The organism is Kitasatospora herbaricolor, from assembly GCF_030813695.1.
Taxonomy (GTDB): Bacteria; Actinomycetota; Actinomycetes; order Streptomycetales; family Streptomycetaceae; genus Kitasatospora; species Kitasatospora herbaricolor.
In genome coordinates this window covers 4,106,229-4,162,048 of the sequence record NZ_JAUSVA010000002.1, presented here as the reverse complement: position 1 = coordinate 4,162,048, position 55,820 = coordinate 4,106,229, and the positions used below count along the sequence as shown (strand labels likewise).

The 55,820-nt window shown below is 74.6% G+C and carries 52 protein-coding genes (2 of these 52 cut by a window edge); 35 read left to right on the top strand and 17 right to left on the bottom strand.

The features are described 5' to 3' along the window. A protein-coding gene (locus tag J2S46_RS18530) for a hypothetical protein (protein ID WP_190211277.1) crosses the window boundary here: on the top strand, positions 1-105 show its 3' end. Its footprint begins 159 nt before the window's first position; the window shows 105 of its 264 coding nt (coding positions 160-264); its start codon lies off the left edge, out of view; its stop codon occupies positions 103-105. Between the two features lie 139 nt (positions 106-244). On the opposite strand, the gene J2S46_RS18525 is transcribed toward J2S46_RS18530, so the two are convergent. Together J2S46_RS18525 and J2S46_RS18520 are read right to left on the bottom strand one after the other, a co-directional pair. After that, the gene (locus J2S46_RS18525; protein ID WP_191288859.1) at positions 245-1,930 is read right to left on the bottom strand and encodes a class I adenylate-forming enzyme family protein; all 1,686 of its coding nucleotides are present in this window, start codon (positions 1,928-1,930) and stop codon (positions 245-247) included. A gap of 131 nt (positions 1,931-2,061) precedes the next feature. After that, a complete protein-coding gene (locus J2S46_RS18520) occupies positions 2,062-3,219 on the bottom strand; it encodes an acyl-CoA dehydrogenase family protein (protein WP_191288858.1) in 1,158 nt (385 codons plus the stop codon). A gap of 218 nt (positions 3,220-3,437) precedes the next feature. On the opposite strand from J2S46_RS18520, the gene J2S46_RS18515 reads away from it, so the two are divergent. Continuing rightward, positions 3,438-4,688, top strand: coding sequence for a TetR/AcrR family transcriptional regulator (locus tag J2S46_RS18515; protein ID WP_191288857.1), 1,251 nt, complete (start codon positions 3,438-3,440; stop codon positions 4,686-4,688). 176 nt (positions 4,689-4,864) lie between these two features. On the opposite strand, the gene J2S46_RS18510 is transcribed toward J2S46_RS18515, so the two are convergent. Continuing rightward, a complete protein-coding gene (locus tag J2S46_RS18510; RefSeq protein ID WP_191288856.1) occupies positions 4,865-5,182 on the bottom strand; it encodes a hypothetical protein in 318 nt (105 codons plus the stop codon). Between the two features lie 380 nt (positions 5,183-5,562). Between J2S46_RS18510 and J2S46_RS18505 the strand changes: the two genes are divergently transcribed. The 6 genes from J2S46_RS18505 to J2S46_RS18480 all read left to right on the top strand — a co-directional run bounded on the left by J2S46_RS18505 (position 5,563) and on the right by J2S46_RS18480 (position 15,795). After that, positions 5,563-7,506 (top strand): ATP-binding protein, encoded by a 1,944-nt coding sequence (locus J2S46_RS18505; protein WP_191288855.1) that lies wholly within the window; start codon positions 5,563-5,565, stop codon positions 7,504-7,506. Between the two features lie 149 nt (positions 7,507-7,655). Continuing rightward, positions 7,656-10,019 carry a tetratricopeptide repeat protein gene (locus J2S46_RS18500; protein WP_191288854.1) on the top strand — a complete coding sequence of 788 codons (2,364 nt, stop codon included), beginning with the start codon at positions 7,656-7,658 and terminating at the stop codon, positions 10,017-10,019. A 259-nt stretch (positions 10,020-10,278) separates the two neighbouring features. Beyond that, positions 10,279-10,965: a DedA family protein gene (locus J2S46_RS18495; RefSeq protein WP_229912347.1), complete on the top strand. Its 687-nt coding sequence runs from the start codon at positions 10,279-10,281 to the stop codon at positions 10,963-10,965. 118 nt (positions 10,966-11,083) lie between these two features. After that, positions 11,084-12,982: a threonine/serine exporter family protein gene (locus J2S46_RS18490; protein WP_229912345.1), complete on the top strand. Its 1,899-nt coding sequence runs from the start codon at positions 11,084-11,086 to the stop codon at positions 12,980-12,982. Between the two features lie 71 nt (positions 12,983-13,053). Further along, the gene (locus J2S46_RS18485) at positions 13,054-14,175 is read left to right on the top strand and encodes a hypothetical protein (protein ID WP_191288852.1); all 1,122 of its coding nucleotides are present in this window, start codon (positions 13,054-13,056) and stop codon (positions 14,173-14,175) included. A gap of 192 nt (positions 14,176-14,367) precedes the next feature. Further along, positions 14,368-15,795, top strand: a complete 1,428-nt coding sequence (locus tag J2S46_RS18480; protein ID WP_191288851.1) for a C40 family peptidase — start codon at positions 14,368-14,370, stop codon at positions 15,793-15,795. A gap of 97 nt (positions 15,796-15,892) precedes the next feature. Here J2S46_RS18480 and J2S46_RS18475 read toward each other — a convergent pair whose 3' ends face one another. After that, positions 15,893-16,507: an SMI1/KNR4 family protein gene (locus J2S46_RS18475; RefSeq protein WP_191288850.1), complete on the bottom strand. Its 615-nt coding sequence runs from the start codon at positions 16,505-16,507 to the stop codon at positions 15,893-15,895. 538 nt (positions 16,508-17,045) lie between these two features. Between J2S46_RS18475 and J2S46_RS18470 the strand changes: the two genes are divergently transcribed. Together J2S46_RS18470 and J2S46_RS18465 are read left to right on the top strand one after the other, a co-directional pair. Further along, positions 17,046-17,825, top strand: a complete 780-nt coding sequence (locus J2S46_RS18470; protein ID WP_191288849.1) for a hypothetical protein — start codon at positions 17,046-17,048, stop codon at positions 17,823-17,825. A 176-nt stretch (positions 17,826-18,001) separates the two neighbouring features. Continuing rightward, positions 18,002-19,300 carry a GNAT family N-acetyltransferase gene (locus J2S46_RS18465; protein WP_191288848.1) on the top strand — a complete coding sequence of 433 codons (1,299 nt, stop codon included), beginning with the start codon at positions 18,002-18,004 and terminating at the stop codon, positions 19,298-19,300. Between the two features lie 147 nt (positions 19,301-19,447). Here the strand turns inward: J2S46_RS18465 and J2S46_RS18460 are convergent, their stop codons facing one another. The 3 genes from J2S46_RS18460 to J2S46_RS18450 all read right to left on the bottom strand — a co-directional run bounded on the left by J2S46_RS18460 (position 19,448) and on the right by J2S46_RS18450 (position 21,418). Next, entirely contained in the window at positions 19,448-20,251 is an 804-nt protein-coding gene (locus tag J2S46_RS18460) for a TetR/AcrR family transcriptional regulator (RefSeq protein ID WP_370882200.1), read from the bottom strand. Between the two features lie 189 nt (positions 20,252-20,440). Next, the gene (locus J2S46_RS18455) at positions 20,441-20,989 is read right to left on the bottom strand and encodes a thiol-disulfide oxidoreductase DCC family protein (protein ID WP_229912338.1); all 549 of its coding nucleotides are present in this window, start codon (positions 20,987-20,989) and stop codon (positions 20,441-20,443) included. Positions 20,990-21,007: 18 nt separating this feature from the next. Then, the gene (locus J2S46_RS18450; protein WP_191288845.1) at positions 21,008-21,418 is read right to left on the bottom strand and encodes a hypothetical protein; all 411 of its coding nucleotides are present in this window, start codon (positions 21,416-21,418) and stop codon (positions 21,008-21,010) included. Positions 21,419-21,516: 98 nt separating this feature from the next. Here J2S46_RS18450 and J2S46_RS18445 point away from each other — a divergent pair, with 98 nt between their 5' ends. Next, complete coding sequence (locus J2S46_RS18445) at positions 21,517-22,065, top strand: GNAT family N-acetyltransferase (RefSeq protein WP_229912336.1); 549 nt, start codon at positions 21,517-21,519, stop codon at positions 22,063-22,065. Positions 22,066-22,103: 38 nt separating this feature from the next. Here the strand turns inward: J2S46_RS18445 and J2S46_RS18440 are convergent, their stop codons facing one another. Then, positions 22,104-22,586: a macro domain-containing protein gene (locus J2S46_RS18440; protein ID WP_191288844.1), complete on the bottom strand. Its 483-nt coding sequence runs from the start codon at positions 22,584-22,586 to the stop codon at positions 22,104-22,106. 10 nt (positions 22,587-22,596) lie between these two features. Further along, positions 22,597-23,898 (bottom strand): MFS transporter, encoded by a 1,302-nt coding sequence (locus J2S46_RS18435; RefSeq protein WP_229912334.1) that lies wholly within the window; start codon positions 23,896-23,898, stop codon positions 22,597-22,599. Between the two features lie 112 nt (positions 23,899-24,010). Here J2S46_RS18435 and J2S46_RS18430 point away from each other — a divergent pair, with 112 nt between their 5' ends. Next, entirely contained in the window at positions 24,011-24,985 is a 975-nt protein-coding gene (locus tag J2S46_RS18430) for a LysR family transcriptional regulator (RefSeq protein WP_191288842.1), read from the top strand. A 194-nt stretch (positions 24,986-25,179) separates the two neighbouring features. Here the strand turns inward: J2S46_RS18430 and J2S46_RS18425 are convergent, their stop codons facing one another. Beyond that, positions 25,180-25,791, bottom strand: coding sequence for a YceI family protein (locus tag J2S46_RS18425; protein WP_191288841.1), 612 nt, complete (start codon positions 25,789-25,791; stop codon positions 25,180-25,182). Positions 25,792-26,018: 227 nt separating this feature from the next. On the opposite strand from J2S46_RS18425, the gene J2S46_RS18420 reads away from it, so the two are divergent. The 5 genes from J2S46_RS18420 to J2S46_RS18400 all read left to right on the top strand — a co-directional run bounded on the left by J2S46_RS18420 (position 26,019) and on the right by J2S46_RS18400 (position 32,405). Further along, the gene (locus J2S46_RS18420) at positions 26,019-29,249 is read left to right on the top strand and encodes a DEAD/DEAH box helicase (protein ID WP_191288840.1); all 3,231 of its coding nucleotides are present in this window, start codon (positions 26,019-26,021) and stop codon (positions 29,247-29,249) included. Then, positions 29,246-29,578, top strand: a complete 333-nt coding sequence (locus J2S46_RS18415; RefSeq protein WP_191288839.1) for a hypothetical protein — start codon at positions 29,246-29,248, stop codon at positions 29,576-29,578. Before J2S46_RS18420 ends, J2S46_RS18415 begins: the two co-directional genes overlap by 4 nt. 131 nt (positions 29,579-29,709) lie before the next feature. Beyond that, positions 29,710-30,267 (top strand): carboxymuconolactone decarboxylase family protein, encoded by a 558-nt coding sequence (locus tag J2S46_RS18410; protein WP_191288838.1) that lies wholly within the window; start codon positions 29,710-29,712, stop codon positions 30,265-30,267. Beyond that, positions 30,264-31,178 carry an RNA polymerase sigma-70 factor gene (locus J2S46_RS18405; protein WP_268255675.1) on the top strand — a complete coding sequence of 305 codons (915 nt, stop codon included), beginning with the start codon at positions 30,264-30,266 and terminating at the stop codon, positions 31,176-31,178. Before J2S46_RS18410 ends, J2S46_RS18405 begins: the two co-directional genes overlap by 4 nt. Positions 31,179-31,295: 117 nt before the next feature. Beyond that, positions 31,296-32,405, top strand: coding sequence for a DNA polymerase III subunit beta family protein (locus tag J2S46_RS18400; RefSeq protein WP_191288837.1), 1,110 nt, complete (start codon positions 31,296-31,298; stop codon positions 32,403-32,405). Positions 32,406-32,417: 12 nt separating this feature from the next. Here the strand turns inward: J2S46_RS18400 and J2S46_RS18395 are convergent, their stop codons facing one another. After that, a complete protein-coding gene (locus J2S46_RS18395; protein WP_191288836.1) occupies positions 32,418-33,245 on the bottom strand; it encodes an alpha/beta fold hydrolase in 828 nt (275 codons plus the stop codon). A 147-nt stretch (positions 33,246-33,392) separates the two neighbouring features. Between J2S46_RS18395 and J2S46_RS18390 the strand changes: the two genes are divergently transcribed. The 5 genes from J2S46_RS18390 (at position 33,393) to J2S46_RS18370 (ending at position 37,360) form a co-directional block, all read left to right on the top strand. Further along, positions 33,393-34,793 (top strand): B12-binding domain-containing radical SAM protein, encoded by a 1,401-nt coding sequence (locus tag J2S46_RS18390; protein ID WP_191288835.1) that lies wholly within the window; start codon positions 33,393-33,395, stop codon positions 34,791-34,793. 282 nt (positions 34,794-35,075) lie between these two features. Then, complete coding sequence (locus J2S46_RS18385; protein ID WP_191288834.1) at positions 35,076-35,519, top strand: SRPBCC family protein; 444 nt, start codon at positions 35,076-35,078, stop codon at positions 35,517-35,519. Between the two features lie 166 nt (positions 35,520-35,685). Continuing rightward, on the top strand, positions 35,686-36,150 hold the full coding sequence (locus tag J2S46_RS18380; RefSeq protein ID WP_191288833.1) for a helix-turn-helix domain-containing protein: 465 nt from the start codon (positions 35,686-35,688) through the stop codon (positions 36,148-36,150). A gap of 18 nt (positions 36,151-36,168) precedes the next feature. Next, on the top strand, positions 36,169-36,741 hold the full coding sequence (locus J2S46_RS18375; RefSeq protein ID WP_191288832.1) for a hypothetical protein: 573 nt from the start codon (positions 36,169-36,171) through the stop codon (positions 36,739-36,741). A 277-nt stretch (positions 36,742-37,018) separates the two neighbouring features. Beyond that, positions 37,019-37,360, top strand: a complete 342-nt coding sequence (locus tag J2S46_RS18370) for a DUF2516 family protein (RefSeq protein WP_370882319.1) — start codon at positions 37,019-37,021, stop codon at positions 37,358-37,360. A gap of 181 nt (positions 37,361-37,541) precedes the next feature. On the opposite strand, the gene J2S46_RS18365 is transcribed toward J2S46_RS18370, so the two are convergent. Beyond that, positions 37,542-39,065, bottom strand: coding sequence for a PP2C family protein-serine/threonine phosphatase (locus J2S46_RS18365; RefSeq protein ID WP_191288831.1), 1,524 nt, complete (start codon positions 39,063-39,065; stop codon positions 37,542-37,544). Between the two features lie 227 nt (positions 39,066-39,292). Here J2S46_RS18365 and J2S46_RS18360 point away from each other — a divergent pair, with 227 nt between their 5' ends. Further along, complete coding sequence (locus J2S46_RS18360; RefSeq protein ID WP_370882199.1) at positions 39,293-39,928, top strand: O-acetyl-ADP-ribose deacetylase; 636 nt, start codon at positions 39,293-39,295, stop codon at positions 39,926-39,928. Between the two features lie 183 nt (positions 39,929-40,111). Here the strand turns inward: J2S46_RS18360 and J2S46_RS18355 are convergent, their stop codons facing one another. Further along, positions 40,112-40,942 carry a class I SAM-dependent methyltransferase gene (locus J2S46_RS18355; protein WP_191288830.1) on the bottom strand — a complete coding sequence of 277 codons (831 nt, stop codon included), beginning with the start codon at positions 40,940-40,942 and terminating at the stop codon, positions 40,112-40,114. 419 nt (positions 40,943-41,361) lie between these two features. Here J2S46_RS18355 and mshA point away from each other — a divergent pair, with 419 nt between their 5' ends. Continuing rightward, positions 41,362-42,666, top strand: coding sequence for a D-inositol-3-phosphate glycosyltransferase (gene mshA, locus J2S46_RS18350; protein ID WP_229912422.1), 1,305 nt, complete (start codon positions 41,362-41,364; stop codon positions 42,664-42,666). Positions 42,667-42,788: 122 nt separating this feature from the next. Beyond that, positions 42,789-43,352, top strand: coding sequence for a type III secretion system chaperone family protein (locus J2S46_RS18345; protein ID WP_191288829.1), 564 nt, complete (start codon positions 42,789-42,791; stop codon positions 43,350-43,352). Positions 43,353-43,371: 19 nt separating this feature from the next. Here J2S46_RS18345 and J2S46_RS18340 read toward each other — a convergent pair whose 3' ends face one another. Beyond that, a complete protein-coding gene (locus tag J2S46_RS18340; protein WP_191288828.1) occupies positions 43,372-44,706 on the bottom strand; it encodes an MDR family MFS transporter in 1,335 nt (444 codons plus the stop codon). A gap of 148 nt (positions 44,707-44,854) precedes the next feature. On the opposite strand from J2S46_RS18340, the gene J2S46_RS18335 reads away from it, so the two are divergent. Both J2S46_RS18335 and J2S46_RS18330 read left to right on the top strand, forming a co-directional pair. Further along, complete coding sequence (locus tag J2S46_RS18335; RefSeq protein WP_191288827.1) at positions 44,855-45,613, top strand: phosphoglyceromutase; 759 nt, start codon at positions 44,855-44,857, stop codon at positions 45,611-45,613. A gap of 287 nt (positions 45,614-45,900) precedes the next feature. Continuing rightward, on the top strand, positions 45,901-46,488 hold the full coding sequence (locus tag J2S46_RS18330; protein ID WP_073924506.1) for a lytic polysaccharide monooxygenase auxiliary activity family 9 protein: 588 nt from the start codon (positions 45,901-45,903) through the stop codon (positions 46,486-46,488). 237 nt (positions 46,489-46,725) lie between these two features. Here J2S46_RS18330 and J2S46_RS18325 read toward each other — a convergent pair whose 3' ends face one another. Beyond that, the gene (locus J2S46_RS18325; RefSeq protein ID WP_191288826.1) at positions 46,726-46,902 is read right to left on the bottom strand and encodes a hypothetical protein; all 177 of its coding nucleotides are present in this window, start codon (positions 46,900-46,902) and stop codon (positions 46,726-46,728) included. A 331-nt stretch (positions 46,903-47,233) separates the two neighbouring features. Beyond that, positions 47,234-47,914: a phosphate signaling complex protein PhoU gene (gene phoU, locus J2S46_RS18320; protein WP_073924505.1), complete on the bottom strand. Its 681-nt coding sequence runs from the start codon at positions 47,912-47,914 to the stop codon at positions 47,234-47,236. 303 nt (positions 47,915-48,217) lie between these two features. Between phoU and phoR the strand changes: the two genes are divergently transcribed. Beyond that, on the top strand, positions 48,218-49,501 hold the full coding sequence (gene phoR / locus J2S46_RS18315) for a two-component system sensor histidine kinase PhoR (protein WP_229912330.1): 1,284 nt from the start codon (positions 48,218-48,220) through the stop codon (positions 49,499-49,501). Next, positions 49,498-50,193 carry a two-component system response regulator PhoP gene (gene phoP, locus J2S46_RS18310; RefSeq protein WP_073924503.1) on the top strand — a complete coding sequence of 232 codons (696 nt, stop codon included), beginning with the start codon at positions 49,498-49,500 and terminating at the stop codon, positions 50,191-50,193. The genes phoR and phoP overlap by 4 nt, the downstream gene beginning before the upstream one ends. Before the next feature lie 99 nt (positions 50,194-50,292). Here the strand turns inward: phoP and J2S46_RS18305 are convergent, their stop codons facing one another. Next, complete coding sequence (locus J2S46_RS18305; protein ID WP_191288825.1) at positions 50,293-50,970, bottom strand: DUF461 domain-containing protein; 678 nt, start codon at positions 50,968-50,970, stop codon at positions 50,293-50,295. A gap of 545 nt (positions 50,971-51,515) precedes the next feature. Here J2S46_RS18305 and J2S46_RS18300 point away from each other — a divergent pair. The 6 genes from J2S46_RS18300 to rlmB all read left to right on the top strand — a co-directional run. Next, positions 51,516-51,998, top strand: coding sequence for a CarD family transcriptional regulator (locus tag J2S46_RS18300; protein ID WP_030244332.1), 483 nt, complete (start codon positions 51,516-51,518; stop codon positions 51,996-51,998). A 192-nt stretch (positions 51,999-52,190) separates the two neighbouring features. Beyond that, on the top strand, positions 52,191-52,913 hold the full coding sequence (gene ispD / locus J2S46_RS18295) for a 2-C-methyl-D-erythritol 4-phosphate cytidylyltransferase (RefSeq protein WP_191288824.1): 723 nt from the start codon (positions 52,191-52,193) through the stop codon (positions 52,911-52,913). Continuing rightward, a complete protein-coding gene (gene ispF, locus J2S46_RS18290; RefSeq protein WP_191288823.1) occupies positions 52,903-53,427 on the top strand; it encodes a 2-C-methyl-D-erythritol 2,4-cyclodiphosphate synthase in 525 nt (174 codons plus the stop codon). Before ispD ends, ispF begins: the two co-directional genes overlap by 11 nt. Positions 53,428-53,579: 152 nt before the next feature. Further along, the gene (locus J2S46_RS18285; protein WP_073924499.1) at positions 53,580-53,975 is read left to right on the top strand and encodes a PPOX class F420-dependent oxidoreductase; all 396 of its coding nucleotides are present in this window, start codon (positions 53,580-53,582) and stop codon (positions 53,973-53,975) included. Between the two features lie 107 nt (positions 53,976-54,082). Further along, positions 54,083-55,477 carry a cysteine--tRNA ligase gene (gene cysS, locus J2S46_RS18280; RefSeq protein WP_191288822.1) on the top strand — a complete coding sequence of 465 codons (1,395 nt, stop codon included), beginning with the start codon at positions 54,083-54,085 and terminating at the stop codon, positions 55,475-55,477. Positions 55,478-55,598: 121 nt separating this feature from the next. Further along, positions 55,599-55,820, top strand: the start of a protein-coding gene (gene rlmB / locus J2S46_RS18275; RefSeq protein ID WP_073924497.1) for a 23S rRNA (guanosine(2251)-2'-O)-methyltransferase RlmB. Its footprint extends 774 nt past the window's final position; 222 of the gene's 996 nt are visible here — the first part of the coding sequence; it begins with the start codon at positions 55,599-55,601; its stop codon lies off the right edge, out of view.

The window sequence follows — 55,820 nt, the reverse complement described above, 5'->3', positions numbered from 1 at the left end:
GACACCCCGCCGTCCCAGCTGGCGAGCCGCAAGCTGCAAGACGCCAAGGCCGCCTCGATGGCGGGCTGGGAAGTCTGGCGCGCGCAGCAGGGCTCGTCGAACTGACCGCCCGGGGCGGCCCGGCCCCCGGGCCCGCCGTCCCCGTACGGTTCGCCGGCCCGTGCCGCCCCGGCAGTCCGCCGGGGCGGCCGCCGCCGTACCCCGGCCTCCGGCCGGTGCGTCCGGGGCGGTCCGTCCGGCGCGGTCAGCCCGGCAGCAGGGCCGCGACCTGCTCACGCAGGGCCGGCTTCACCAGCTTCCCGGTCGGGTTGCGCGGCAGCGGCCCCGGGTGGAACACCAGGTGGGCGGGCACCTTGAAGGCGGCCAGCCGCCCGGCGACGTGCGAGCGCAGCCCGTCCCGGTCGGGCTCAGCGCCGGTGCGCAGCACGACCACCGCCGCGACCTCCTCGCCGAGCAGCGGGTGCGGCACGCCGACCACGGCGGCGTCCGCCACCGCCGGATGGTCGCAGAGCACGCCCTCCACCTCGACGCAGTACACGTTCTCGCCGCCCCGGACCACCATGTCCTTGAGGCGGTCGACGATGTACACCTCGCCGTCCCGGAGCCGGGCCAGGTCGCCGGTGCGGAACCAGCCGTCGCCGAAGGCGGCCGCGGTCGCCTCCGGATCACCCGCGTAGCCCCGGAACAGCGGCTGCCCGCGCAGCAGCAGCTCACCGACCTCGCCGTCCGGCAGGGCCGAGCCGTCCGGGCCGGCGATCCGGACCTCCACGGCGGGGCAGGGCCGGCCGACGCTGTCCGGGTGCTCCCGGTAGCGGGCGCCCAGGTTGGCGAGCACGCCGCCGCAGGTCTCGGTGAGCCCGTAGCCGTTGCGGGCCTCCACCCGGCCGCCGAACCGTGCAGTGATCCGTGCGGCCAGCCCTGGCGGTGCGGCGGCGCCGCCGGTGCTCAGCACCCGCAGCGAGGGGAGCCCGGCCCCGGCCCGGTCGGCGGCGTCCAGCAGGCCCAGCGCGGTGGTGGGCACGCCCACGAACATCGTCACCCGGTGCCGGTCGACCAGCCGAAGCGCCTCGGCCGGGTCCCACCGGTGCATCAGCACGGCCGTCCCTCCGTTCGCCATCAGCGGCAGCAGCGTGCTGAACGCCGCGACATGGAAGAACGGATAGGTCATCAGGGTCGTCTGCGGCGGCACCCCGGCGAGGTCGCCGCCGGAGGACAGCACCGCGGTGGCGGCGAAGAAGCGCGGGCCCAGCAGGGCCGCGCACCAGGCCGAACGGGTGGCCGCGACCGCCTTGGGACGCCCGGTGGTGCCCGAGGTGTAGATCAGGGTGGCGTCGCCGTCGGGATCGAGCGGGACGTCGGGCAGGGCTCGGCCGGGGGCCGGGGCGGGCAGCTCCTCGAAGCGGTCGGCGCCGGGACGCGGGCGGTCGCCGACGGTCAGCAGCCGCGGGCCGGCCCCGGCCCGGCCGGCGAACCACGGCCGCATCCGGTCGGCCCGTTCCTGGTCCGCGACCACCAGGGCGGGATCGCAGTGGTCCAGCGCGTACGCCAGCTCCGGCCCCTCCCACCAGGCGTTCAGCGGGACGGCGACCAGCCCGGCGGCCTGGGCGGCCCAGAAGGTGATCTGCCACTCGGGCAGGTTGCGCATCGCGATCACCACCCGCTGCCCGGGCCGCAGGCCGTACGCGTCCAGCAGGTGGTGGGCGAGGGCGGTGGCCCGGGCGTGGTGCTCGGCGTAGCCGAGGGCGCCGCCGGCGGTGACCAGGAAGGGACGCTCGCCGTGCGCCCGGGTGGAGTCGAGGAAGTCGCGCAGGCCGGCCGGGCCGCCGGTGTACCGCGGGCCGTTCGCGGTCGCGGTGACGGCGAAGGGCCCGCCGGGCGCGCTGAGCGCGGCCTGTACGCGGGTGACCGTACGGAGCGAGTCGCTCGTCATGACGTCCTCGGATGCTGCGGGACCGGCCGGGCCCGGGGCGGGCCGGCGGCGGGACCGGCCGTCCCGCCGCCGCCATGCTCCCCCGGGCGGGAGGCCGCCCGGCACCGGGGGCCCGCCGCACGGGTGCGCCGCTACAGGCCGAGCGACTTCGCGATGATCGTGCGCATGACCTCGCTGGTGCCGCCGTAGATCCGGAACACCCGGTTGTCGGTGTAGAGGCGGGCGATCGGGTACTCCAGGATGTAGCCGTAACCACCGTGCAGCTGGAGGCACTTGTCGATCACCTCGGAGGCCGACTCGGTGCAGAACAGCTTGGCGGCGGCGGCGTCCGCCACCGTCAGTTCGCCGTTCTGGTAGAGCTCCAGGGCGCGGTCCACCATCGACTGCTGGGCGACCACCTGGGCCTCGCAGTCGGCCAGCGTGAACTTGGTGTTCTGGAACTCGGCGACCGCCTTGCCGAACACCTTGCGGTCCTTCACGTACCGGACGGCGAACTGCACGGCCGCGGCGGCCGAGGCGTACGCGCCGACCGCGATCGCCAGCCGCTCCTGCACCAGGTTGTGGGTCAGGTACGCGAAGGCCTTGCCCTCCTCGCCGAGCAGGTCGGCGACCGGCACCTTGACGTCCGTGAAGGAGAGTTCCGCGGTGTCGGAGGTGCGCAGGCCGATCTTCTGCAGCTTGCGGCCGACCGCGTAGCCCTCGGAGGTGGTGTCCACGCACAGGATCGACAGGCCCGCCCGGCGGTCGGCCGGGTCGTACGGCGCGGTGCGGCAGACCACCAGGACCAGGTCGGCGAGGACCCCGCCGGTGATGAAGGTCTTGGCGCCGTTCAGCACGTAGTGGGTGCCGTCCTCGGACAGCCTGGCCGTGGTGGTGATGCCCGCGAGGTCGGAGCCGGCGCCCGGCTCGGTCATCGCGATCGCCGTCATGATGTCGCCGGAGACGAAGCCGGGCAGCCAGCGCCGCTTCTGCTCCTCGTCGGCGTACTCCATCAGGTACGGCAGCACCAGGCCGGTGTGCACGCCGGAGGACCCGAAGGTCACACCCGCCCGGGCGCACTCCTCGCTGACCACCGCCTGGTACTTGAAGCCGGTCTCGCCCGCGCCGCCGTACTCCTCGGGCACCTCGATGCCGTAGACGCCGAGCGCGCCGAGCTTGCGGTAGAAGTCGCGCGGCGGGTGGCCCTCGGCCTCCCAGCTCTCGTAGACCGGGACGACCTCCTTGGCGATGAAGTCCCGGATGGTCTCCCGGAAGGCCTCGTGGTCCTCGTTGAACACGGTGCGGCGCACGGTGGCGCTCCCTTCGGTGGTGCTCCAGCGGGGGGCCTGGCGCGCGCGGCGGCCAGGAGGATCGCGGCACAAGTTAATCGCGGGTAGCTTCCGCTGTCCAGAGCTGTCACCGGGGATTCCCGCAGGCCGCCGATGGACGGTTCACCTGGGACGATCCGTCGTCAAGTGAATCCTTGCTAGGCTGCCGGCCGGGCTCGGCGGGCACCGTGCGGCGGAGCGTGCGCCGCGGGCGGCAGGGCCGCGGCTGCGGCCGGGTGGGCGAGCGGGTGGGCGAGCGGGTGGAGGGCGCGGTGGCGGGGACCCGGCGGGTGCGCCCCGGCGGCGGCAGCAGCCGACCGGCCGGACGCCGGGCGCAGATCCTGCTCCTCGCGGCGGACCTGTTCCACCGCGGCGGCTACCACCAGGTCACCATGGCGGAGGTCGCGGGCGGCCTCGGCATCACCGCGCCCGCCCTCTACCGGCACTTCCGGGGAAAGCCCGAACTGCTCCACCAGGTGGTCGGATCCGGCCTGGACGCCCTCGCCGAGGCCCTCGCCCCGGCCCGCGGAACGGCGGAACTCTGCGCCGCGCTCAGCACCGTGGCGATCGACCACCGCCCGCTCGGCACCCTCTGGCAGCGCGACGCCCGGCTGCTCCCGCCGGGCCAGCGGGCCCGGCTGCGCCGCGAACTGCGCGCCGACGTACGGCTGATGGCCGGCGTCCTGCGCGCCGACCGGCCCGACCTCCCGCAGGCGGACGCGGAACTGCTCTGCTGGTCGGCGCTCTCGGTCTACGGCGGCCTGTCCCACCACGGCTTCACGCCGCCGCGCCGGCGCTTCGAGCGGCTGCTGCGGGACATCGGGGCGGCCCTGCTGGCCGTCCCGCTCGTCGGCGCCCGGGTGGAGCCGACGGTCCTCGCCGACCCGGGGGCGGCCCGGCCGGGGCAGCGGCGTGAGGAACTGCTCGTGGCCGCCGTGCGGCTGTTCCACGAGCGCGGGTTCGACAACGTGAGCACCGATCAGCTCGGCGCGGCGGTCGGGATGTCCGGGCCGAGCGTCTACCACCACTTCGACAGCAAGGCCGCGCTGCTCGCCGCCTCGCTGGTGCGCGGCCGGGAGCGGCTCCGGCAGGAGACCGAGGCCGCGGTCACCGGCGCGGCCCGGGCGGACGCGGCGCTGGCGGCCGGCCTGCGGGCGTACATCGGCTTCGCCCGCCGTCACAGCCACTACCTGGGCGCCATGCTGAGCGAGACCGAGCGGCTGGCCCCGCCCGACCGCAGGACGGCCGTGGAATTCCGCCGGGACTTCCTGCGGACCTGGGTCGGGCTGCTGCGGCAGGTCCGCCCGGAGTACGACGCCGCGGAGGCCCGGATCCGGGTGCACTCGATGTTCGCTCTGGTCAACGACGGTGTCCGGAACCGCCCGCACAGCGAGCGGGCGGACCTCGGGGACTGCCTGGAGCGGATGGCCCGGGCCGTGCTCGGCCTCTGAGCGGCACCCGGCGACCGGCATCCGGCCATCGGGGAACGGCATCCGGCGATCGGGGGGCCGCCGATGCCGACGGGCCGGGCGCCCGCCCCCGCGCCGGCGGGACGGGCACCCCGCCCCGGGCGGCCCCGCCGGCGGGTGCGCCGACGGGTGCGCCGACGGGACCGCTCCGCCCCGGCCTAGTAGAGGACGAAGGGGTAGTAGACCTTGGCCGCCAGGCCGCCGTTGCCCTGCAAGGCGCCGACGGCGCCGGCGTTGCCCGCCACGCCGGCGGAGTTGTTCTGGTTGCCGCCGCCCGAGCCGGTGGCCGACTGCTGGGATCCGTCGGCGTTGCCGTGGACGCCGCCCACGACGTTGCCGGACCCGACGCTGCTGACGACGCTGCCGTTGGAGTGGTTCTCGGAGCCGGCGCCGTTGTCGGCCTGGGCGGTGCCGATGCCCGCGAGGAGGAAGGCCCCGAGGGCGGTGACGGCGGCGACTGCGCGAATGCGGGACACGATGGTCTCCCTGAAGGGTCGGTGCGAGAAATGGCGCCCGCGGGGTGGCCGCCCCGGGACGCGCCGTTGCCTGGCGTCGCACGTCCAGCATTCACCAGGGCCCGGCCCGGTCCCACCGAATGGAGCACAATTCGCCCGATGGTGTCATAAAGGCGGAACAACCGGAGAACCCCCGAGGCCGTTCCCGGGATCCGGTCCATTGATGAACCCACCTCGTTCGCAGGCCCGTTCAGATGTGCGGGCGGGTAACGGGACGCGGTCGAACCTCCTGTTCCGGGCGGTGGGGCGTCAATCCCGGTTTGACGACCGGGTTTCCCGCCGGACGGCCGTCCGATTAAGGAATGGTCCAGGCAATAGTCGTACTGGCACACTGGGGCCTCATGTCTGAAGGCCACCGCCCCGACCCCGCGCCCACCGAGGATCTGCGTACGACCGAGGTCGACCTCGGCGGTCTGGTGAGCGTCCTCGCCACGCACCTCTACTCCACGCCGCTGGTCGCCCTGCGCGAACTCGTGCAGAACGCCCACGACTCGCACACCCGGCGCCGGCTGGAGGATCCGGACGGCGGCCACACCCCGACGATCCGGGTCCGCGGCGACTCGCTCCGGCGGACCGTCAGCATCGCGGACACCGGCGCCGGCCTGACCGAGCCGGAGATCCACGCCTACCTCGCCACCGTCGGCACCGGCTACACCCGGCTGCTGCGCGAGGTCACCGGGAACGACGAGCTGATCGGCGCGTTCGGCCTGGGCTTCCTCTCGGCCTTCTCGATCGCCGACGAGGTCACCGTCACCACCACCTCGCACCGCGAGCCCGCCCTGGGCCACCGCTACCGCAGCCGCGGCGGCGAGCAGTACAGCGTCGAGCCGGTCGCCGCCCGACGCGCCCCCGGCAGCGTGGTCGAGCTGACCCTCAAGGCCGAGCACGCCCACCTGGCCGACGAGCAGGCGCTGCGCGAGGTGCTCGGCCGGTACTGCGTCCTGCTGAGCGTCCCGGTCTTCGTCGGGGACGACGAGCGGCCGGTCAACGACGTGCCGGTGCCCTGGCGCGAGGAGCCGGAGGGCGACCCGTACGCGGCCCGGATGCGCTTCGCCACCGCCTTCGGCCGGCGCTTCGAGCCGCTCGCCGCCTTCCCGGTGGGGCCGGCGGCCGGCGGTACCGACGCGGTCGGCCTGCTCTGGGTCCAGGACGGCGGCACCTACGGCAGCAGCGACAACCGCGACCTCGCCGTCTACCTGCGCGGCATGCTGCTCTCCGAGGACGCCCGCGACCTGCTGCCCGGCTGGGCCGGCTTCGTCGGCGGCGTCGTCGAGTCCAACCGGCTCACCCCCACCGCCAGCCGCGAGGACCTCCAGCGCGACGAGCACTACCGGGCGCTCCAGCAGGCCCTCACCGACGCCATCGTCGACGGGCTGTACGAGACCGCCCGGCTGCGGCCCGCGGCCTGGCGTCGGATCCTCGCCCGGCACGGCCAGGACCTGCTCGGTGCGGCGCTCTGCGACGACCGGCTGTTCACCCTGCTCGCCGACGACGTACCCGTCCCGACCTCGCAGGGCGACCTGACGGCGGGCGCGCTGCGGGCGGCAGGCGGCGGCGCGGTGCACATCGCGCTCGGCAGCGGCGGCGGCTTCGAGGAGATGCTGTACCGCGCGATGCAGGTCCCGATCGCGCGCGGCGACCGGTACGCGGTGCTGCCGTTCCTGCGCCGCTACGCGCAGCTGCGGGACTGCCGGATCGTCGAACTCGGCAGCGAGCACGGCAACCGGGAGCTGTTCCGCGACCCCGAGCGCCCGCTGCCCGCCGAGGAGCGGGCCTGGCTGGCCGCGGCCCTCGCGGACGACGGCGAGCAGCTGGTGCCGGCCCGGTTCGAGCCGCCCGGCCTGCCGCTCGTCCTGGTGCCCGACCGGGAGGCGGAGCTCAAGGCCAGGATCGAGGACGACCAGGCGGACGCCCGGATCCCGTCCGCCGCGCTGCGGCTCGCCCGGGCGTTCACCGCCCGCACCGGCGGCGAGGTGAAGGCCCGGCTGTACCTCAACCTGGCGGCGCCCGCCGTCCAGGACCTGCTCACCGCCTACCGCGCCGGGCACACCGGCGCCGCCACGGCGGCCGGCCTGCTCCGCTCGCTCAAGGTGATCATGGCGGCGTCCGGTCCGTCCGGCGCCTCGCCCGCGGGGGACCTCACCGCCGCCCTGGCCGGGATCGGCACCGCCGTCTCGGCCCTGACGGCGGCTCTGCCCGCGGGCCTGCCCGCCGTCCCGGACACGCTCCCCGACACGCTTCCCGGCGCCCCGCGCAGCGGGCCGGACCAGGGGGCGGGAGCCTGAGCGCGCACCGCCCGGCCGTGCCCCGCCCGTCCGCCGCCCGCGCACCCGTCGCCCGCGCACCCGTCGCCCGCACACCCGCCGGCCGTCCGTCCGACCGTCAGCAGCGCACCCGTCAGCACCGCACAGCACCACCCGCAGGGGGAGACCGCATGAGCACCGACATCTGGGCCTGGGTCCACGACGCCCACCAGCAGCTCGCCGAGGCCGGCCACCACCGACTCGCCGAGGCCATCTACGAACTCCCCGGCCACGCCAACGAGGGCCGCAACGACCAGCTGGACGCGGTGTTCCCGGAGGCGGTCGCCGCCGCGCGGGCCCTGGACCTGCCCTGGGTCGAGGTCTACCTGCGGCACTGGCGGATGCAGAACCTGCTGAACAAGCGCCACCAGGGCGAGCAGGCGCTGCCCGAGGCGGTGGACCTGCTGGAGTTCGCCCACCGCGAGCAGACCGCGAGCTGCCCGCAGTCCGTCTGTGTGGTCCAGGACTTCGCCATCTGCCACGCCCGGGTCGACGGCCCCGGCTTCGTGCCCGAGCGGCTCGCCGTCCTCAGCGAGACCCTGGACCGGATCGAGCCCGCCCGGGCCTGCTTCGACTGCCTCTCCCGCGAGTACTCCGACGCCCTGGAGGACGACGGCCGCCCGGCCGACGCGCTCAGCCACCTCGACACCGCCGCCACCCGGATGCGGGCCGCCGGCCAGCGGCTCTCGCTGCACTTCCACCACTCCCGGGCCGGCACCCTGCACCTGCTCGGCCGGGACGAGGAGGTGCTCGCCCTGCTGGACACCGCCGAGCGGGCCGAACGCGCCCGCGGCGCCGAGCTCAACGAGAGCGACCGCCGCTGGGGCGCCATGCTGCGGTCCCGCGCGCTGGCCCGGCTCGGCCGCACCCAGGAGGCGCTCGCCCTGCTGCCCTCGGCCGACGAGGCCGAGCGGCACCCGGACCTGCGGCCGGCCTGGGTCGCCACCATCGAGATCCTGCACGCCGCCGGCGCCCACGAGAACACCGCCGAACTCGGCGCCGCGCTGACCGGCTGGGTCGGCTACCTGGACTCCACCGGCTCGCACCGCCCCTGCGTGGACCTGCTGCTGGCCGCCGGCCGGCTCGCCCTCGCCCGCGGCGCCCGCACGGTGGCGCTGACCCTGGCCGCCACCGGCGAGCGCAAGCTCACCCAGCTGCGCCGCACCGACGGCGTCGCCGAGCAGGTCGCCGGGCTGCGGGCGGCCGCCGGGGCGCTGCCCGAGCCGGAGCTGCCGGTGCCGCCCGGCGAACTCCTCGCCCTGCTGGCCGCCCGGACGGAACCCGGCGCGCCGGAGGCCGACGCCGACCTGATCGCGGCGGCCCGCAGCCGGCACAGCGGCGACCGGGCCGAGGCCACCGACCTGGCGCTGCGCCTGGCCGGGCTGCTCGGCGCGCTCGGCCACACCCGGGCCGCCGCCGACCTGCTCTGGGAGCGACTCGACCAGGACCCGGGCCACCAGGAGCTGACCGGGCTGCTCGGCGCCGTCCTGATCGACGCCGGCGACGGCGACGGGGTGCGCCGCCTCGCGGACCGCCTGATGGCCACCAGCCCCGCCGACGCGTACTGGACGCGGGCCCGCTGGGCCGCCGCCGAGAGCCGCTGGGCCGAGGTCGGCGAGCACTGTGCGGCCCTGCTGGCCCAGGAGCCCAGCCGGATCAACACCCGGCGGCTGGCCGCGGCCGCCGCCACCGAGCTGGGCGACCACCCGCGGGCGCAGCGGCTGTACGAGGAGATCCTGCTGCACGCCCTGCCCGCGGAGGGGACCCCGCCGGAGCAGCAGCACCGGACCGTTCAGGAGGCCGACCTCTGGCACCTGGTCACCGCCGCCACCGCCAACCGCGACTGGCCCGCGGTGCGCGCCGCCGGTGCCCGGATCGGCATCGAGTTCGACGAACCCGAGGGCCCGGTGGACGAGGAGTGGCAGCTCGTCACCGTCCGGGCGGCCCGGACCAACGGCGCCTCGGTGGACCTGCCGGCCGTCCGCACCGGCCCCGCCACCGCCCGCCTGCTGCCGGTGCTCGGGGACGACCTGGACCTCAACCACGGCGACGTGGTGGTCTTCGCCCCCGCCCTGCTGGAGCGCCCGCCGGGCGAGGACGCGCCGCAGCAGGTCCGCGAGCGCTGGCGGCCGGTGTTCCAGCTGCTCACCCTGCTCGACCCGGCGGGCTACACCACCTGGTGGATCGACGGCGCCTGGCCCGGGGACAAGAAGTGGGCGGCCTTCCGGCAGGAGCTGTCCGAGGCCGGGTACGCGGTGTGGGCCTACAGCTCGGACGAGTACGCCGTCACCGACCCCGAGGACGAGGACGAGATGCTGCCCGGCATCTACGCGGCCGTCGGTGTGCCGCCCACGGCCCGGACGGCCGAGGCGGACGCCCTGCTGCAGCGGCTGACGAAGCGCTGGAAGCACCCGCTCGCCTGGCTCGACCTGGCCAAGGCGGCCGGCGTGGACACCGCCCGGCACGAGAAGACCGTCGAGCGCTACGGTCTCTGACCCCCTGCGCGGGCCGTCCCGCTTCGCCGCTGCCCCGGCCCCGCCCTCACCGGCGGGGACCGGGGCAGCGGCGTCGGCTGGGCACAGGACGGCGGTGGGGCCTGGCACGGGCAGGTGGGGCACAGGACGGCGGCGGGGCAGGACGGCTGCGGCGGGCGGGCCGGCGATCTGACGGTCCGTCCCGGTCGAACCACCCGGCACTTGGTGAATGCTTTACTCTTTCATTGCCAAGCGTCGACCTTTCAGGAGTGCCGCCACCGTGACCAGCCTCGCCCTCGGCCCGTCCTGGCTCGACCCGACCACGCTGATCTCCGCCTTCGGCCTGATCGGGATCCTGGCGATCGTGTTCGCCGAGTCCGGCCTGCTGATCGGCTTCTTCCTGCCCGGCGACTCCCTGCTCTTCACCACCGGCATGCTGGTGGCCGGCGGCACCTACCTGCACCAGCCGCTCTGGCTGGTCTGCCTGCTGGTGGTGGCGGCCGCGGTCGCCGGCGACCAGGTCGGCTACCTCTTCGGCCGCAAGGTGGGCCCCGGCCTCTTCAGCCGGCCCGACTCCCGGCTCTTCCAGCAGGAGAACGTGGAGAAGGCCGCCGCCTTCTTCGAGCGGCACGGGCCCAAGGCGATCGTGCTGGCACGGTTCGTGCCGATCGTGCGGACCTTCACCCCGGTCGTCGCCGGGGTGAGCCGGATGAACTACCGCTCCTTCGTGCTGTTCAACGTGATCGGCGGCGTGCTCTGGGGCGCGGGCGTCACCGTGCTCGGCTACTTCCTCGGGCAGATCGCCTTCGTCCGGGACAACATCGAGCCGATCCTGATCGCCATCGTGCTGCTCTCCGCGGTGCCGGTCGCGATCGAGCTGCTGCGGGCCCGGCGGGCCGCCGGCCGGGTCGACGCCCCCCGGCACGCGGCCGTCGACGAGGAGCCGGCCGCCGACCGCGCCCGGTAGGCCCACGGCACCGGCCCGGCAGGCCACCGCGTACATGTGCGTCCGGGAGTTCGATCGGGCAAGGTGTAACCGAAGATCGAAGGGTGGCCCGGCCACCAGGGGCGGCGAGGAGCGGGAAGTGCCGAAGCGGGGCCGGCCGGGCGGCGGCAAGAGGGCCAGAGGCGGCAGGGCGGCCCCGCCCGCCCGGGACACCCGGGACACCCGCCAGGTGCACCCCTCCGACGCCCCGCCCACCGAGGGCCTGCTGGGCCACCCCGCCCCGCCGGCGGGCGCCGCCGACGTGCCGTTCGCCCCGGCCACCGAGGGCCTGCTGACCCCGTCCGTCGAGGCGCCGGCGGCCCGGTCCCGGGCCGCCGAGCTGCGGGCGATCGAGCTGCGGACCGCCGAGCTGATGACGGGGTCCGTCGCCGCCGGGTCGGCCACGGCCGGGTCCGCCACCGCAGGCCCCGCGGGGGCCGGCCGCGACGACGGTGAGCCGTACGACGCCGCCCTGCTGCCCGGTCCGGAGGACACCCTCACCCCCGAGGACTGGCGCGCCGCCGGCTACACCCCGCCGAACGGGATCGCCGTCCCCACCCTGAACCCCGGCGCCCCCGGCGACGCCCCCTGGCCGGACCGGATGCGCACCCTGCTGCGCACGCCGATGTCCGAGCGCCCGGCGTTCGAGCGCACCCCGCGCGAGCGGCAGTCCGAGGCGACCGCGCGCAACGTCCCGCGCATCCTCGACCTGACGCTGCGCATCGGCGAGCTGCTGCTGGCCAGCGGCGAGGCGGCGGAGGACGTCGAGGCCGCCATGCTCGGCATCGCCCACGCCTACCGGCTGGACCACTGCGAGCCGCAGGTGACCTTCACCCTGATCGGGATCTCCCACCAGCCCTCGCTGGTCGAGCCCCCCGTCACCGCCGACCGGGTGGTCCGCCGCCGGACCTCCGACTACACCCGGCTCGCCGCCGTCTACAAGCTGGTGGCCGACATCACCGCCGAGCAGGTGACGGTCAACGACGCGTACCGCCGGCTCGCCGAGATCCGCCGCAACCGGCACCCGTACCCGGTCTGGCTGCTCTCGCTCACCACCGGCCTGCTGGCCGGCGCGGCGACCTTCTTGGTCGGCGGCCGGCTGGACGCCAAGGCCTGGCTGGTGTTCGCCAACGCCTTCGTCGCGGCGATCCTCGGCGACCGGCTGGCCTCGCTGATCGCCCGGCGCGGGCTGCCGGAGTTCTACCAGTTCGTGGTCGCCGCGATGCCGGCCGCGGTCTCCGGCATCGTGCTCTCCTTCAACGACCTGGGCCTGCGCGGATCGGTCGTCATCACCGGCGGGCTGTTCGCGCTGCTGCCCGGGCGGGCCATGGTCGCGGCCGTCCAGGACGGACTGACCGGCTTCTACATCACCGCCGCCGCCCGGCTGCTCGAAGTGATCTACCTGGTCGCCGGCATCGTGATCGGCGTGATGCTGATCCTCTACCTGGGCGTGGGCTTCCACGCCAAGCTCAACCCGGACGAGAGCCTGGTCGGGATCAACTACCCGCCGGTCCAGCTGATCGCCGCGATGGTGCTGACGCTGGCCTTCGCGATGCTGCTGCAGACCGCGCGCAGAAACCTTTTGCTGGTCACCCTGAACAGCGTCGTCGGCTGGTCCAGCTACGGGGTGCTGGTCTACAACGCCCAGGTCTCCCCGATCGTCGCCACCGGCGTCGCGGCCGGCCTGGTCGGTCTGTTCGGCCAGCTGATGGCCCGTTACCGGTACGCCTCGGCGCTCCCGTACGTGACCGCGGCGATCGGCCCGCTGATGCCCGGCTCGGCGATCTACCTCGGCATGCTCTCCTTCGCGCAGGGCCACTCCAGCGCCGGCCTGGTCTCGATCACCCGGGCCGCCGCCATCGCCCTCGCCCTCGCCATCGGCGTGAACCTGGGAGGTGAGATCGCGCGTCTGTTCATGAAGATCCCCGGCAGCACCGAGCCGCTGACGCTCTACCCGGCCGTCCCCCGGCGCGCCGCGAAACGCACCCGGGGATTCTGAGCGGACGTTAGACCCGTCGGCACCGGACGGGCGGACCGCCCGGTGCGGCACCAGGAACGAAGGTACGACCCATGCACCTCGCACAGCTCAGCCTCGACTCGCTGCTGGACGGCTACCAGCAGCACATCGTCGCCGCGCACAAACAGCCGCTCTTCCTGCTGCTGGTGGGGTTCATCGTGTCCTTCGTCTGCATCCGGTTCAGCGTGCGGATGATCCGCGCCGAGGTCCGCTGGTGGCCGGGCAACATCACCCCGGGCGGCCTGCACATCCACCACATGGTGTTCGGGCTGGGATTCCTGCTGGTCGGCGGGATCGGGGTGTTCGCCACCAACGGCGGGCACCCGTGGATCGACTGGTTCGGGCTCAGCTTCGGCATCGGCTGCGGCCTGGTCCTGGACGAGTTCGCGCTGATCCTGCACCTGGACGACGTCTACTGGAGCGAGCAGGGCCGCAAGTCGGTGGACGCGGTGATCTTCGGCATCCTGATCACCGCCCTGTTGCTCACCGGCTACGTCCCCCTCGGCGTGGTGCCCAGCCAGCAGACCCGCTGGGGCCTGGTCGCGGTGATCGTGGTGAACGCGCTGGTGTCGATCGTCGCCCTGCTCAAGGGCAAGGTCTGGACGGGTCTGCTCGGCATCATGGTCCCCGGCCTGTCCTGGATCGGCGCGATCCGGCTGGCCCGTCCCAGCAGCCCGTGGGCGCGCTGGCGGTACGCCACACGCCCCCGGCGGAGGGCGCGTGCGCTCCGGCGTGAACGCCTGCTCCACCGGCGTGCGGACCGGGCCCGCACCTGGCTTTTCGATCTGATCGCCGGGGCGCCCGACAAGGTCCCCGCCCACCACACCGCCACCCACCGGGTGGCCGAGCGGATGGCCGCCCGGGCCAGCGCCCACCTCGACGCGCACGAGGCCCGCGCCCTGGCCCGGCGCTCGGCCCGGCTGACCGACCGGCGCTCGGGCGCGGGCGCCCGCCGGGCACCCGTACCCGCCCCGGCCACCCCCGGCGGGTCGCTGCACGAGCAGGACGGTGAACGGCGGCAGGCCGGCCTGCGCCGCCGCACCGTCCGGGCCGGCCGCAGCCGGACGTACGCCGTCCGCCCCGGCACGGCCGGCACCGTCCCGCCGCAGCCCCCGGCGGGCACCGCGCCGGCGCCCCGGCACCTGCGGCCCCGCACGCCCAGGGTCCGCCGGTAGCCGACCGGAGGCCGGCGCGGGCCCGCCGCGCACCGTCGCGACCGGCGTCCGATCGGATGGTCCGACATCTCACCCGGCTGCCTGGCCCGGGCCGGCCCGGGGAGCCGGTGATTTTGAAATGATCACTACGCGTGACCGCACTGTCACCGAAGAGACATCCGGCCGCTCGTCGGACGCGTGAGAAGGACACCCGTGACACGCAGACTCCTGCCGATCCTCCTGCTGGCCCTGACCTCCACCCTCGGCGCCCTCCCGGCGGCCGGCGCGGCCCCCGCGCCGGCCGCCGTCCCGCACGACCCCGGGCCGGCGGCGCCCGCCGAGCCGGGCCCGCCACCGGGCGGTCCGCACCCGGGCGAGGGCTACCCCTCCGCCGAGGAGATCGCCCGCTCCCGGGCCGACGCCGACCGGCGGGCGGCCGCGAGCGCCGCCGTCGAGGCCCGGCTCACCGCCGCCCAGGGCGAAAGCGAGCAGGCCTCCCTGGCGGCCGAACGGGCGGTGGAGAACTACAACGGCGCCCAGGCGAGGCTCAGCCGGGCCCGGCTGGCGGAGAGCCGGGCCCTCGGGCTGGCCGCCGCCGCCGAACTCGCCCGGTACGCCGCCGCCGAGGAGGCGGCGCGACTGGCCGCGGAGACCTACCGCCAGGGCGCCACCGCCGAACTCTCCGCCATCGACGCGCTGATCGGGGCTCCCGGCCCGCGCGCGGCCGGCGCCCAGGCGGCCGTCGTCCGGGTGGTCAGCGGCAGCACCCGGCAGATCCTGGACGCCGCCACCGGCACGGCCGCCGCCGCGACCCGTGCGGGAGCCGCCGCGCGCGAGGCCACCGCCGCCGCCGAGCGGGCCGCGGGGGAGGTCCGGACCGCCCGGGACCAGGCACAGGCCCTGGTCGCGACCGGCCGGGCCAAGGTGGCCGAGATCGGCCGGCGCCGCGAACAGCTCCTCGGCGAGCTCGCCGCCGCCCGCGACACCACCGTCGAACTCGAACGCCGCCGCCGGGAGGCCCAGGAGGCGATCACGGCCCGGGCCGCCGAGGAGGCGGCGAGGACCGCGGCCGAGGCGACCGCGGCCGCACAGGCGGCGGCGGACCGGATCGCCGCGGACAGGGCGGCGGCGGACCGGGCGGCAGGGGAGAAGGCAGCGACGGAGAGGGCGGCGGCGGAGGCAGCCGAGGCCGCCAGTGCGGCGGCCGACCAGCCCGCGCAGGAGCAGCCGGCCGGACCACCCGCCGTGCCGCCGGACGGCCCCGGCGTGTGGTCGGCGCAGGGCGCGGAGGCCGCGATCGCCTTCGCCCGCTCAAAGATCGGCCTGCCGTACATCTGGGGCGGCGAGGGCCCGGCGGGGTACGACTGCTCGGGGCTGACCATGATGGCCTGGCGCACCGGCGGCCGGCGGATCACCCACTTCGCCGCCGACCAGTACGCCGAGTCCACCCCGGTGACCTACCGCCAGCTCCGCCCGGGCGACCTGGTGTTCTGGAGCGACACCGGCCGCGCCGCCGACATCCACCACGTCGGCCTGTACATCGGCGACGACCAGATGATCGAGGCGCCCCGCGCCGGCATGCCGATCAAGCAGGCCAGCCTCTGGATCATGGGCACGCCCGACTTCTACGCCCGGCCCTGAGGGGGTGGCGGCCCCGCTGTAGGGACTCATCACACTCTGCGCCTTCTCGCCGATTCTGCGCCCGCCTTGCGCGTGCGCAAGATCGATGAGACTTCCGTCAGCGGTCTGGAGTGGCGGGGTGCCAGGTGAGGCCGAGTGCGCCGTCGATTGTGGCGCTGCTGGATTCGTGGGAGCCGCCGAGGGCCGCGTGGCTCAGCAACACTGGTGTCCCGGCCTCCAGCGCGTGGCTGATGTCCTGGAGCATCGAAGTCACCGAGGCCCACTGGGGAACGTTCAGGATCCAGGTTTCGTGGTCCCAGAGAAGTACCGCGCCGTGGGTGTCGCCGGGGCGCAGGTCGACGATCAGGCCGTCGCCGCCGGGGTTCAACGCGATCGGCATGAACTCCCGCTGGTAGCGACTCTCGGGCTGGCCGTTCTCGTCGAACGAGTCGCCTTCCTGCTCTGCGACCAGCAGCCAGATGTCTCGGGTCTCCAGGGCTTCGTCCAGCGAGACCGGGGCGAACGCCGTCGGAATCCAGTAGTCCGCGCTGATATCGGGCAGCAGCCACCAGGCCCGCAGGTCGGCGGGCAGGGGCAGGCCGAGGTCAGCTTCCAACGTGTCCAGGCGGGCGGCATCCGACGCCGGCCTCGCCGGGCCGCGTCGGGTGTGCGCGGTGAGCCAGGTGCCGATGCGGCTCCAGGAGGTCGGGACGTCGTGATCAGCCGTTGTCATGGCGGGCAGTCTGCCTCACCGGGGTGTCAACGGCCGAAGCTGTGCAGCACTCCCGGAGAGCGAAGCTACGGGTCAGGCCGCCACTTCGGCGGGCGCCGGCGCGGGAAAGGCGGTGTACTCGTCGAACCGTTCGTGGTGCTGGAGGCAGTGGTGGAGCTGTCCGAGCAGTATGCATCCGCTCGGTGCCCCGGGTCGTATGCAGGCGTCGCCCAGGCTCCCCTCCCACGACCACCCCCGCGGGCGGGGGCGACGGCAACTGCTCCGCTTCCCACGACCCGCCAATAAGGAACTAGGTCAGTTGCCAGGTCTCGCCGGACCTGGCAACGTCTCACCGGACCTGATGCGGCTTCACCTCGAAGAATGCGCAGAACCGGTGAGACGGTCCGCGCGCAACTTCGGTGAGACGGCTGTCGTTCCCGCTGGTCAGCCGACCACCGGACGAAGAGTCGGCCAAGAACCTACACCCGCCCTGCGGGTCCGCACGTCGACTCCCCGGCCGGCCCTGGTCCCTCGGTGCGCTCCTGGCTAGGCTGCGGGCATGACGCAGCCTCCCGGATTCGGCGCGATGCTGGCGTGGTTGCTGGACCACCGAGGTCTCGACGCGGAGGCACTGGCCGACCGCGCCGGGTCGACGGCGGACGAGATCCGCGGGGTGGTCGCGGGCGAGCCCCCCGGCGAGGGGCTGCTCCGGCGGCTCGCGCCCGCACTGGGTCTCCGCGCCCTCGACCTGTTCATCCTCGCGGGTCCGGACGTCCCGGAGGACCTGGCGCCGGTGGACGCCACGGCCGCGCGAGGCGTCCGGGACGCCGTGCTGGACGCGCTGCGCCTCCCGGCGGCGGGACGGCAGGAACTCCTGCGGTTCATCCGCTCGCTGCCGCAGCAGGAACGATCCTCCGCCTTCGCTCCCAAGCGGCTCACCGATCCCGCGGGCGGTCCGGGCGCCCGGCTTGTCCGCATGCTCCAGTACCGCAACCTGGACTGGTCGGGCATGGCGTACATCCTGGCCTTCGTGACACCCACCTACCTGTCGACGGTCACCTACGGCTCGATCGGAGCCGGGCACGTGGAGCTGACACCTCGCCTGGTGACGGACTTCGCCGCCCTGCTGGGCATGGACGCCCGCGACCTCGCCGGGCTGACGGGCGTCGAGCTGCCCGAGGTGCCACCGGCCCCGGCCCCGGAGGCCGTGGACGCCGCGGCGCTGCTGTGGGAGGCACGTCGCCTGTCCGCCGCCCAGGCGCGGCAGGTCTCCGAGCTGGCGCGCTCGATGCGCGGCGACTCCCGCGACGGCCACCGCAGCGACCCGTCCGGGCGCTGACACCCACGGCACCCGTGGTCGGCCCGGTGACATGCCCGGTGACATGCCCGGTGATCGGCTGCCGCGCGCGCCGGGCCCGGCGCGCGCGGCCTCCCGTCCGGAGCGCGCCCTTCCGGTGCGCCCCGCCGGGCCGAAAATCGGGTGCCCGGGCCGGCGGCCGGTCGTACGGTGGAGCGATGGGCGACAACGGACACGGCGGGACCCGCGATCCGGGTCGGGGCCGGCAGGACGGCAGCAGCACCGAGATCCGGGCGATCACCGAGGACGACATCCCCGGCTGGGACCGCGCGCTCGCGGTCGGCTTCCTCCGGCCGCAGGCCGGGGAGGCCACCGAGTACCGGCGGCTCGGCTTCGAGCCCGGGCGTTCGCTCGGCGCCTACGACGGCGACCGCTGCGTCGGGACGTTCCGCAGCTTCGACGCCGAACTGACCGTCCCCGGCGGCGCGACCGTCCTGGCGGACGCGATCACCAGCGTGACCGTGAGCTCCACCCACCGCCGGCGCGGCCTGCTGCGCGCGATGATGACCCGCGACCTGGCCGCCGCGCACGAGCGCGGGAACCCCGTCGCCATCCTGATCGCCGCCGAGTACAACATCTACGGTCGCTACGGGTTCGGCCCCGCCACCACCACCCACGGCTGGAACGTCGACCTGCTGCGGGCCGGCGGCCTGCGCAAGGGCCTGCCGACCGTGCCCGGCGGCCGGATCGACTTCGCCACCATGGCCGAGGTGCGCAAGGTGGGCCCCGAGTTCCACGAGCGCTGGCGACGCACCCAGCCGGGCGCCATCACCCGCACCGAGGTGGGCTGGCGGGTCCGCACCGGGGACGTCAAGGCACCCGGCCCCGAGTGGCAGGAGCCCTTCGTGGCCCTGCACCGGGACGCCACCGGCACCGTCACCGGCCTGGTCGCGTACAAGGTGGACGACAACTGGGACGGCAGCTACCCCGACTGCACCCTCACCGTCCTCGACCTGCAGGCCCTGGACGCGCCCACCGCCGTCGAGCTGTGGCGCCTGGTCCTCTCGGTCGACTGGGTGCGCAAGGTCGTGGTCGAGAACCTCGCCCCCGACGACCCGCTGCCGCTGCTGCTCACCGACCCGCGCGCCGCCACCCCGTACGCCGACAACTCCGACTTCACCTGGCTGCGGGTGCTCGACGTCGAGGCGGCGTTCGCCGCCCGCAGCTACGGCGCGCCCGGCCGGATCGTGCTGGACGTCTCCGACCCGCTCGGGTACGCGGACGGCCGCTGGGCGGTCGAGGCCGCCGCCGACGGCACCGGCCGTTGCGCCGCGACCACCGACGAGCCCGACCTCGCACTCGGCGTGGGGGCGCTCGGCACGCTCTACCTGGGTGGTGAGAGCGCCGCGCGGCTGGCCGCCGCCTCCCTGGTCACCGAGCTGCGCCCGGGCGCCGTCGCCCGGGCCGACCTGCTGCTGCGGACCGCGGCCCGGCCGTGGAACCCGGACGGCTTCTGACGGTCCGTCCGCCCGGCCCGCGGCCACCTGCCCCGTGCCCGTAGGGCCCCCGTGCCCGTACGGGCACGCAGCTCCACCGACGAGGCCCCGGCCCGCCCGTGTTCCGGGGCGGGCCGGGGCCTCGCGGTCGTCGGCCGGGTTCCGCGCTCAGCCGCCCTGGGTCCGCCCGATGGTCGGCAGGATGAAGTCCTGGATCAGGCCCTTGGCGTCGCGGACGATCGGCCGGAACACCCGGTAGCGGGACAGGTTGATGACCCGCGCCGCCATCGGGGTGGAGCGCCGGACGAACTCCCTGGTCCGCTCGGTGTCCGGGGTGCGGTCGAAGACCCAGTACAGGACGACCACCATGAGGTGCAGCCAGAGCAGGTCGGGCAGCAGCTCGGCGAGTTCGGCGTCCAGCTTGGGCGCCAGCTCCGACCCGGTCAGCACCTCCCGGAACAGTTCGACCGCGGTCGCCCGGGCCGGATGCGACTCGTTGGAGAACGGGCTGAGCGAGCTGGTCGGGTCGGCGGCCGTCCGGAAGAACTGCGAGGCGAACTCGTGGTACTCCGCCGCGCAGTCGAGCCAGGAGGTCAGCGCGATCTCCAGGCGCTCCGCGAAGTCCTTGCGGCCGGCCATCCGCGCCCGGGCGTCGGCGGCGTGCTGGTACGTCATCTGGTCGTAGAACCCCTGGATCAGGAATTCCTTCGACGCGAAGTAGTAGTACGCGTTGCCGACCGACACCCCGGCCTCGGCGGCGATGGCCCGCATGGTGGTCTTGTCGTAGCCGCGTTCCTTGAAGAGGCGCATGGCGGTTTCGAGGATCAGCGCCCGGGTCTGCTCGCTCTTCCCGGTCTTCGGGAGCGCCCGGCCGCCCGGCAGTTCCGGGGCCGCCGCGGTGCGCTCGTCCTTCGTGCTGTCGCTGTCCTTGGGCTCGTCCACGCTGGCCGAGCCTACCGGGGTGTCAGCCACGGCTCACGGCTCCTGCCCGGGCGACGGCCCCGGCCGGCCCGGCCGGCCGGCACGCCGTACCGGATCCGCCGAGGTCGGCGCTGCTCCGCCCGATGCCGCCGGGCGGGCCGCCCCCGTCGCCGTCCCGGTCCTGCCGGTCGGTGCTGTCCGCGCCGTTCGTCCGTGTCACGTCGTCCACGGTGGTCGAGCCTAGCCCGACCTGGCGCAGGCGCCGTCGTCGCAACGGGGCGGCCCGTCCGCCGGCGAGGCCGTGGCCCACGCGCCGTCCTCGCCCCGCGCCGTGCCGGCCCGGCCGGCGGGTGGACCGCCCGCCCACGCGCTGTCCTCGGTCCGCGTCGCACCGGATGCCCCCTCCGCACCCGGTGCGACGCGGTCCGCCCCCGTGGCGGCGCGGTACTTGCCGGCGGCGAACGCCGCCGCTCTGGCCAGTGGGAGTCCGGCCGGAGTACCGAGCCGCAGGGCGAGCGGCCGGTGTGCGGCCAGCGCCCAGAGGCAGGTGACGAAGGCCTGCGGCCCCCGCCAGACCTCCCCGGTGTCGGCGACCACGGTGATCTCGCCGAGGCTGGCGTCGTGGTCGAGGTCCGGGTACCGCTCGCGGGCCTCGGCCGAGGCGACCGCGACGAAGTCCAGCGGCACCAGTTGGGCCTGGTCGCGCAGCCAGGCGGTGAGCCGGCGGCAGAGAGGGCAGCCGGGGTCGTGCAGCACGGTGATCCGGGTGACCGGCGGGGCGTGGGTCACGGTGTGCACCGGCGGGCCTCAGGCCTGGGCCGGGCGCGGTGCGACGAAGCCCTGCGGCGCGACCGGCGGGCGCTGCCCGCGCTCCAGGGTGCCGCGGCGGCGGATCCGGTTGAGCACGTAGACGTTGGCGAGGTGCATGAAGCCGAGGACCAGCAGCACGGTGCCGAGCTTGACGGACATCGCGTCGAAGACGCCCTGGGTGCCGGTGATCTTGTCGTCGGTCTTCATCCACAGGGCCACGAAGCCGAGGTTGAGGAGGTAGAAGCCGACGAGCAGCAGGTGGTTCACCGCGTCGGCGAGCTTCTCGTCGCCGGCGAAGACGTCGGCCAGGAAGATCTTGCCGTTGGTCGAGAGCGTGCGGGCCACCCAGACCGTGAGTCCGGTGGCGATCGGCAGGTAGACGGCGTAGCTGACCACTGTGAAGTCCATCGGGACCACCCCTTTTCGAACGCGTTCAAAACCTTCTGGAGATGACTGTAGCGAGAGTTTTGAACGCGTTCAAGTAGCTCCTGTGGGAGGCTCGCCCCATGACGAACCGGAGCGGCGCGGACGTGACGATCAGAGTCGGGACCACCGAGGACGCCGAGGACGTCGCCGCCCTGCACGCGGAGAGCCGGCGGACCGCCTACGCCGGGATCGTGCCCGACGGAGCCCTCGGCGACGGGCTGGCCGAGGAGCACCGCGAACTCTGGACGCTCCGCCTGGGCGTCGACTACGGCGAACCCGCCAACACCCCCGAGCTGCTGATCGCCGAGAGCGCCGGGGAGACCGTCGGCTTCGCCTACCTCGTCCCGCAGCCCGACGGCCGGATCCTGCTCGACAACCTGCACGTCCGCCCCGGCCGCACCGGGGGCGGTACCGGCGGACTGCTGCTGCGCGCCGCCCTCGCCCACGTCGCACGGCGGCACCCGGGCGCCGACCTCTACCTGGAGGTGCTCCGCGCCAACGCCCGGGCGGTCGCCTTCTACGAGCGGGAGGGCGGCCTGCGGACCGGTGCCCACGAGGGGTTCTTCCCCGGCGGCTTCACCCTGCCCGAGTACGAGTACACCTGGGCCGCCCCGGGCGTCAGGGGCTGAGGCCGGCCCGCCGGTAAGCCCGGGGCCGGGCCGCGGCGTCAGTCGTGGTCGTACACGGTGACCGGTACCCCGGCCGAGGTCAGCCGCGCGACGACCAGCGGCTCGACCAGCTCCCACCGCCCGCCGGCCAGTCCGCAGCCGATCCGCGGCATGTGGACGGAGGCCCCGAGCGCCAGCGCCTGCGGCGCGAGCCGGGCGAGCGCGGCGTCGATCGCCCGGTAGCGGACCGGAACGCCCTGGGAGCGGCTGGTCCGGATCCCGCGCTGGCCGACCATGTTCGCCACGTGGACCAGGTGCTCGACCTGGACCAGCTGCACGGCGCCCAGGCCGAAGTCGTTGGCCGCCCGCTCGCGGTGCCAGCGGCGGAACGCCGCCTCCGGTTCGGGCCAGCGCCGGGAGAGCGCCAGGACGAAGCCCTTGCCCCAGCCGCCCAGGTCGTTGCAGACATGGGCGATCACCTTCACGCCCTTGCCCTGCGGGGCGGTGGCGTCGCCGCGGACGTAGTCGATGGTCGCCGTCATGGCGGGCAGGCTAGCGGTCGGCGCCGACAGGGCGCCCGGTGATTTCCGCGCCCGCGCCCGTCCCCGCTCCTGTCGCCGTCGCGGCCGCCGTTGTCCGGGTGGTCGCCGGGTCCGGCCTGCGCCCCAGGGTGCGGCGCCCGGCCAGCGCGATCAGCAGGGCCAGGGCGGCGGCGCCCGCGGTGAGCCGGTAGCCGGCGCCGGGGCCCGCCTGCTGGGCGACGAGGCCGCCGGCCGCCGCACCGGCCGAGATGCCGGTCAGCAGCGCGGACACCGCCAGCGACATCCCCTCGTTCAGCTGCCGCCGCGGCAGCAGCTCCTGGACCACGGTCATCCCGGTGACCATGGTCGGCGCGGTTCCCGTGCCGGCCACGAACAGCGCGGCCCCGAGGACGCCGAGCCCGGCCCCGGCCAGCGCGGCGGTCAGCGGGAGCAGCAGGAGCAGGGCCATCGCCGCCACCCCGCACAGGAAGCGGACGGCGGGCGCCCGGCGCGGGCGGAGCAGTCCGAAGACCAGCCCGGCCAGGCAGGAGCCGCCCGCGACCATGGCCAGCAGCGGGCCGGCCAGCGACTTCTGGCCGAGCGCGTCGGCGTAGGCGAGGGTGGTGACCTCCAGGGAGCCGAAGACGGCGCCGGTGGCGAGGAAGGTCAGCGCCATCACCCGCAGCCCGGGCCGGCGCAGCGGCGATCCCGGCCGGCGGTCCTCGGGGGCCGGCGCCCGGACGGGGGGCTCGGTGCGGCGCTGGGCGGCGAACAGCAGGGCGCCGGCGGCGCCCAAGGTCCCGGCGGTGATCAGGCCGGCCTCGGGGAACAGCGAGGTGCAGAGCAGTATCGCCAGGACCGGCGCGGCCATGAAGCAGGCCTCGTCCAGGGCCTGTTCCAGCGCGTTGGCGACGTGGCGGGCCTGCGGGTCGGCCCGGAACAGGTGCGCCCAGCGGGCCCGGGCCATGCCGCCGAGGTTGGGGTTGAAGGAACAGGCGGCCCAGCAGGCGTAGAGCGTCCAGTCCGGTGCGCCGAGATGCACGCAGAGAAGTAGTCCGGCGAGCGGTAGCGCGCCGCCGAGGACGGCGGGGACGGTGACCCGGGCCTGGCCGTAACGGTCGACCAGCCGTCCGACCAGGGGGAGGCCGACCGCCGCGGTGACCAGGCCGGCCGCCGAGACGGTGCCGGCCAGCGCGTAGGAGTCGCGCCGGGCGGCGATCATCGCCACGGTGGAGACGCCCGTCATGGACAGGGCCAGCCGGCCGAGCAGTCCGGTGAGGGTGAAGGCGAGGGCGCCGGGGGCGGCGAGGACGCGGCGGTACGAGGCGAACACGGCTCTCCAGGGCGGGGGTTCGACGGGTGCCTCCAGCCTCGTGGGGGAGCGGTGGATCGGTCCAACACCTGTTTCGCCGTATTGACAACGGAGTGTTGTTAATATCGCCGCCATGCCCCGTGACCTGCACCCCCGCCTGCTGCGTGGCTTCGTCGCGACCGCCGAGACGCTGCACTTCGGCCGCGCCGCCGAGCGGCTGCACATCGCTCAGCAGGCCCTCAGCCGGGACGTGAAGGCGCTCGAACAGGCCCTCGGCGGAGCCCTGTTCACCCGGACCACCCGCAGCGTCGAACTCACCCCCGCCGGCGCCCGGCTGCTGCCGCGGGGCCGCCGGCTGCTGCTCCTGCACGACGAGATCCTGGCGACCACGGTGGGATCCGCGCACCGGCCGCTGCTGCTGGACCTCAACAGCGACGTGACCGGTGACGACCTGACCGCGGACCGCCTGCTCGCCCACGTCCGGGAGGCGTGGCCCGAGGGTGAGCTGCTGGCCCGGTTCCACGGCGGACTCGCCGCCGCGGCGGCCGAGCTGCTCGCCCACCGGCTGGACGTGTCGATGGGCCGGTTCGCCGGGCTGTCGGTCGGGCAGCGTGCCCAACTCGTCCACGTGCCGGTCCGGTTGGAGTCGATGGCGGTGATGATGAGCAGTCGGCACCCGCTGGCGGCGCGCACCGAGCTGCCGCTCGCCGACCTGGTCGGCCATCCGGTGGACATCTGCGCGGGCAATCCGGCGACCACCGAATGGACGGATCTCGGGGCCCGGCTGCTCGCCGAGCACGGGCTGGCGGCGGCGGAGCCGCACGTGGCCCCGGTCGGGGCGGACGAGACCGCCCGCTACCTCGCCCGGCACGGCGAGCCGATGCTGACCACCACCGGTGGCCCGCGGATCCCCGGCGCGGTCACCGTGCCGCTGGTGCGGCCGGTGCCGCTGAGCCTGCTCGGGCTGGTGCACCGGCCCGAGCCGCGGCACCCCGGACTGGACGCACTGATCGCGGCGGCGGTCGAACTCGGCGGTCGGGAGGGCTGGTTGCGCCGCCCGGCGGGAAGCTGGCTGCCGGCGCCGGACGCCGCGCTGCTGGCCGGCTGAGCCCGGGGGCCGGCGGGCGGGCGGTCCCGGGCATGGCGCCGCCCCTGCCGTCGGGGGTCGGCAGGGGCGGAGAGGGGGCGCGGTCGGGCCGGGGCGCCCGGGTCGGGGCCGGGTGGCTCGGCCCCGGTGCGGCGGGCCCGCGGCGGCCCGGGGAGGGCCGCCGCCGGCTGGGCCGGCTCCGGGACGGGCGGGGTTCAGGCCGCCTTGACCGCCGAGATGTCGAAGGTGAGCTTGACCTTCTCGCCGATCAGCACGCCACCGGTCTCCAGTGCGGCGTTGTAGCTCAGGCCCCAGTCGGTGCGGTCGATGGTGGCGGCACCCTCGAAGCCGACGCGCTCGGCGCCGTAGGCGTCGGTGGCGCTGCCCGTGTACTCCAGGTCGAGGACGACCGGACGGGTGGTGCCCTTGATGGTCAGGTCGCCGATCATCCGGTAGGAGTCGTCGCGCAGCCGCTCGGCCGAGGTGCTGCGGAAGGTGATCTCGGGGTGGGCCTCGGCGGCGAAGAAGTCCCCGGTGCGCAGGTGCTCGTCGCGCTGGGCCTGCTTGGTGTCGATGCTGGCGACCTTGATCACGAGCTCGGCGGAGGAGTTGGCGGGCTCGCTGCCGTCCAGGTGGAGCTTGCCGTCGTACTCGGTGAACGCGCCGCGGACGTTGGTGACCATCGCGTGACGGACGGAGAAGCCGACCTGGCTGTGCGCGGTGTCGACGGCCCAGTCACCGGTCAGGTGCGCCAGGCCGGGGCCGGCCGGGGCGTCCACGACGGCGGTGGTGGTGTCGGCGGTCTTGGTGCGGTTGAACAGGCCCATGGCTCCTCCTTCGGTTCGAAGCCTTTTGTTTAGGCTTCAACTTGATGGCTCCACCATAGACCCACTTCGTTCAAAGTTCAACCATGTACGCCACCGGGTTCCCTCGCCCGCGCCCGAGCGCCCCCGCCCCCTGGCGGGCGTCGCTCGCCCGTTCGAATGTCGGGCGGTGCCGATACGCTTCGAGGACCGTCGACCGAAGCCGTCCCCGCAGACCGGAAGGCCAGCCCATGTACGCCCTGCACGCGCTCTGGCGGGCGGACGGGCGGCTGGCCCTCTGGGCCGAGGACGCCCGGGCCTACCCCGCCGAGCCGCCACCGGCCGGGCCCGACGGCCCGGGGCGGGCCGGCCGGGCCCACCCGTACGCCTGCCCGGCCGCCGCCGTCGCCGGCCTGCTGGCCGGCATCGGCCCCGGGCTCGGCTGGCTCGCCGACCAGGCCCCCGAGCGCTGGGCCACCCTGCGGCTGCCCACCTCCGGCGGCCTGCCCACGCCCTCCCCCGAACTCCCCGTACCGCCGAGCCGCGGCGGCGGCTCGCTCACCCCTTGGCGGGTGCCCGCCCTGCTCTTCGGCCCCGCCGCCGCGGCCCAGCTGCTCGGCGAACTCTTCGACCCGCGCTGGGCGGTGACCACCGCCGAACTGCCCGCCGCCGGGCGCGTCGAGATCACCCACGGCGCCTCGCTGCGCTGGCTGACCGGCGTGCACGACCTCGCCTGGCGGCTGGTCCACCGCGGCCGCACCCGGCCGCTGCCCACGGTCGAGGACGGCGAGCCCCACGCACGCTGGCGCCCCGCCCTGGACGAGGACGGGCGCCGCGAGGCCGCCGAACTGGCGGCCGGCTGCCCGCCGGTCTGCCGCGGCGAGTGGCCCGGCCCGGCGGCCGGGCGGGGCGGCGCCGACCTGGTCGCCGAGTTGCTGGAGGCGCTGGTCGACGCCGAGGCCCGGGCCGTGCTCGCCGACGGACCCCCGCTGCTACGGCCCGTCCCGGGCCCCAGTGCTCCAGGGGGCTCCGGCGGCGCCCGGACCGGCACGGCAGCCGAACGCTGGCTCGCGGCGCTGACCACCGCCGACGGCCGGATCGAGGCCGCTCCGGATGACGGGAGCGGTGGCGGCGCGGCGCCCGCCGGGCACGGCCCCGAGCAGCACGCCGAGTTCGCCGCCCTGGCCCAGCGCCTCGCCGCCTGGTACGCGGGCCCGGCGCCCGCCGACGCCCCGCTGCGGCTCTGCTTCCGGCTGCTGGAACCCTCCGGCCCCGACCCCGACGACCCCGAGGGGCGGCCCTCCGACGACCACTGGCAGCTGGAGTTCCTGCTCCAGGCCGCCGACGAGCCCTCCCTGCTCGTCCCGGCCGACGACCTGCGGTTCGGCAGCGCCGCCCTGGCCGCCTTCGCCCGCCGCACGGACGACCCGCTGGAGGCCTACGCCGCCGAGCTCGACCGGGCCGCCCTGCACTGGCCCGCCCTGGGCGAGGCCCGCCGGGCGCTCCACCCGACCGCCCTGCGGCTGGACCGGGCCGGCGCCCTCGACTTCCTCCGCACCGCCGCCCCCGACCTCACCGCCGCGGGCTTCGGAGTGCTGCTCCCCACCTGGTGGCGGCGCCGCCCCACGCTCGGGTTCGCCCTGGAGGTGCGCACCCCCGCCGCCGGCATCGTGGAGACCACCGGGCAGATCGACCGGGACGCCGTGGTGGCCTTCCACTGGCAGGCCGCCCTCGGTGACCTCACCCTCACCCAGGAGGAACTGACCGAACTGGCCGAGGCCAAACAGGGCCTGGTCCGGATCCGGGGGCGCTGGGTCGAGGCCGACGCCGGGCAGATCGCCGCCGCGCTGGCCTTCCTCACCCGCCACCAGGAGGGCACCATGCCCACCGTCCAGGTGCTGCGGACGGCGCTCGACCCGCGGGCGAGCATCGCCGGACTGCCCGTGACCGCCGTCCACGCGGACGGGCCGCTCGGCGACCTGCTGGCCGGGCGGGCCGCCGCCCGGGCGCCCGAAGCGGTGCTCCCCGCGGACTTCCGGGCCACCCTGCGCCCCTACCAGGAAAGGGGCCTGGCCTGGCTGCGGTCGCTGGCCGGCCTGGGCCTCGGCGCCGTGCTCGCCGACGACATGGGCCTCGGCAAGACCGTGCAGACGCTGGCCCTGCTGGCGGTCGAACGGGCCGAGGGCGCCACCGGGCCCACCCTGCTGGTCTGCCCGATGTCCCTGGTCGGCAACTGGCAGCGGGAGGCCGAGCGGTTCGCGCCGGCGCTGGGGCTGCACGTCCACCACGGCGCCGGCCGGCCCACCGGGGACGAGCTGCGGGCGGCCGTCCACGGCGCCGACCTGGTGATCACCACCTACGGGCTGGTCCAGCGCGACGCCCGGGCCCTGGCCGCCGTCCGCTGGCGCCGGATCGTCGCCGACGAGGCCCAGTACATCAAGAACTCGGCCACCGCCCAGGCCAGGGCGATCCGTTCGCTGCCGGTGAGCACCCAGCGGATCGCCCTCACCGGCACCCCGGTGGAGAACCGGCTGGCCGAACTCCACGCCGTGCTGGACTTCGCCAACCCGGGCCTGTTCGGCTCCGCCGCCGGCTTCAAGGAGCGGTACGCGATCCCGGTGGAGCAGCACCGCAGCGCCGCCGTGGCGGCCGAACTCCAGCGCCTCACCGCGCCGTTCGTGCTTCGCCGGCTGAAGAGCGACCCGGCGATCGCCGTCGAACTGCCCGCCAAGCAGGAGATGACGCTCTGGTGCAACCTCACCACCGAACAGGCCGGCCTCTACCAGGCCGTGGTCGCCGAGCTGTTGCACCGGGTCCAGGGCATCCGCGGGGTGGAGCGGCGCGGCACGGTGCTGGCGGCCATCGGGCGGCTCAAGCAGGTCTGCAACCACCCGGCCCAACTCCTGCACGACGGATCGGCGTTGGCCGAACGGTCGGGCAAGGTGGCCCGGCTGGTGGAGATCCTCGCGGCGGCGGCCGCGAAGGGCGACCGGACGCTCGTCTTCACCCAGTACGCGGAGTTCGGCCGGCTGCTCCAGCCGTACCTGGCCGAGCGGCTCGGCCAGGAGGTGCTCCACCTGCACGGCGGCGTGCCCAAACGCCGGCGGGAGGAGCTGGTGGCCCGGTTCCAGGCCCCGGACGGCCCAGGCGTCTTCCTGCTCTCGCTGCGGGCCGGCGGCGCCGGGCTCAACCTGACCGCCGCCAACCAGGTGATCCACCTGGACCGCTGGTGGAACCCGGCGGTCGAGGAGCAGGCCACCGACCGGGCCTTCCGGATCGGCCAGCGCCGGGACGTCCAGGTCCGCCGGCTGGTCTGTGTCGGCACCGTCGAGGAGCGCATCGCCGAGATGATCGAGTCCAAGAGGGCCCTGGCCGACGCCGTGGTCGGGGCCGGCGAGCACTGGCTGACCGACCTGCCGGCCGACGAACTGCGCGCGCTGGTGGCCCTGTCCGCCGACGCGGTGGGGGAGGAGCAGCGATGACGGCGCCCACGCCCGCGACCCCGCCCGAGGGCCCGGACCGCCCCGGGGCCGCCGCCCCGGACACGGCCGCGGCCGAAGGCCCCTCCGGCAGCCCGCTCGGGCCCGGCGGCGCCTTCGGGCCGGACCTCCCGGCCGGGCCCGGTGAGCGGCCGCTCGCCGACTGCCTGGCGGACTACTGGCAGGGCGGCTTCACCCTCCGCGACACCCCGGAGGACGATCCGGACGAGGCCACCACCGCCCGGCCCGGGCCCGGTCCGTCCGGCATCACCGTGCGCGGCCGTGACCTGGCCACCCTGCTCGACCGCGCCTACCGGGCCTTCACCGCCTGAGCCCGGGCCGGGCGTCCGGCTCCGGGCCCCGGAAGGTTTCCGCGTCACCGATGTCACGATCCGCGGGGCTGTCCGGTCCTCCCTACGGAGAGCGTGGCCGGCCCGGCCACGCGGGAGCACAGGAGGCCACCATGTCCCGGATCTCGCTCGACCCGCCCCGCACCCTGCTGATGCGCATCGGCGAGTGGTACTCCCGCCGTACCTACGGCAAGGTCCTCGAACCGGGCCAGGCACTCGGGCACAACACCAAGGTGCTGTCCTCGTACTTCCGGCTGGAGCAGCGCGCCGCCAAGTGGAACGCGCTCGACCCGGCCCTCAAGCACCTCGCGGTGATGGCCACCGCCGCCAGGATCAACTGCTCCTGGTGCATGGACTTCGGCCACTGGGAGGGCGGCCGGCTCGGACTCGCACCGGAGAAGACCGAAGCCGTGCCGCGGTGGCGTGACACCGAGGAGGTCTTCACCCCGCTGGAGCTGCTCGTCATGGAGTACGCGGAGGCCATGACCGAGACCGAACCCGCCGTCACCGACGAACTCGTCGCCGAACTGATCGCCCGGCTGGGTGAGCCCGCCTTCGTCGAGCTGGCCGCGATGGTCGCGCTGGAGAACTGGCGCTCCCGGGTGAACATCGCGTTCGGCCTGACCAGCCAGGGTTTCTCGGAGGCCTGTGCGCTACCGTCGGGCGGGTGAGCGAAGAAGCCCCGCAGCCCGACCCGGCCGGCCCGGACCGCCTCGCCGCCTTCGAGGAACACCGGCGGATGCTCTTCGGCATCGCCTACCGGATGCTCGGCAGCGTCGCCGACGCCGAGGACCTGGTGCAGGACAGCTGGCTGCGCTGGAGCCAGGTCACCACCCGGGTCGACAACCCCGGCGCCTTCCTGGCCAGGACCGTCACCAACCTCGCGCTGAACCGGCTGGGTTCGGCCGCCGTCCAGCGCGAGGCGTACGTCGGTCCGTGGCTGCCCGAGCCGCTGGTCACCGCGCCCGACACCGCCGAGGAGGTCGAGATGGCCGAGTCCGTCTCGTACGCCGTGCTGGTGGTGCTGGAGAGCCTGTCGCCGCTGGAGCGGGCGGTGTTCGTGCTCAAGGAGGTCTTCGGGTTCTCCTACCCGGAGATCGGCGAGGCGCTGGAGCGCAGCGAGGCCTCGGTGCGGCAGGTCGGGCACCGGGCGAAGTCGCACGTCCAGGCCAGGCGTCCGCGCTTCGACGCACCGGCCGAGGTCCGGCGCCGGGTGACGAACGAATTCCTGGCGGCCTGCCTCGGCGGGGACCTCAACCGGATGCTGGAGCTGCTCGCACCCTCGGTCACCGCCTGGAGCGACGGCGGCGGGCGGGTCAAGGCGGCGATCCGGCCGATCGACGGCGCGGACAAGGTCGCGCGCTTCCTGCTCGGTGTGCTGGCCAACGACCCGCTGGAGGACCTGCGGGTGTACGAGGTGGACGTCAACGGGCGCCCGGGTCTGCTGATCGACGCGGCCGGGCGGGTCGACTCGGTGGTCGTCCTGGAGATCGAGGACGGCCGGATCGGCGAACTCCGGATCCTGCGCAACCCCGACAAGCTCACCCACCTGCGGCCCGGCGGCCCGTCCGGCCCGGCCTGAAGGCCCGACCCGGCCCTCGCCCGACCCGGCCCCTCGCCGGTCGCCGGTCCCGCGGGCCGGGCCGCCGACGGCCGGGCGCTTGACCCTCGACCTGGTCGAGCCCCCAGAGTCCCCGGTATGGAGAGCGACATGCGCAGCATCGGCGAGACGGCCAGGGACAGCGGCCTCACCGTGAGCGCGCTGCGGTTCTACGACGGCGCCGGCGTGCTCCGGCCCGCCCGGGTCGACCCGCTGACCGGGTACCGCTGGTACGCGCCGGAGCAACTGGCCGACGCCCGGCTGGTGGCCCGGCTGCGCCGGGTGGGCCTGCCGCCGGCCGAGATCCGGCTGGTCCTCGCGGCGGTGCCCGGCACCGGCGAGGCGCACCGGATCGTCGACGCGCACCAGCGCCGGCTGGAGGACGGACTGTCCGACGCCCGGCGCGAGCTCTCCTTCGTCCGAGCACTTCTCGACCAGAGGGAGCACCCCATGAACCCGATCCGCCCCGAGAGCACCGTCACCCTCCCCGCCGACGACCTCGCGGCCGCCCTGGACGCCGTCCGCTTCGCCGTCGGCGGCGACCCCGAACTGCCGGTCCTGGCCGGCGTGCTGTTCGACATCGAGGGGGAGGAGCTGCGGCTGGTCGCCACCGACCGCTACCGGATGGCGCTCGCCTCGGTGCCGGCCCGGGCGGACGGCGACGCCGTGGCCCCTCCGGCCGCCGCGATCGTCCCGACGGCGCTGGTGGACGGTGCCCGGGCGCTGCTGGCCGGCTGCGCGGAGGCCGTCCTGACCGTCGGCGCCGCCCGGTTCGCCCTGGAGGCCGGCGGGCACCGGATCGAGGGCGCCGGCCTGGACCACGACTACCCCGACTACCGGCGGCTGATCCGGGTGGAGCACACCCGGCGGGTCGAGACCACGGCCTCGGAGCTGCGCCGGGTGGTGACCGACGCGGACGTCCGGCTGGTGCGGCGCGCCGCGGAGGGAGCGGAGTGCGAGGTCACCGTGCTCGGCGTCGGCCCCGACGGCGAACTCTCGGCGGCCGCCGGCCCCGCCCCGGACGCCGCGGGCGAGATCGTCCAGGTGGCCGTCGACCGGGAGTTCCTGCTGGACGCCCTGCGGGCCGGCGCCTGCGAGCAGCTGGTGCTCGAACTCGGCGGTCCGATCACCCCGTTGGCGATCCGGGCAGCGGGCCGGGAGGGCACCTTCTCGCTCCTGATGCCGGTCCGGATCCCCGAACTCGCCTGAGCGGAGCAGGAGTCAGCCCCGGCCGGCCAGGAACTCCCCCACCAGGGAGGCGAACCGGCCGGGCTCGTCGACCCACGGCCGGTGCCCGGAGCCGGCCAGCACCTCCAGCCGGGCGCGCGGATGGCAGGCGGCGACCAGCCGGGCGGGTGCGGTGCCGATCAGTCCGTCCAGGGCGCCGGCGAGCACCAGGACCTCGGTCGCGGGCAGCGGGACTGGGCTGCCCGCCGAGGCGTAGAAGGCCTCCCGCAGCCACGGCGGCGGCGGGACGAGCGGCCGGGCGCTCTCCCGGCGGGCCGCGTCGTTCCAGCTGCCCCAGTTGAACGGGGCCAGATCGGCCAGGAGGCGGGGCGTGGGCTCGGCCCCCTCGGCGAGCTTCCGCCCGGCGGCCGCGGCCCGGGGGTACCAGGCCTCGCCGGCCCGGCCGGCCCGGATCGCCGTCAGCTCCGCCTCGTCCGGCTCCCGCGCCGCCCGGCCCACCGGCGTCACCAGCACCAGCCGGCCGATGCGCTCGGGGGCCCCGGCCGCGTACCGCTGGGCGACCAGCGAGCCGGCCGAGTGGGCGAGCAGGTCGACCCGGTCCAGCGCGAGGTGGCGGCGCAGCTCCTCCACGTCCCGCGCCTGCGCGGCGAACGAGCAACTCGCCCGGTCCCCGGGGGCGTCGGAGAGCCCGGACGCCCGGGCGTGCAGCCGGACCACCGTCCGGTGGGCGTCGAGCCCGCCGAGCGTCCCCAGGTAGCGGGCGTCCATCCCGGGCCCGCCGGCGAGGGCCAGCAGCGGCGGGCCGTCGCCGGCGGTGTCGTACCGCAGGCGGGTTCCGTCGTACGAGGTGAAGTGCGGCATCCGGGCATGATCACATGCCGCGCGGGCGCCCCTCCACACAATTCGCCCCGCCGCGTGGGTGGTGGGTGACGGCCCGCCGCCCTGCCCGGGTCGGGGCCGGGACCCGCCGGCCGGAACCGACCGGGCGGGTGGGGAGTCTGGGCAGGCATGCGCGTGACGATGATTCTCCCGGCCCTGACCGAGGCGACCAGCCCGCTGTTCCGGCCGATCAAGTACTCGCTCTTCCCGCCGCTGGGCCTGGCCACCCTCGCCGGGTACCTCGACCCGGACGACGAGGTGACGCTCCACGACGAGCACGTCGAACGGATCGACGTCGAACGGCTGGAGACACCGGACCTGCTGGTCCTCCAGCCGTACATCACCTCCGCCCGGCGGAGCTACGCCATCGCCGACCACTTCCGCGCCCGCGGCGTCCATGTGGCGATGGGCGGCCTGCACGTGACCTCGCTGCCGGAGGAGGCCGCCGGCCACGCCGACACGATCTTCACCGGCCCCGGCGAGGACACCTGGCCGGTGTTCCTCAAGGACTTCCGGGCCGGGCGGCCGGCGCCGAGGTACGACTCCACCAGGCGGACCCTGGCCGGGCTGCCACCCGTGCGCCGGGACCTGATCAAGCGTGACCTCTACCTGGTGCCCAACTCGATCGTGGTGTCCCGCGGCTGCCCGCACCACTGCGACTTCTGCTACAAGGACGCGTTCTTCGAGGGCGGGAAGTCCTTCTACACCCAGGCCGTCGACGACGCCCTCGCGGAGATCGAGCGGCTGCCCGGCAAGCACCTGTACTTCCTCGACGACCACCTGCTCGGCAACCGGCGGTTCGCCGAGGCCCTGTTCGACGGCATGGCCGGCATGGGGCGGCTCTGGCAGGCGGCGGGCACCGTGAAGTCGGTCCTCGAACCCGGCCTGCTGGAGCGGGCCGCCGAGGCCGGGCTGCGCAGCCTGTTCGTGGGCTTCGAGACGGTGAACGCCGCCAACCTCGCCGAGCGGCGGAAGGACCAGAACATCGGCCGGGACTACGCGGCGGCGGTGCGGCGGCTGCACGGGGCGGGGGTGATGGTCAACGCGAGCTTCGTCTTCGGGCTGGACCAGGACGGCCCGGACGTCTTCGACCGCACGGTCGAGTGGGCGGTCGAGCAGGGCATCGAGACCGCCACCTTCCACATCATGACGCCGTACCCGTCGACCGGGCTGTGGAAGCAGCTGGAGGCCGAGGACCGGATCGTCCACCGCGACTGGGACCTCTACGACACCCGCCACGTGGTGTACCGGCCGAAGGGGATGACCGCCCGCCAGCTGGAGGACGGCTACTGGCGGGCCTACCGGGACTTCTACCGCTGGTCGAACATCTGGCGCGGCGCGTCCGCCCAGCCCGGGCACCATGAGCGCCTGCGGCACCTGGCGTACGCGGGCGGCTGGAAGAAGTTCGAACCGGCCTGGGACGTGCTGATCCGCTCCCGGCACGTCGTCCGGGCGCTGCCCCTGCTGGAGCAGACCTTGAAGGCCTTCGGTGGCCGGCGGCCTGAGCCGTCCGTCCGGGGAGCCGGCTGAACCGGCCCCGGAGGCCGGCGCACCGTCATCCGGGCCCGGGCAGGCGCTGGTTCGGCCGCGGCGGGGCCGGCCGGCGGACCTGCCGCCCGTGCGTCGGCGAGCCTTCCGGGCGGGTTCCGGCGGGTTTGGGATGATGCCCGCACCCGGGCCGCCGGGTCGCGCACCCCGCGCGACGGCGCCGCGGACGCCGGCTCCCGGTTCGCCGAGACGCGGTCCGCGCGGCCGGCCCCGTATCCCGCGCCCGGCTCCCGGGCACGGGTGCGAGCGAGCGGAGGAGAGTCCATGGGCGGTCGCTTCGAGGGGACGGTCGACATCGACCGGCCGGTGGCGGAGGTCTTCGCGTTCCTCGCGAACGGCGAGAACGACCGCAGGTTCAGTCCCCGGGTGCTGGAGATGACGAAGCGGACGGACGGCCCGACCGGTGTCGGCACGGTCTACGCCAGCACGGTCAAGGACGCCGGGACGAAGACCCGGCGGGAGTTCCGGATCACCGCCTTCGACGCGCCCGGCCGGATCCGCTGGACCGAGATCTCCAAGAACCTGGTGACCGCCCAGGGCGGCTACGACCTGGAGCCGGGCCCCGGCGGTGGGACCAGACTGCGGGTCTTCAACGACCTGGAGGGCCACGGGATCGGCAAGCTCCTGGTGGGCCTGGCGCTGAGCGCGGCCCGCAAGGACGCAGACGCCTTCGCCCGGCGGATCAAGGCGGCGGTCGAGGCGTCCTGAGGCCGGGTGGCCGGGTGGCCGGGTGGCCCGGTGGCCCGGGGCGGGCCCGGAGCTGTGGGCCCGGAGCTGTCTACCCGGAGTCGTGGGCCTGGCGGCGCGACACGCGGTGGTTGCTCCCGCTAGCGATGTGCTTGCAATTGCAAGCACGGTCGGGCAGGCTGGGGTCATGGCCTCACTGAACGTCGGCTCGCTCGGCGAGTACATCCGCGAGCAGCGGCGCACCGCCCAGTACTCGCTCCGACAGCTGGCGGAGGCCGCCGGCGTGTCCAACCCGTACCTCAGCCAGATCGAGCGCGGGCTGCGCAAGCCGAGTGCGGAGATCCTGCAGCAGATCGCCAAGGCGCTGCGGATCTCGGCGGAGACGCTCTACGTCCAGGCCGGGATCCTGGAGGAGCGGCGCGGGGAGGGCCTCGAACTGCGGGCCGCGATCCTGGCCGACCCCCTGATCAACGAGCAGCAGAAGCACGCGCTGCTCGCGGTCTACGACACCTTCTTGAGAGAGAACACGACTCCGAAGGGCCCGGCCCGCAAGGGTGCGGCTCCGAAGCAGGACCAGGCCGCCGACGGGGAGCAGGACGCACCGCGGGCCGAGCAGCCGACCGCGCAGGCCGGCCGCGACCGAGAGATCTAGACCCCAGGAGGACCAGCCATGCCGATCACCGACGAGATCAAGAAGACCCTCAACGACCCGACCCCGCTGTACGCCCTCGCCGGCGCCGGCGACCTGGCCTACGAGAAGCTGCGGGAGGTGCCCGGCAAGGTCGAGGCGCTCGCGGCGGACCGCAAGGGCACCCAGGAGCGCGCCACCGCGCGACTGCAGGAGGCTCAGGCCCGGCTGGTCGAGGCGCAGGCCAAGGTGACCGAGTCGGTCAACACCCTCCCCACCGACCTCAAGGTGCTGCAGGAGAAGGCGCAGACCTTCGCGCTCCAGCAGGTCGGCCGCGCCGTCGAGCTGGCCGTGAAGGCCAAGGAGACGTACGACGAGCTTGCCGTCCGCGGCAAGGGCGTGGTGGAGAAGGGCCGTGGCGAGGAGTCCGGCGCGCTGTCCGGGACGACCCTCCCCGCGCAGGCCGAGGCCGAGCCGGTCGAGGCCGAGATCGTCGAGGACGAGGACGACGCGCCCGTGGCCGCCGACGCGAGCGGCGAGGACGACGCGGCCGACGGCGGGGCCCCGGCGGAGAAGAAGGCCCCGCGGGCGCGCCGGACCAGCACCCAGAAGTAGACCTCCCGGAACGGGGGCCCGCAGGAACGGGCCTCCGGAACCCGGAGGTCGCGGACCTCGCGAGGTCCGCGACGGGTGAGCACCCGCCCCGGCGGGTAGTCGGTGTGGGACGGGCACGAGCTGCCGGCCCGGCGGGCGGTACCGTCGGCCGGGCGGACCGGGGCACATTCCGGCGCCTCGGTACGTTGTCACCTGAACGAGCGGGGTGGCCGTGCCGCGACCGGCGGCGCCGCCGCCGCGACGGGGCGCGCTGAGTGAGGAGACCGTAGTGGGCGGATTGGGCCAGGTACTGGCCTTCGACTTCCTGAACCCCTTCTGGTGGCTGGCCGTCGGAATCCTGGGGTTCAAGCTGGCCGCGCTGCTCGACGCCGCGAGCCGGCGGGAGGACGCCTACCGGGCGGCCGACAAGAAGACCAAGCCGTTCTGGCTGATCATCCTGGGCATCGCCTTCGGCTTCGACCTGCTGTTCGGGGCGAACTTCCTGTACAGCTTCCTGACGCTCGGCGGCCTGGTCGCCGCGATCGTCTACATGGTCGACGTCCGGCCGGCGATCAAGCAGCTGACGGACGGCCGGGGCGGGAACAACAAGCGGAACGCGGGGCCGTACGGGCCCTGGTGACGGTGGGTCGGGCCGAAGGCCGACGGCCCTGGACAGACGGCCGTGGACGGACGGGCCGGGTGCGCAGGCACCCGGCCCGTCCGCGTTCCCGCGTACGGGGCTCCGCCGGCCTGAGCGTCCCCGACGTCCCCTGCCCCGGGCCGCCCGTCGGGGCGGCCCGGGATCGGTCAGCCCGGGATCGTCAGCCCAGGATCAGCGGGGCGGGATTGCGTTCGAGCAGCAGCACGGCGACGTCGTCCGTCAGCGCCCCGCCGTTGAGCTCCTCGACCTCGGCGATCGCGCTGTCGACCAGCCGGCCCCGGGTCAGCCCGGCGGCCTGGTGGTCGCCGATCAGCTCGGCCAGGCCGTCCTGGCCCAACCGCCGGGAGCCGGCGCCGATCCGGCCCTCGACCAGTCCGTCGGTGTAGAGCAGCAGGCGCCAGCCCGGCCGCAGCTCCAGCCGCTGGGCCGGCCAGGCGGCCTCGCAGTCGTCGCAGGGGAGCAGCCCCAGGGCGGGTCCGGCCTGGCCGGCGGGGAGCAGCTCGGGGCTGTGGTCCGGGCCGAGCAGCAGCGGGACGGGGTGCCCGGCGAGGTAGAGCCGGGCCTGCTCCGCCCCCGTGCCGTCCGCCGGGGTGTCGCCCGGCTCGATGACGAGCATGCAGAGCGTCGCGAAGATCTCGTCGCTGCGGCGCTCGTGCTCCAGCACGTGCTGGAGCGTCGTCAGCAGCTCCTCGCCGGTGAGGCCGGCGAAGACCAGGGTGCGCCACGCTATCCGCAGGGCCACGCCGAGGGCGGCCTCGTCGGGGCCGTGCCCGCAGACGTCGCCGATCACCACGTGGACGGTGCCGTCGTCGGTGCGGACGGCGTCGTAGAAGTCGCCGCCGAGCAGGGCCCGGCGGCGGCCCGGGCGGTAGCGCCGGGTGAAGGCGAGCCCGGCGCCGTCGAGCAGCGGGGTGGGGAGCAGGTGGCGCTGGAGCCGGGCGTTCTCCTGCCCGCGCAGCTCGGCCTCGACCAGCCGCCGCTGCGACTCGTCGGCCCGCTTGCGCTCCACCGCGTAGCGCAGGGCCCGGGCGAGCAGCGGGCCGTTGGTCTCGTGCTTGATCAGGAAGTCCTGGGCGCCCGCCGCCACCGCGGCGGCCCCCAGTTCGGCGCCAGCGGCGTCGGTGAGCACCACCACGGCGGTCTGCGGGGCCCGGCGCAGCAGTTCGCGCAGCCCGTCCAGGCCGTCGGACGACTCCCCGGACCCGGCGGTCGTGAGGTGGTGGTCCGGACGGCTGTGCCCCGGGGCGCCGGCGGGCTGTCCGGCGGGGGCGGCGAGGTCGAGGAGCACGCAGCCGAAGTCGGTGCCGCGGGCGCGGCCCCGGCGGGTCCACGGGGGAGGCGGCGCCAGCAGGTCGACGGCGTGGTCCAGGCTGTGCGCCCAGTGGATCTCGAAGGACGCGCCGCTGCCGGCCACCGCGGCCTTGATCAGCTCGGCGTCCGAGGCGTCGTCCTCGATCACCAGCACCTTGAGGGGCGCGGCCTCGACGACGACCGGGCGGGGTGCCGGGGTGCTGTCCTGGGCGGGAGTGCCGCGCGGGTGCGGTATCGGCGCGGAGGCCACGGTGGTGGGGGCCGGTCGCTCCTCGCGGACAGTCCGGCTGCGGGCACGGCCGTCACGGGCACCCGTGAGGGCGCCCGGCGGGTCACCGGCGCCAGGTGCCCGCCCGTCTCCCGTTGCGGGCATCGGTCGATCCTCCCTTTCCCCGACTGGGCAACGGTCGGCGTCCGTGCGCAGTGCCTGCCTGGCACCGCGTGTCGGGGAACTTCTCGCGACCATAACGTGATCTCCGGGGATTTCTGTGGCTCGTCGGCTTCGGTGTGGCTATCGCCACGCCGGTGCCGACTGGTCCGGATAGCGTGAACGAGGTGGACGGCCCGGCGAATCGGGGCCCTTGACGGGAGGACGGCGCGTTGACACTGATCACGCTGATCGAGGGTGACATCACCGAACAGCAGGTGGACGTGGTGGTGAACGCCGCGAACTCCTCGCTGCTGGGAGGCGGCGGCGTCGACGGGGCCATCCATCGCAAGGGCGGCCCCGAGATCCTGGCGCAGTGCCGGGCGCTGCGGGCCTCCCACTACGGCAGGGGCCTGCGGACTGGCGGGGCGGTGGCGACGACGGCCGGGCGGCTGCCGGCCCGCTGGGTGGTGCACACGGTGGGGCCGGTGTACCTGGCCGAGGACTACGAACGTCGGGCTGAGCTGCTGGCCTCCTGTTATCGGGAGTCGCTGCGGGTCGCGGCGGAGCTGGGTGCGCGGACGGTGGCCTTTCCCGCGGTGTCGGCCGGGGTGTACGGCTGGCCGCTGGACGACGCGGCCCGGATCGCGCTCGCCACGGTGGCGGACGCGGGCTTCGGTCCGCGGGGCGAAGAGGTCGGGGGAGAGCGGCAGGGGCGGGAGAGGGAGCAGGAGGAGGACAGGGGGCAGGAGGAAGGGGACAAGGGGGAGGACGCCCCGGCACCGGCGGAGGTGCGGTTCGTCCTGTTCGGGGCGGAGTCGTACGCGGCCTTCGACCGGGCCTTGCGGGCACTGGAGCGGCAGGGCTGACCCCATGGTGGCGTGACGGGACGTCAACACGCCAGAGCAATTCGATAACTCGTTCGAGTGAATCCCCGCACTCGCTCACCAGCGCTGCGCCCGGAGCGCCTGCCGGGCCTGCGACGGCCGCGTTCCCGCGGCCCCGGACGGCCCGGACGGCCCGGCCGCGGCCCGGCCCGGCCCGGGCCGCGGCTACGGCGCCAGTGCCGTCCAGGGCACGGTGACCTCGCCCTGCCGCCACCGGCCGCGCGCGTCCACCAGCGGCCAGTTGCCGCTCAGCGCCGTGCAGGCGGCCACCCAGCGCTGCCGGGCCCCGAACGCCCCGTACGGCGCGGCCGCCGCCCAGGCCCGGTCGAAATCGGCCAGGAAGGCGTGCACCGGCCGGCCGGGCACGTTGTGGTGGATCAGCGCCTTGGGGAGCCGTTCGGCCAGGTCGGAGGGCTGCCCGAGGCCGCCGAGGCGCGCCGCGAAGGTGACCGTCCGGGGGCCCTCGGGGCCGATCGCGACCCAGACGTGCCGCCGCCCGATCTCGTCGCAGGTGCCCTCGACCAGCAGCCCGTCGGGCGCCAGCCGCCCGCGCAGCCGGTCCCAGACGGCGGCCACCGCGGACTCCTCGTACTGCCGCAGCACGTTGGCCGCCCGGATCAGCTGCGCGGGCGCGCCGCCGTCCAGCGGCACCTCGAAGCCCCCGCGGCGGAAGGTCAGCAGCGGCGGCAGCGCGTACGGGAGGGCCGCCGCCACCCGTTCCGGCTCGATCTCGATCCCCACCACCCGGACGTCCGCCCGGACGGCGCGCAGCCGGGCGGACAGCTCGACCGCCGTCCACGGCGCGGCCCCGTACCCGAGGTCGACCGCGACCGGCGGCCGGTCGGGCGCCCGCAGCGCCGGGCCGAGGGTGTGGGCGATCCAGCGGTCCATCCGCCGCAGCCGGTTGGTGTTGGTGGTGCCGCGGGTGACCGTTCCGACCGGTCGGGCCGCCCGGCCCCGGGCCGTCGGAGGTGCGGGATCGAAGGAAGCGGCCATCACAGCAGGGTACGCGCCGACCTGCGGCGGATCTCATGGAGTGGGACGGGAATGCGGGCCGAAGGCGCGTGGTTGGCACACTGGTGGCGACGTGCGCCCGGTCGGCCCCACGGCCGGCAGACGCCGCCCACCGGTGTGCGCGAGACGGTGCGCGCCGGGCCGTGACCGCGGAACGGTGGCCCGAGACGGCGGCCGGCTCCGGGCGAGCGGCGAGGCGGCACCGGGGCGGCACGACCGGGCCTGTGCAGTGCTGCGCAGGCACGGGGGGAGCGCCGCGCCGGGCGGCGGCACGCGGCAGCGTCGCCGCGGCACGGCAGTGGCAGCAGGAAGTGGGGGAGCACAGAGGAGGCTTCAGCCAGGTGATCCAGGACCCCGTCCGTTCGGTTCGTCGTGTCCAGGGCCAGCCAGGCCGCGGCCGTCTGCAGACGCTGGTCGGCGGGAGGTCGCGCCGGCCGCGCCGGATAGCCATGCTGAGCGTGCACACCTCCCCGCTGCACCAGCCCGGTACGGGCGACGCGGGCGGGATGAACGTCTACATCGTCGAGCTGGCCAAGCGCCTCGCCGAGCTGAACATCGAGGTGGAGGTGTTCACCCGGGCGGTCTGCTCGGACGACGCCCCCACCGTCGAGCTGGCCCCGGGCGTGCTGGTCCGGCACGTCACCGCCGGGCCGTACGAGGGCCTGATCAAGGAGGACCTGCCGGCCCAGCTGTGCGCCTTCACCCACGGGGTGCTGCGGACGGAGGCCGGCCACCGCCCCGGGCACTACGACCTCGTCCACTCGCACTACTGGCTCTCCGGCCAGGTCGGCTGGCTGGCCGCGCAGCGCTGGGGCGTGCCGCTGGTGCACACCATGCACACCATGGCCAAGGTCAAGAACGCCGCGCTGGCCGAGGGCGACAGCCCCGAGCCGCCGGCCCGGGTGATCGGCGAGACCCAGGTGGTCGAGGCCGCCGACCGCCTGATCGCCAACACCGCCGAGGAGGCGGCCGAGCTGGCCCTGCACTACGCCGCCCGGCCCGACCAGCTGGCGGTCGTCCACCCCGGGGTGAACCTCGACGTCTTCCGCCCGGGGGACCAGCGGGCCGCGAGGTCCCGGCTGGGCCTCCCGCAGGACGCCGCCGTGCTGCTGTTCGCGGGCCGGATCCAGCCGCTGAAGGCCCCGGACGTCCTGCTGCGGGCGGTCGCGGTGCTGCTGGACCGGGAGCCCGGGCTGCGCGAGCGCCTGGTCGTCCCGATCGTCGGCGGCCCCTCGGGCAGCGGTCTGGCCAAGCCGGAGAGCCTGCACAAGCTCGCCGCGGAGCTCGGCATCACCGACGTGGTCCGGTTCCACCCGCCGGTCGGCCAGGACCGCCTCGCCGACTGGTACCGCGCCGCGACGGCCCTGGTGATGCCCTCGTACAGCGAGTCCTTCGGCCTGGTCGCCCTGGAGGCGCAGGCCTGCGGCACGCCCGTGGTGGCCGCGGCCGTCGGCGGCCTGCCGGTCGCCGTCCGCGACGGCGTGACGGGCACCCTGGTGGCCGGGCACGACCCGGGGGACTGGGCCCGGGCGCTGAAGCCCTACGCCACCGAGCCCGGGCTGGTCCGCGACCGGGGCCGGGCCGCCGCCCGGCACGCCGCCGAGTTCGGCTGGGGGGCGGCCGCCGCCGGCACCGCCGAGGTGTACGCGGGCAGCCTGGGGCGGCCCGCCGCCCGGCTCACCGGCTCCCGCCTGCGGCTGGCCTGACCCGCGGGGGCGGCTGACGCCGGGGCCGGGCGGCCGCCACGGGCGGCTCGCCGGGCCCCGCGCCGGGGCCGTGCGACGCCGGTTGCTGCGCCCCGGCGGTACCGGCGAGTAACGTCACCCCCATGGCAATCCGCACCAAGGACGAGGCCCTGACCCTCCTGCGTACCGCCCTGGACGACGCCGGGGTGGCCTGGGAGCCCGCCGCCACCGACCCGTTCACGCTGGTCGCGACCCTGCCTGGGGTCCGCAAACTGAGCACCGCCTGTGCGCTGCGGGTCGGCGACCACACGCTGTCCGTGAACGCCTTCGTGATCCGCCGCCCGGACGAGAACCACGAGGGCGTCTACCGCTGGCTGCTGGAGCGCAACACCAAGCTGTTCGGCGTCGCCTACGCGATCGACGCGCTCGGGGACGTCTACCTGGCGGGCCGACTGCCGCTGGAGGCGTTGACCCCCGAATCGGTGGACCGCCTGCTCGGCACGGTGCTGCAGAGCGCGGACGAGCCGTTCAACACCCTGCTCGAACTCGGTTTCGCCTCCGCGATCCGCCGCGAGTGGGAGTGGCGCACCAAGCGCGGCGAGTCGACCCGGAACCTCGACGCCTTCGCCCATCTCGCCGGGCCCCGCGGACCCGGCTCGACGACGGCCGGCGAGGCCGCTCCGGCCGAGGGCCCGGCCCCGGCCTGAGCGCGCGCCCGGCCGGGCCTCAGGCGCCGGTGTCCCTGCTGCCGCCGGCCGTGCTGTCGGCGGGGCCGGCGCCGTCCGGGGCCCCGTCCGCGGTCAGCTGCTTCGGCAGCACCACCGCGGGCGCTCCGGCCGCCTCCGGGGCCGCCGGTGGCGTGGACGTCCGGCGGCCGATCACCAGGTGACCCGCCGCGGCGAGCGTTCCGCAGACCGCGCAGGCGCCCCAGACCGCGCCGCCGCCCGCGTACTGCAGGAGCAGACCGCCCACGGCCGGGCCGAGGAAGGACGCCAGCGACCAGGAGAGCGAGTAGACGCCCTGGTAGCGCCCGCGCGCGTGGGTCGGGGAGAGTTCGGCGACCAGGCCCATCATGGTCGGCGCGTTCATGATCTCGCCGATCGTCCAGACCGCGACGGTGACCGCGAAGAACATCGCGGAGGAGCCCGCCAGGGCGGTCAGTCCGAAGCCCCAGCCGGTCAGCAGCGCGCTGGCGACCAGCAGGGCCGTCCGGTCGCGGCCCTCCATCAGCCGGGTCATCGGGATCTGCAGCAGCACGATCAGCAGACCGTTGAGGCCTATCACCAGCCCGTACCGAGTGCTGGAGATCCCGGCCTGCCCCATGTCGACGGCCAGCGTGGTGCTCCCCTGCTGGGCGACCAGGGCCAGCAGCACGTTGAGCCCGACCACGGTCATGAACCGGGTGTCGCGGAACACCGTGGCCAGGCCGACGGCCGGCTCGTCCGGGCGGGCGGCGGGCGCGTCGGGCCTGGTCTCCGGGATCTTCACGAAGATCAGCACCGCGCAGAGCAGGGTGGAGAGCGCGTCCAGCAGGAAGAGGGTCAGGTAGCCGTGGGTGGCGATCAGGCCGGCCGCGGCGGCGGAGACCCCGAAGCCGATGTTGATCGCCCAGTAGTTCAGCGAGTAGGCCCGGACCCGGTCGGCGGCGGGGACCAGGTCCGCGATCATCGCCGAGACGGCGGGCCGGGAGGCGTTGTTGAAGAGCCCGACCAGGAAGGCCACCACGGCGATCGCCACCAGGCCGTCCGAGAGGCCCAGCACCGCGGTGAAGACCGCCGTCCCGAGCTGGGCGGTGACCAGGGTCGGCCGGCGCCCGACCCGGTCGGTCAGCACCCCGGCGCCGATCGCGGCGACGGCGGAGCCCAGCCCGAAGAGCGAGGCGACCAGGCCGGCGTAGGAGGCCGAGTACCCGCGGTCGGCGGTCAGGTACAGGGCCAGGAAGGTGACCACGAATCCACCGAGCCGGTTGACCAGGGTGGAGGTCCAGAGCCACCAGAACTGGCGCGGCAGGCCGCCCAGTGTCTCCCGCGCGGTGCTGCTGATTCGGGCGGGGACGGGCATGCGGGGCTCCCGGACGGCAGGTGTCACGGTGAGCGGTACGGGGTGGACCGGACATCGGGACAGTAAGTGGCTCTGGCGATGCGCACACATTACACAGAGGCCCCGGCGCCTGTCAGTCCCTTACATCGCCTCCACTAAGCTGGGGGTCATGGCTGATACGACCTACCGACTGATCCTGCTCCGCCACGGCGAGAGCCAGTGGAACCAGAAGAACCTGTTCACCGGTTGGGTCGATGTCGACCTCAACGAGAAGGGCGAGAAGGAGGCCGCCCGCGGTGGCGAGCTGCTCGCCGCCGAAGGCTTCCTCCCCGACGTGCTGCACACCTCGCTGCTGCGCCGCGCCATCCGCACCTCGCAGATCGCGCTGGACAAGGCCGACCGGCACTGGATCCCGGTCAGCCGCAGCTGGCGGCTGAACGAGCGCCACTACGGCGCCCTGCAGGGCAAGGACAAGGCCCAGACGCTCGCCGAGTTCGGCGAGGAGCAGTTCCAGCTCTGGCGCCGCTCGTACGACACCCCGCCGCCGGTGCTGGCCGACGACAACGAGTACTCGCAGGCCGGCGACGCCCGCTACGCCGAGATCCCGAGCGAGCTGCGTCCGCGGACCGAGTGCCTCAAGGACGTCGTCGACCGGATGCTGCCGTACTGGTACGACGCGATCGTCCCGGACCTCGCCGCCGGCAGGACCGTCCTGGTCACCGCCCACGGCAACAGCCTGCGCGCGCTGGTCAAGCACCTCGACGGCATCTCGGACGAGGACATCGCGGGCCTGAACATCCCGACCGGCATCCCGCTGGTCTACGAGCTCGACGCCGACTTCAAGCCGGTCGCCAAGGGCGGCCGCTACCTCGACGCCGACGCCGCCGCGGCGGCCATCGAGGCGGTCAAGAACCAGGGCAAGAAGTAGTCCGAACCTCCTTCGGCCGGTCGGCCCCGCTCCCCCCGTCCGGGGAGCGGGGCCGTTTCGCGTTCCCGGCGGCGTGGCCGCGGCCACCGGGTGCCCTTGCGGTGCCCGACTGCTGACCGTCCGTCAATGAGTCGCGTCCCAAAATGGTTCAGACCATTGACGCTCGAGTGTCCCGGCTTCTAGCGTGGGGGTACTGGCCTGGCGCAGGCATGCCAACGAACGCTGTCGGCCGCTCCCCACACGCGGCCTGTGTCCGGCGTGTTCATCCACCCCCACGGAGGAGCACCATGCGCAAACGTCATGTTCTCGCGGCGACCCTGGCGGCCGCCGCCGTCCCGCTGGGTCTCGCGTTCCCCGCCCAGTCGCACGGCTACATCTCGACCCCGCCCAGCCGCGCCGCCCTGTGCGCCGCGGGTACCGTCACCGGCTGCGGTGACATCCAGTGGGAGCCGCAGAGCGTGGAGGGCCCGAAGGGCTTCCCGTCCGGCGGCCCGTCCGACGGCACCATCTGTGCGGGCGGCAACTCCCGGTTCGCCCAGCTGGACGCCCCGCGCGGCGGCAACTGGCCCAGCACCAAGGTGACGGCGGGGCAGAAGCTCACCTTCACCTGGAAGTTCACCGCGCGGCACGCCACCACGTCGTTCCGGTACTTCCTCACCAAGGCCGGCTACAACGCCACCCAGCCGGTGACCCGGGCCAACCTGGACCTCACGCCCTTCCTGACCGTGCCCTACAACGGCGCCCAGCCGCCGACCACGCTCAGCCACTCCGCGACCCTGCCCACCGGCCGTACCGGGCACCAGGTCGTCGTCGCGGTCTGGGAGATCGCCGACACCGGCAACGCGTTCTACTCCTGCACCGATCTCACGTTCTGAGCGTGCTGACCGCTCCGAGCAGGCCGGCCCCGCGTTGAGAGCCCGCGGGTGCGGTCCGAGGCTGTCCCGGGCCTGGTCCTGAGCCTGGTCCGGGCAGACCGCGGCCGGCCGGGGTGCCCCGCCTTGAGCGGTGGCACCTCGGCCGGCCTTCGGTCTTTCCCGCACCCGCCCGCACCCACCGTGAGGTGCCGGCGCCCGATCACGGGCGGCCCGGGGCCGAACCGGGTGCCGGGCGGCTCAGTGGCCGCAGCAGCCGCCGCTCGCGCCGCCGCACTGGCAGGGCGCGCCGCTCTGGCAGCCGCAGCCGCAGCCGGGACCGCAGCCGCAACCGGCGGCGAGGACGGGCAGCAACCGGGGAGTGGTGGACTCGGGAGTACGGACCGGCGGCGCCGGCCGGGTGGGGGTTGCCTTCATGGTGCTGGACCCTCCTCGTGACGGGCACACTTCTGTGCCTACACCTCGAGTGAAGCGTCGCGCCCGGGGAGCGTCAACGGGCGCGCGGAGGTGGGGGCCCGGCCTGCCGTGCTTCCCCACCACCGCCGCCCGCGGTTTAGAGCGATCCGCCCGTGGTGGGAGGCGACGGGGTGCGTACGCCCCCCGGCCACCCCCGGGCGGCCGGGCGGCCGTCGCCGCGGTCACGCCCCCGGCCCCCGGCCGGAGGCGCCCCCGGCCCGCCTTCGCCGGCCCCCGCGATGCGGCCACCCCGACGCCGCCCCTCCATTCACCCACCACGGGCCGCCCGGTCCTACTCCGAGGTTGCCGCCTCGCCCGAGGCGACGAACTCCTCGACGTGCTCGCCCGTCACCAGGTAGACGACCCGCTTGGCCACCGAGACCGCGTGGTCGGCGAAGCGCTCGTAGTAGCGGCCGACCAGCGTGACGTCCACGCCGGTCTCGATGCCGTGCTGCCAGCGGTCGTCGATCAGGTGCGCGAACAGCTCGCGGTGCAGGGCGTCGATGGCGTCGTCGTCCCGCTCCAGCTCCAGGGCCGCGTCGACGTCCTTGGTGGCGATGACCAGGCCGGCCTTGGCCACCAGACGCTGGGCGAGCTGGCCCATCTCCAGGACGATCGGGTGCAGGTCGTTGGGCACGGCCGACGCCGGGTAGCGCAGCCGCGCGACCTTGGCGACGTGCCGGGCCAGGTCGCCGCAGCGCTCCAGGTCGGCGCTCATCCGCAGCGAGGTGACCACGATCCGCAGGTCGGTGGCGACCGGCTGCTGGCGGGCGAGCAGGTCGATCGCCCGGTTCTCCAGGTCGTGGTGGAGGGCGTTGACCTTCTCGTCGGCGGCGATCACGCTCTCGGCGAGCGCCAGGTCCGCGTCGAGCAGCGCGGTGGTGGCGCGGCCCATGGCCGAACCGACCAGCCGGGCCATCTCGACCAGGCTGTCGCCGATCGAGTCGAGTTCCTCGTGGTACGCGTCGCGCATGCTCTCTCCTCAGAAGCTGTGTCGGTGGCGGTGCCGACCGGTCGCCCCGCAGTCCGGGGACTGGCGGGGCGGCCGCTGCTGGTGGCGCGAATCGTACGCGCGCACCAGGGGCGGCGGGCGGGAAGTCCGCTGCCGCTGCCCCGTCCCACACGGGCCGTGTCACCACCCTGGGCCGTCCGGGCGAAGAGGCCCGCGCCGGCCGGTGAATCGAGGGCTACCTGAAGGTGAATTCTCGGCAACGTCAGGCCGATGCCTTGATCGGACCCTGGGGGAGGGCCTGCGGGATGCGCTTACGCTGGCCACATGGACGTGAATGTGGCCGCCGCCGCTGCCTGCGCCATAGCCGGGCTCGGCGTCGGCCTCACGGCCGCCATCGCCTTCCGTTGGAGCGAACGCGAACAGGCCCGCGACCGGCACGGCAGCAGCGGCAAGAACGCGAACGGCACCACCGGCACCCAGGAGTCCCCGCTGCCTCCCGGCGTGGACACGGTGCTCTCGGTGCTGCGCTCGTGCGCGATCGTGCTCGGGGACGGCGACGAGGTGGTCAAGGCCAGCTCCGCCGCCTACGCGATGGGCCTGGTCAGGGGCGGCGCGGTGGCCGTCGACCAGATGCTCTCGCTGGCCCGGGCGACCCGCCGCGACGGGGAGATCCGCCAGGCGGAGCTGGAACTGCCCCGTCCGGGCGTGGCCCGAGCCGCCGACCCGCTGGCGGTCTCCGTCCGGGTCGCGCCGCTCGGCTCCCGCCTGGTGCTCGTGCTGGTCGAGGACCTCACCGAGCGCCGCCGGGTGGAGGCCGTGCGCCGCGACTTCGTCGCCAACGTCAGCCATGAGTTGAAGACCCCGGTCGGCGCGCTCTCGCTGCTCTCGGAAGCGGTCGCCGACGCCTCCGACGATCCGGAGGCGGTGCAGCGCTTCGCCGGCCGGATGCAGATCGAGGCGACCAGGCTGGCCAGCCTGGTCCAGGAGATCATCGACCTCTCGCGGGTCCAGGACGACCGGCTGATGGTCGACCCGGAGCCGGTCCCGGTGGACGAGCTGATCGCCGAGGCCATCGACCGCTGCCGCCAGCAGGCCGCCGCCAAGCAGATCCACATCGCGGCCGGCGGCATCGCCGGCCTCTACCTGCACGGCAACCGCGGCCAGCTGGCCGCGGCGCTGGGCAACCTGGTGGAGAACGCGGTCAACTACAGCCCGCCGCGGACCAGGGTGGCCATCGCGACCCGCCGGATCTCCAGCGCGGCGGCGCTCGGCGAGGCGGACGGCGAGCTGATCGAGATCTCGGTGACCGACCAGGGCATCGGCATCTCCGAGAAGGACCGCGAGCGGGTCTTCGAACGCTTCTACCGGGTGGACCCGGCCCGTTCCCGCCAGACCGGCGGCACCGGCCTCGGCCTCTCCATCGTCAAGCACGTGGCCGCCTCGCACGGCGGCACCGTCTCGGTCTGGAGCGTCGAGGGCCAGGGCTCCACCTTCACCGTGCGGCTGCCCGCCGGGCAGGCCCCCACCGACGGGCCGCTCCCCGGCGAGCCGTCCGCCCACCCCCTGTCATCCACAACCCCCCAGCTTGCCCCGGAGGCCCGAAAGTGACCCGAGTACTGGTGGTCGAGGACGAGGAGTCGTTCAGCGACGCCCTCTCGTACATGCTCCGCAAGGAAGGCTTCGAGGTGGCCATCGCCGCCACCGGGCCGGACGCCCTGGAGCAGTTCGAACGCAACGGCGCCGACCTCGTCCTGCTCGACCTGATGCTCCCGGGCCTGCCGGGCACCGAGGTCTGCCGTCAGCTGCGGGTGCGCTCCAACGTGCCGGTGATCATGGTGACGGCCAAGGACAGCGAGATCGACAAGGTGGTCGGCCTGGAGATAGGGGCGGACGACTACGTCACCAAGCCGTACTCGACCCGCGAGCTGGTCGCCCGGATCCGCGCGGTGCTCCGCCGCCGCGGCGAGGACGGCGGACCGGGCGCGGACGGCGGCGGCCCCGGCGCGCTGGAGGCCGGCCCGGTCCGGATGGACGTCGACCGGCACGTGGTGACGGTCGACGGCGCCAAGGTCGACCTGCCGCTGAAGGAGTTCGACCTGCTGGAGATGCTGCTGCGAAACGCGGGCCGGGTGCTGACCCGGATGCAGCTGATCGACCGGGTCTGGGGCGCCGACTACGTCGGTGACACCAAGACCCTGGACGTCCACGTGAAGCGCCTGCGGGCCAAGATCGAGCCGGACCCGGGTGCCCCGCGCTACCTGGTGACGGTCCGCGGCCTCGGCTACAAGTTCGAGCCGTAACCGCGCGCCGCACGGTCGGAGCCCCGCGCCCCGTACGACGGCCCCCGCCCCCTCGGAGGGGAGCGGGGGCCGTCGCGTCGTCCGGTTGCCGCGGGCGGGTCAGTGCGCGGCGGCGAGCGGGCTGCCCGAGGCGGTGGCAGGGCCGGTGGGCTTGGCACCGGCCGCGGCCGTGCCGCCTGCGGTGGGGCTGGGGGCCGCGGCCGGGCTCGCCGCGCCGGCGGCCGAGGGCGAGGCGGACGGCGAGGCCGGGGCGACGGGCGCCGCGGTCGGACCGAAGCCCTTGTAGTAGCCGAAGTTCGCGTACACGGCGGCCTCGGCCTGGACCTGGCCGGCCTGCTCGAAGGCGAAGGTGGTCGGCACGAACCCGCCGACCTGCAGGGTCGCCGAGGCGAGACGGGCCGTGGGCTGGCCCGGGCCGCCGAGCAGCACGGCGTCGCCGGGCTTGATGATCAGCTCCTTGAGGGGCGCGCCGCTCGGGTCGGTGAGGGTCGCGGTCCCGCCGCCCTCGACGTTGATGGACTGCAGCTTGGCCGGGGCGGCGCCGGTGTTGCTGATGTTCACCGTCACGTTGGCGGGCCCGGTGTGCTCGCCCGAGGTCTCGTCCCCGGTGACGACGACGATGTTGTTCAGCCTGAGGTCGGTGCCGAGGGTCACCGACGTGTTGTCCGGCTTGACCTCCAGCGTCTCCGCGTTGTTGCCGGCCGCGCAGGCGGACAGCGAGGCGATGGCGATGGCGGCGATGGCGGCGAGGCTGCCGCGTCGAAGGCTGCGGCTCACGGCGGCGGCTTCTCCTTGGTCACGTTTCGGATGGTCAGGGCCCAGGTTACCGACCGCTGTTATCCGCTCCTCATGGGGTGGCCCCGTGTCGCGGGCCCAGTCCGCCGGGCCGCCGGCGGACGGGCGGGCGGAGCGGGCGCCGGCGGGGCCGGACCCGGTCGAGCGGATGTCCCGCGGAGCCGCAGCAGTGCGGGCGTGGCGTGCACGCCCCCGGATGCCTCCGTGCGCCGCGCCGGAGGATTCGCCGCCCACGAACCAGGCCCGGGCCAGCCGGGCCGCCAGGGACCAAGATCGGATCACGATCGGGAAACGGCGGAATAAAGAGCGAAAACTCAAGATCCAATCATGGTTTCGCGAGTGTTGCAGCACGTTTCGCCCGGCGTCGGAACCGCCTCCGACCTGCGGGAAGCCTCCGTCGACGACCGGTCGCAGCACGTCATGGGGGTGCTTGTCAAGCCCCGAGACCGGCCCTGACCTGCGAAAACGCCCTTCGGGTGCGCCGAAAAGCGTGTTATTCTGGAAAGCCACGGAAGGGGTCCTGTCACATGACGTTCAAGGTTGGCGACACGGTGGTCTACCCCCATCACGGGGCTGCGCTGATCGAGGCCATTGAAATTCGCCAGATCAAAGGTGTGGACAAGACCTACCTGGTGCTGAAGGTGCAGCAGGGTGACCTGACGCTGCGCGTGCCCGCCGAGAACGCAGAGTTCGTCGGTGTGCGCGACGTGGTCGGCCAGGAGGGTCTGGACCGGGTCTTCGAGGTGCTTCGCGCACCGTACACCGAAGAGCCGACCAACTGGTCCCGCCGCTACAAGGCGAACCTCGAAAAGCTTGCTTCGGGCGACGTTATCAAGGTCGCCGAGGTTGTGCGCGACCTTTGGCGTCGCGAGCGCGAGCGCGGGCTGTCCGCGGGCGAGAAGCGGATGCTCGCCAAGGCGCGCCAGATCCTGGTCAGCGAGCTCGCGCTGGCCGAGAACACCAACGAGGACAAGGCGGAGACGCTGCTCGACGAGGTGCTGGCCTCGTAGTTCCGCGTTCCACGTTCACAGCGCCCGATGCCGGCGCGCCGCTCAGGGTGCACACGCTCCCCGATGTGGTGCAGTGGCACTTCGGGCGCTGAGGCGTGTCCGGAAGGGGTCGCGTCCGTCGTGCACGCCATGGCCATACCCACTTCGCCGAAGGAGTGAAACCTGAACACGGCAGCAGCAGTCGCAGCAGCAGTGGTGCCCGCCGCCGGGCGCGGGGAGCGGCTGGGGCCCGGAGCCCCCAAAGCCCTGCGGGAACTCGGCGGGGTGCCGCTGCTGGTCCACGCCGTCCGCGCGCTGGCCCGCAGCCGGGCCGTCGGCCTGGTCGTGGTCGCCGCGCCGCCCGAGGGGGTGGCCGAGGTGGTGACGCTGCTCGGCAGCCACGGCCTGGAGGGCAAGGACGTCAGGGTGGTGCCCGGCGGGGCGACCCGCCAGGAGTCGGTGCGGCTCGGGCTGGCGGCGATCCCGGCGGAGGTCGGGATCGTGCTGGTGCACGACGCGGCCCGCCCGCTCGTCCCGGTGGAGGTGGTGGACGCGGTGGCGGCCGCCGTCCGGGCCGGGGCCGAGGCCGTGGTCCCCGCGGTGCCGCTGGCCGACACCGTGAAGCGGGTCGAGCCGCAGGCCGCCGGAACGCCCGAGCCGGTGCTCGACACGCCCGACCGCTCCACGCTGCGTGCCGTGCAGACCCCGCAGGGCTTCCGCCGCGACGTGCTGGCGCGGGTGCACGCCGACGCGCTGGCCGAGGAGGCCGACGGCGGGCTGCCGCCGGTCACCGACGACGCCGGCCTGGTCGAGCGCTACGGCGGCCGGGTGGTCGTGGTGCCGGGCCACGAGGAGGCCTTCAAGGTGACCCGCCCGCTGGACCTCGTGCTCGCCGAGGCCGTACTCGCCCGACGGAGGGCCTCCGATGGCTTCTGAACCGCAGACCGCACCGCTCCCGCCGATCCCCCGGATCGGCATCGGCACCGACGTGCACGCCTTCGAGGCGGGCCGGCCGCTGCGGGTGGCCGGCCTGGACTGGCCGGGGGCCGAGTTCGGCCTGGCCGGTCACTCCGACGCGGACGTCGCCGCGCACGCGGCGTGCGACGCGCTCTTCTCGGCCGCCGGCATCGGTGACCTCGGCGCGCACTTCGGCACCGACCGGCCCGAGTGGTCCGGCGCGTCCGGGGTGAGGCTGCTGGGCGAGGCGGCCCGGCTGGTCCGGGAGGCCGGCTTCGAGATCGGGAACGTCGCGGTGCAGGTGATCGGCGTCCGCCCGAAGATCGGCAAGCGCCGGGCGGAGGCGCAGGAGGCGCTCTCCGCGGCGGTCGGCGCGCCGGTCTCGGTCTCCGGCACCACCACCGACGGTCTGGGCCTGACGGGTCGGGCGGAGGGGCTGGCGGCGATCGCCACCGCGCTGGTCTACCGGGTGCCCGGCCACTCGTCGGAGTGAATCCCTCCGAGGGGCGAACGACCGGGGAATGAAGCATCGGTGACGCGTGTTCAGCGCAGTTGACCAAGGCGGAGGTCTCCAGGGTCGGCACACCCCGGTCGGTGCTGCGCCAACCCTCGACCCCGACCGTCGAGTGAACGAGAAGAGGCTCCATGGCAGCGCAACTCTCAGACCGCGCGAAGGCAGTGATCGACGGCAAGGCCTTCGCGGTGATCGCCACGGTGCAGCCGGACGGCAGCCCGCAGGCGTCCGTGGTCTGGATCAAGCGGGACGGCGACGACCTGCTGTTCTCCACGGTCGAAGGCCGGCGCAAGCACCTGAACCTGCTCAAGGATCCGCGGATCTCCCTGGTGATCTACCCGACCGACGACCCCTACTCCTACGTGGAGGTCCGCGGCGAGGTCACCTTCAGCCACGAGGGCGGCCGGGAGCTGATCGACGAGCTGGAGCTCAAGTACCGCGGCAAGCCGAAGTACGCGTACGACACCCCCGACGCCGTGCGCGTCGTGGTCCGGCTGACCCCCCGCAAGGTGGTCGGAAACCTCTGACCGGAGGGCGCTCCTCCGGTAGGCCACATGTGCGTAACGACCCCGCGGCAGCATTGACATCCAAGAATGTCGCGGGGCACCCCCCTGTGCCCACTACGCTTGACGCTGTGAGCATTCGCCTGTACGACACCGACGCCCGCCAGGTACGCGACTTCGTCCCGCTTGTACCGGGTTGTGTCTCGATCTACCTGTGTGGCGCCACCGTCCAGGCGGCCCCGCACATCGGGCACATCCGGTCGGGCCTGAACTTCGACATCATGCAGCGGTGGTTCGCCTACCGCGGCTACCAGGTCACGTTCGCCCGCAACGTCACCGACATCGACGACAAGGTGATCGCCAAGGAGCGTGAGCTCGGCACGCCGTGGTGGCAGATCGCCTACGCCAACGAGCGCGCCTTCAACGACGGCTACTCGGTGCTCGGCTGCCTGCCGCCCACCGTGGAGCCGCGCGCGACCGGGCACATCCCCGAGATGATCGAGATGATGCAGGTCCTGATCGCCAAGGGCCACGCCTACGAGGCGGAGGGCAACGTCTACTTCGACGTCAAGTCCTTCCCCGGCTACCTCTCGCTCTCCAACCAGAAGCTGGAGAACCTCCGCCAGCCGGAGGGCGAGGGCGAGACCGGCAAGCGGGACAAGCGCGACTTCGCGATGTGGAAGACCGCCAAGCCGGGCGAGCCGAGCTGGAGCACCCCGTGGGGCAACGGCCGTCCCGGCTGGCACCTGGAGTGCTCCGCGATGGCGCACAAGTACCTGGGCAGCGCCTTCGACATCCACGGCGGCGGGCTCGACCTGATCTTCCCGCACCACGAGAACGAGATCGCCCAGTCGAAGGCCTACGGCGACGACTTCGCGAACTTCTGGGTGCACAACGCCTGGGTCACCATGAGCGGCGAGAAGATGAGCAAGTCGCTCGGCAACTCGGTGCTGGTCTCCGAGATGGTCCAGCGCTGGCGCCCGATCGTGCTCCGCTACTACCTGGGCGCCCCGCACTACCGGTCGACCATCGAGTACAGCGAGGAGTCGCTGCGCGAGGCCGAGGCCGGCTTCGGCCGGATCGAGGGCTTCGTCCAGCGCGTCGTGGAGCGCTGCGGCGTGGTCGAGGCGGCCCCCGAGGTGCCGCCGGCCTTCGCCGAGGCGATGGACGACGACCTGGGCGTCCCGCAGGCGCTGGCCATCGTGCACACCGCCGTCCGGCAGGGGAACAGCGCGCTGACGGCGGACGACAAGGAGAGCGCGGTAGCACGTTTGGCCGAGGTCCGTGCGATGCTCGGTGTGCTGGGCCTCGACCCGCTGGACCCGCAGTGGACCGGTGCGGACCGCGGCGAGGACCTCCACGGTGTGGTCGACTCGCTCGTCCGTCTGGTCCTGGACCAGCGGCAGGCGGCCCGGGCCCGGAAGGACTTCGCGACCGCGGACGCCATCCGCGACCAGCTCGGCCTCGCCGGGCTGGCGATCGAGGACACCCCGTCCGGCGCGCGCTGGACGATCAACAACCAGTAACCCCTCGCGCTGAAGGGGTGAGGGTGGGCCGTACCGGATCGGTGCGGCCCATCCACATGACGCAGAGCAGGTCGCGGACGGAGTCGCCGTCGGGCGTGCGAGACAGACAGGAATGACAGCCATGGCCGGCAACAGTGCACGCAGGAACCGTCGCAACCCCGGATCGAAGAAGGGCGCGAGTGTCGGGACCGGCGGCCACAGCCGGAAGGCACTGCAGGGCAAGGGCCCGACGCCGCCCGCCTCGGCCCGCAAGGGTCACATCAAGCAGCGCCAGGCCAACGCGGCAGTGAAGCGCGAGATGGACGCCAAGTCGCGGGCCGGCATGCGCCGCAGCGGTGGCGGC

Coding starts and splice junctions, on each gene's coding strand:
- J2S46_RS18440 (WP_191288844.1), bottom strand. CDS start 22,586: ATGACGGCGACCATCGACTACGTCCGCGGCGACGCCACCGCCCCGCAG.
- J2S46_RS18330 (WP_073924506.1), top strand. CDS start 45,901: ATGCGCAAACGTCATGTTCTCGCGGCGACCCTGGCGGCCGCCGCCGTC.
- J2S46_RS18345 (WP_191288829.1), top strand. CDS start 42,789: ATGGCAATCCGCACCAAGGACGAGGCCCTGACCCTCCTGCGTACCGCC.
- J2S46_RS18505 (WP_191288855.1), top strand. CDS start 5,563: ATGTCTGAAGGCCACCGCCCCGACCCCGCGCCCACCGAGGATCTGCGT.
- J2S46_RS18415 (WP_191288839.1), top strand. CDS start 29,246: ATGACGGCGCCCACGCCCGCGACCCCGCCCGAGGGCCCGGACCGCCCC.
- J2S46_RS18425 (WP_191288841.1), bottom strand. CDS start 25,791: ATGGGCCTGTTCAACCGCACCAAGACCGCCGACACCACCACCGCCGTC.
- J2S46_RS18430 (WP_191288842.1), top strand. CDS start 24,011: ATGCCCCGTGACCTGCACCCCCGCCTGCTGCGTGGCTTCGTCGCGACC.
- J2S46_RS18380 (WP_191288833.1), top strand. CDS start 35,686: ATGGCCTCACTGAACGTCGGCTCGCTCGGCGAGTACATCCGCGAGCAG.
- J2S46_RS18500 (WP_191288854.1), top strand. CDS start 7,656: ATGAGCACCGACATCTGGGCCTGGGTCCACGACGCCCACCAGCAGCTC.
- J2S46_RS18335 (WP_191288827.1), top strand. CDS start 44,855: ATGGCTGATACGACCTACCGACTGATCCTGCTCCGCCACGGCGAGAGC.
- J2S46_RS18385 (WP_191288834.1), top strand. CDS start 35,076: ATGGGCGGTCGCTTCGAGGGGACGGTCGACATCGACCGGCCGGTGGCG.
- J2S46_RS18465 (WP_191288848.1), top strand. CDS start 18,002: ATGGGCGACAACGGACACGGCGGGACCCGCGATCCGGGTCGGGGCCGG.
- J2S46_RS18445 (WP_229912336.1), top strand. CDS start 21,517: ATGACGAACCGGAGCGGCGCGGACGTGACGATCAGAGTCGGGACCACC.
- J2S46_RS18470 (WP_191288849.1), top strand. CDS start 17,046: ATGACGCAGCCTCCCGGATTCGGCGCGATGCTGGCGTGGTTGCTGGAC.
- J2S46_RS18365 (WP_191288831.1), bottom strand. CDS start 39,065: ATGCCCGCAACGGGAGACGGGCGGGCACCTGGCGCCGGTGACCCGCCG.
- phoR (WP_229912330.1), top strand. CDS start 48,218: ATGGACGTGAATGTGGCCGCCGCCGCTGCCTGCGCCATAGCCGGGCTC.
- ispF (WP_191288823.1), top strand. CDS start 52,903: ATGGCTTCTGAACCGCAGACCGCACCGCTCCCGCCGATCCCCCGGATC.
- J2S46_RS18475 (WP_191288850.1), bottom strand. CDS start 16,507: ATGACAACGGCTGATCACGACGTCCCGACCTCCTGGAGCCGCATCGGC.
- J2S46_RS18450 (WP_191288845.1), bottom strand. CDS start 21,418: ATGGACTTCACAGTGGTCAGCTACGCCGTCTACCTGCCGATCGCCACC.
- J2S46_RS18410 (WP_191288838.1), top strand. CDS start 29,710: ATGTCCCGGATCTCGCTCGACCCGCCCCGCACCCTGCTGATGCGCATC.
- J2S46_RS18355 (WP_191288830.1), bottom strand. CDS start 40,942: ATGGCCGCTTCCTTCGATCCCGCACCTCCGACGGCCCGGGGCCGGGCG.
- J2S46_RS18375 (WP_191288832.1), top strand. CDS start 36,169: ATGCCGATCACCGACGAGATCAAGAAGACCCTCAACGACCCGACCCCG.
- J2S46_RS18525 (WP_191288859.1), bottom strand. CDS start 1,930: ATGACGAGCGACTCGCTCCGTACGGTCACCCGCGTACAGGCCGCGCTC.
- J2S46_RS18390 (WP_191288835.1), top strand. CDS start 33,393: ATGCGCGTGACGATGATTCTCCCGGCCCTGACCGAGGCGACCAGCCCG.
- phoU (WP_073924505.1), bottom strand. CDS start 47,914: ATGCGCGACGCGTACCACGAGGAACTCGACTCGATCGGCGACAGCCTG.
- J2S46_RS18300 (WP_030244332.1), top strand. CDS start 51,516: ATGACGTTCAAGGTTGGCGACACGGTGGTCTACCCCCATCACGGGGCT.
- J2S46_RS18340 (WP_191288828.1), bottom strand. CDS start 44,706: ATGCCCGTCCCCGCCCGAATCAGCAGCACCGCGCGGGAGACACTGGGC.
- J2S46_RS18395 (WP_191288836.1), bottom strand. CDS start 33,245: ATGCCGCACTTCACCTCGTACGACGGAACCCGCCTGCGGTACGACACC.
- J2S46_RS18325 (WP_191288826.1), bottom strand. CDS start 46,902: ATGAAGGCAACCCCCACCCGGCCGGCGCCGCCGGTCCGTACTCCCGAG.
- J2S46_RS18285 (WP_073924499.1), top strand. CDS start 53,580: ATGGCAGCGCAACTCTCAGACCGCGCGAAGGCAGTGATCGACGGCAAG.
- J2S46_RS18400 (WP_191288837.1), top strand. CDS start 31,296: ATGGAGAGCGACATGCGCAGCATCGGCGAGACGGCCAGGGACAGCGGC.
- J2S46_RS18485 (WP_191288852.1), top strand. CDS start 13,054: ATGCACCTCGCACAGCTCAGCCTCGACTCGCTGCTGGACGGCTACCAG.
- J2S46_RS18420 (WP_191288840.1), top strand. CDS start 26,019: ATGTACGCCCTGCACGCGCTCTGGCGGGCGGACGGGCGGCTGGCCCTC.